Raw genomic sequence first — 41,543 nt, 5'->3', positions numbered from 1 at the left:
CCCCCCCAGCACCTTCCAGTTGCCCAATTTGTGCGGACGGATGCCGATCAGCATTGGGCCGGCTCAACCCACCTACAATCTGCCGTCCTACACCATCGGCAACTTTGGCGGCCATCAAACCGTCGCGCTGTTGACCGCCAATATGCCCCTTCACAACCATGGCACCTCCGCCGTCAACGTCAGCTTCCAAGCCACAACGGTGCCGAATCCAACGACGCCGGCCAGCGCGCCCAGCACCAGCAACCCATATCTCGGCGCATCCGGCGGCGGTACCGGCCTGGCCACCATCTGGAGCCAGCAATTGGAAAGCCCGGTCACCGTCAAGGGCCTGGGTCTGAGCGGCAACACGGATGTCGCTGGCGGCAATACCCCGGTCAGCGTGTTGAACCCGTACCTGGCGCTGAACTTCTGTATCGCGGTGCAAGGCATCTTCCCCACCAGACAATAAGCGCGGCAACAGGCGGCGGCGGTTGCGCCGCTGCCGCCTTGCGATAAAAATATCCCGAGGAGAGCATGATGCTGAACCAACTTTGCAGCGAAGACTTCGTTCCTTTGATCGGCCAGGTCTGCCATTTCCGGGTGCCGGAGCTAGTGGAGCTTGAGCTGCAAATTCAATCGGTCCGCCAAAAGCCGCTGTCGCAAGTGCCCGGCTGGGAGGCCGAGCAGCGTACGCCTTTCGTGGTGGAGCTGATCGCTGTCGGCACCACCCCATTGGTGGATGCGGTAGGCCACTTGCAGTTGCCGGCGGCGGAAAACCAGCCAGAGCGCACCCTGGAAAATGTCTGGATCAGCCGCACCGGCGCCATGGGACGAGACCGGCAGTATTGCTACTTTCAACTGCCGTTCAATTAAATGCACTCCGCGCGCGGACCATGCCCCTGTCCGTGCGCGGCTCAGGCTATCCAGACACCCCAACCATGATGCTTTCCGCCTGCGGATACCACACCAGCTTATCCGCCATCGCTCCCGGCTCCTCCAGGACGAAGCCCAGCGACTGATACAGCTTGCGAGCTTGGCCGTTGTTATGCCACACCACGGCGGCCAGCGGACAACGCACTTGCCGCGCCGCTTGCTGCAAGCCTTGCAACACCACTTTGCCGTAGCCCTTGCCTCGCGCCTCCGGCAGCATGGCCAGAAAGATGATGCGCACTTCGTTGTGCCCAAAGTCGACCATGACCACGCCGACCGCGCTGCCTACCCTCTCCACCATGAAGTGCATCGCATTGGGAAACTGCTGCCCGGCTCCCATCTGCAACACCTGAAATTGCTGGCGCTGCACCGTCTCGATCAGATCGGCCTCCCCATCTATCAACAGCAGATCGGGCCGCGCGCTGCGGTAGATGCGATTGATGCAGGCCTCGTCCCCGCTGCGCACGGGCCTGAGCGACAAGCCGTGCGCCATGGATGAGAAATTGAATTCGGCTGACATCGAAGCTCCTCATGACAACAAATGGTTGGAATGGAAACATCGCCTGCATAAGCCAGCGGCCCTTCGGCAAGCAGCGGTTGGATCAAAGACCCGCCTCACGCTCCAGCACCGCAGTCAGGCGCAGCCAGCCTCGCTGCAGCAGGCTGTAATGCTCGCCGCCCAACCGCGCGACGCCGGCCATTTCACGCAGCGGCGCCTGGTGCTGGTCGCACCCTTCCAGCCGGACCCGGAACAGCGCGTGCAAGGGCACCAGGCCGTAATCTCGCGATTCGGTCGCAATCGGCCCGCCATACGTCGATGCCAGCACGGGTTGATCCAGCGTCACCAGATTCAGGCGATCAATCGCGCCCAGCCTGCAAGACACCGCCAGCCCCTCGCCGCTGTCCGCCACGAAGGTGGCGTGGCCGCCGCGGCGCACGTTGGCCAGCTCATCCTCATCGACATAGGCATCGCCGCGCATGCCATACGGCCCGACCACTTGCAGCAGACGCTCGCCAGCCGCCACCACAGTGCCGGCGCGCAGCGCGTCGCTTACGTCGGCCAGCCGGCCATCGAACGGCGCGGTCAGCCATAAGCGCTTTTCCTGCTGCGCCAGGCCCTCTACCTGCTGTTGCGCGGCCTGCCACTGTTTCTGCAGGGTCTGCCCTTGCTGCTGCAAGGCCGTATTGAACGGTTGCTGCGCCACTCGCCAAGCCAGGCCGCGCTCTATGACACGGGCTACCGTCAACTGTTGCGCCAGCGTGGGGGAATACAGCTTGAGCAACAACTGGCCCTTCCGCACCCGCTGGCCGTCCTTCGCCAGCACCTCGGCCACGACGGCGCCTTCCGGCGCATATAACCCTTGCGATTGCGCCGCGCCCATCACCGCCGGGCTGGCGATATCGTTTTGCCAGGGCAAGATGAGGAATAGCAACACCAAACCCAGTAACGCGGCGCTGCGACGCGTCTCGCTCTGCCAGCGCAAATCTGCCCGCCGCAGCCACCAGATCCGCAACTCGCCGACAATCGGGCGCGCGATGAACCAGCCCAGTTCAACCGCCAGCAGCAAGATGCCCAAAGCCTTGAAGAACAGGTGATACACCAGAAAGGCGATCGAAGTGAACAACACCAGGCGATATAGCCAGGTTGCCCAGGCAAACAGGATCAGGCCGCGCTGCCGCGCGGGCGGAAAGCGTTCCGGCACGGGATCGTCCAAACCCAGCAGAACGCGGCGCATCTGCCAGCGCGCCAGCGCAAACGCCCGGCCATGCAGATTGGGCACGCCCAGCCAGTCGGCCAGCAGAAAATAGCCATCGAAACGCATGAAGGGGCTGGCATTGATGGCCAGTGTCGCCAGCCAGGTAGTGGTCGCCAACAGAAAGACGCCGGCACGCAACGGGCCATCCGGCAGAAAATTCCACACAAGCGTGGCCCAGGCCGCCAATGTCAGCTCCGCCAGCATGCCGGCGCCGCCGATCAGCAGCCGCTGCCGCCGCGACGGCAGCTTCCAGACATCGTTGGTGTCGGTGTACAAAACCGGCATCATCACCAAAAAGGCCACGCCCATCGCCGGCACCCGGCAACCGAAATGCCGCGCGGTCAGCGCATGGCCAAGCTCATGCAGGATTTTCGCCAGCCCCAAGGAAATGGCGACGCCCAGCGCGGCAGCCCATCCGCCGTATGCGGAGAAGGTATGGGTGAATTCATCCCAACGGCGGGAAACCATGCCCAGGCCAAGCAGGACGACGCCGGCCGTCAACCACCAGAACACCGGGCGGAACAACAGGCCAAGCCGCGGCAGGGCCCAGTTCAAACCGGCCTCCGGCCGCAGCAAGGGGATGCGGAAAAACAGATAGTTCTTCAGCAACCACATCGCGTAGCCCGGCTTGCCGGCCTGATGCAGCCGCCACAACCAGTCGCTTTCGGACTCGCTGCCGGCTTGCAGCAACTGGTGTTGCCGCAGAAAAAGCAGCAATTGCCGCAGATCGTCCTGGTTCAGCTGCAGCGTGGTTTCGGCATTGACCGACGCCAATAGCTCCGGTCCATTGCCCAGCTGCCAGCGCGACAGCATTTCAAAACTGGCCCAGCCGAGCTGATAAAAACGGTTGGCCGACGGATCATGCAGCATCCAGCTGGGCGAGCCATCGGCTTGCGCCGGACCGGCGTGCAGCGTCAACTCCTGGCGCAGCGGCGGCAATCCGTTCATTTCCATGGCTTACCACCCCAGCCACTGGCGCGCCGCGGTCAATGGCCGACGCAAGACGTAGTAGCTCAAAGGCACCCAGTCCCCATACACCCTGGCCGTTCCCATCTGCCCGAGCTGCGGCAGGCGCTGGCCACTCGCGAAGCGCGCCTGCAAACGATAGGCCAGCAGATTGCCCTCGCTGACTTCCGCCTTGTAGGCCACGCGCAGCAAGACTGCGTCATAGGAACGGAACGGCGAGGCATTGGGATACAAGGTGACCTGGCTGCCCGGCTGCACGGCGATCGCCTCCGCTGCCGGCAGCCAAGCGGTCAATTCAACTTTGGCGGGATCGGCCAGCGTCATGACTTTTTCGCCCTGCGCCACCGCCTTGCCCTGCCAATCATTGCGGTCGGAGAACACCACCACGCCGTCGGATGGCGCGGTAACATGCAGGCGCTTCAATTCACGACCGGCGAAATCCGCCGTGATGTCCTTCTCTTCCAGCTTGGCCTTGTCCTCGGCCAGCGCCAGCTTGCCCTTGTCGTCGGTCAGCGCCAACTGGGCGCTGGCGCGGAAACTTTCCTCCGCGGCCTTTGCCTCCTCCCGCGCCAACTCGAATTGCCCGGTCAGTACCGTGGCATCGAGATCGAACAAGGCCGCGCCGCGCTTGACCGGCTGGTTGGGCAACACCGCGACCTTGTCTATCACCCCGGACACCGGCGCCCGCAGCAGGACCGGGTCATCCGGCACCACTTCCGCCCGCGCCAGCACGCTCAAACGCACCGGGAAGCACACCAGCACCAGCACGGCGAGCAACAAGCGCTTGCGGCGTGGTCCCGGCTTCAGCCAATCGCCAACCTTCGCGCGCCAGTTGCGCCGGGGCGCGAATGGGCGCAGCGCGTGGGCATAGCCGTGTGCCAGCTCCTCCGCCAGCCGCAACTCGTATTCGCTCCAAGGAAGATCGCGCGCCAGCAGCAAGGCGCCGTGCTCGCCCAGCGAAAGCCATAAGCCATGCTCCGGCAACCAATGCCCCCACTCCGCGCCCAAGACATCCGGCAGGTCGGCCGCGACGCAGCTGCGGCTAGCCGCGACATCGCCCGGGCCGGGCCGCAGATAACGGAACAATGAGGACAGCCATTGCAGATAGGGCGCAGTGGGGTCGGGTTCCGCCAAGCCGGACAAGGCGACGACATGGCTGTGCAATCCCTCCCCCCAAAAGGCGGCCTGGCGATACGGCAGCAATTGCAGGCTTTCATTGACCATGACGAAGCCCAGCTTCGCCGCGCTGTCCGCCTCGCGCGCGCGATGCAACAGCTGCAGCAAGGTGGCCAGTTCCCGACTACGATCAGCGTGTCCCATGGCTTATTTGAAACTGGCCCAGCCGCTCATGCCGGGCAATAGATTGGCGGCCTTGCCGTCTATCACGCCTATGGCCAGGATGGACTGGCTGACCGGATCGATTTGCGCGCCCAGCCGTTCTATCTTGGCCGGGAAGCTGGCCCCCAACTCGTCCACTGTGATCGTGAAGCGGCGGCCAGGCTGCAGGGTGGCCAGCCATTTGGACGGCACCAACATGCGCAGTTCCAGCGAGTCGGAATCGACGATGTCCAGAATCGGATTGCCGGGATTGACGTATTGGTGGACTGCCGCGCTACGCTTGGCGACCCGCCCGTCAAACGGCGCAACGATGCTGCACTTGGACACCAGGGTCTGGGCATAGCTGGCGTCGGCGGCCGCCTCCTTGGCCTTGCCCTGGGCCTGGGTCAGCTCCAGCGTGCCCACCGAGTTGTACTTGGCCAGTTGATTATCCACTTTCAGCAACTGGCTGGCCGCCTCCAGCGAGGCCTGGGCCTTGTGCAACTGGGCGCGATAACTGCTGCAATCGAACTCCACCAACAACTGTCCCCGATGAAAGCTGCCGCCCTCCACCACCGGCAGGGCGGAAATCTTGGCGGCGACTTCTCCCGACAGCGTCACGGCGTGGCGCGACATCAGCTGCACGCGGATGCGGCCATCGGCGGCGTTGACCGAGGAACCCGCCTGGGGAGCGGCCGCCATGGCCGACCCCGCCAACCAGAAGCATATCGCTAGGCAGCAGGTTTTCATTTCGTGCCCCCAGCCACCGTGCCTTGCCATTTGTTTTCCGCCCCTTGGAAGGCCTGGCTGAGCGAGGCCAGGTCATACCCCTTGGTCGACGCCGGCAGCGGGTCCAGCCCCAGACTCGCACCCATCAGGCCATAGGCATTTTGCATGTCGCCATAGGACTGATACAGGCGCAAGGACGAGAATACGGCGTTGGCGTCCGCCAGAATGCCCTGCAGCCTGGCGGACGCGCCGCTGTCCACCGCGTTGCGAGTCTGCTCGTAGATCGCTTGATCCACGCTGTTCAGCTCGTGCTCCAGCTCGTACTGCCGCGCCTTGCCCTGATAGTCCAGATAGGCAACGTGAACCTGGGTCAGCACCGCCATGTTCAGCGCCATGCGCTGCGCCTTGTCCACTTCGACCTGCGCCTGCGCGGTGCGCGTGATGGCGCCGGCGCTGAACAGATTCAGCAGGTTCCAGCTGATGCGCAGACCGGCATCGCTCCAGGCATTGTTGATCAGGAATTTATTGCTGTCGTAATGCTGGCCTACGCTGAACTCCAACCCCGGCAGCAGCTTGGCGATGGCCTTGCGCGTTTCCAGCGCGCTGATGCGCTGGTTGTAATGCGCCTCCACCACTTCAGGCCGGTTCAGCAAGGCCATGTCTTCCATCTTGTCGATATCGATACCCAGCGTCGGCACCGGCATGCCGTCCGGCTGCGCGATCTGGAAATCCTGGCCAGGCATGACGTTCATGATGGCGGCCAGCCTGGGCTTGGCCTGGGATAGGGCGCTGCGCACGGCGGTCATCTGCCGGATCACGTCAAGCAATTGACGCCGGTAATTGAGCGCATCCAACGGTGAGCGCAGCTTCTGCTGCTCGACTTGGCGCGCATCCCCCAAGGCCGATTCGGCCTGCTTCAGCAAGGCATCGACCCGGCCCTGCAGCTGCTGCGCGCCCGCGGCCTGCCACCACGCTTCCCGCACCTGCTGCATCAGCTGCTGCGCCACCTTGCGTTTGCGCTGCTCTAGGATGAGCACTCTGTCCGCCTGCTGCTGGGCGGAAAAATAACTGACGCCGAAATCCAGCACATTCCAGCTCAGGTTCAAATCGGCTGTGCGGTCATGCTTTTCCGAGGAGATGGACGGCACCAGCGACTGCTCTCCGGTTGCCACATTCTGGGAGGACGAGGCATTGTCCTTGTTGCGGGCAGTATATCCTGCCGCCAGCGCCAGCTTCGGCAGCATATCCAGGCTAGACAAATCCAGCTGGCGCTGCGCCATCGCCTCCTCCATCAGCTTCACACGGTAATCCAGGTTGTATTTCAAGGCGCGCGCCATCGCCTCCTGCAGCGTTACCGGGCCCGCCAATGGTTCCTGGCTGCCGAACATCGCCTGGCGATCGGCGGCCAAGGTAGCTTGGCGATCCGCCACGCTCAACGGTTGCGGCGTCACCGCGCACCCGGTCAAAGCCACTGCTACCGCTAACGGAGTCCAACGAAAGGTCCATGATCTTGCTTGTTTTACGGCTTGCATGCTTCCGCCCCCTTGAGCTTTGAGATTGCCAGGGCAATGCCCTGCACTGTCTTCTACCCGACCGAGCCTGCCTGTGATTGCGCCTTACCCCTCCAACCAATCTTGCATTTGCTGCAGGAAAGCCTTGTGCCCATGCTTATCGAACTGCTGGTTCAACGCCAGTTTCCCCGCGACCGTTTTGCCTATCGCCTTGCCGCCTGCCGCTCCGTTCGCGCGCGATTGGCCGAAATTGAGCTGGATATGGCTGTTGCCGTGGTGGCCGCTCTTGTCCTGCACTCGAATGTCGATTGAAATCGGCTTGTTCCAGCCCGCCGGTGCCTGGCCAGTGAACTTGCCGGTCGCCGGATCGAACTTCAGCCAGGATGGCAATGGCTGGCCATCGCTTTGCCGGGCCACAATGCTCAGGTTTGCCGACGACTCCCGGGTGATGATGGTGGCTGGCGGCAGCGTGAGGGAAAACGACTGGCCGGACACCAGCGGACGAACGCCCAGATCTGGATTGACCTGCAATACGATGGCCGGATTCACCGAGATATTGCTGATGAAGGTGGGCGAAGCGCCATTCGTATTGTCCGCGGCGCCAAAAGAAGGCGTCGTAATGGCGGTGCCCAGACTGGTATGGTCGGTAAGCGTCGACTGGGAACCGATAGCCGCCGTATTGATGCTGGAGACGGGGTTGCCGCTTACCGCCGCCAAGACGATATTCGGGGTGATCGGCGGCAGCTGAATGCTATTGCTGACGACTGGGGACGTAGAAAGCGTGGGTGGCGTATTGGAGGTTGCCACCGTCTGTGTCGTCAACTCATAGACGGGCGCCTTGACCGACCCTGAGAGCGTGTTGCCCGCCAAGTCGGTTACTACGCCGTTCTTGATCGCCACCGATAACGTGCCGCCGCCGCCCACGCCGCTCAGCGCAATGACGTAGGTGGTGGCGTTGATCTGCGTCACGCTGGAGATCGCTCCGGTCACCCCGCTGCCCGCCACCACAGACAAGGCATCGGCATTGAACGAGGCCACAGGCTTGCTGAAGACGACCTGGTACGACAAGGTGCTGGCGGAAGTGCTCAGCGGGTCAACCGCGGTAAAACTCTGCACCTGCGGCCCCGTGGTATCGACGGTGAAGTTATAGCCTCTGGATTGGGCGCTAATATTGCCCGCCGCGTCCGTGGCCGTCGCCCGGACACTGTGGTTGCCGTCGGACAGGCTGCTGGCCAGGTTGTAGCTCCATGTGCCGCTGCCGTTCGCGGTAGTCGTCCCGACCACCGTGCCGTCCACGTACACCGTCACCGTGCTGCCTGCCGTAGCGTTACCGGTAATGGTCGGCTGGTTGTCGTTGGTAATGCCATCCGAGTGGCTGCTGCCAGTGTCAGTCGCAGCGCTCAAGGCGAGACCACTTGGCGCGCTCGGCGCGGCGGTGTCGATGGTGATGTTGTCAGCGGTCGACTGCGCGCTGACGTTGCCCGCCGCATCCGTCGCCGTCGCCCGGATGCTGTGGTTGCCGTCGGCCAAGCTGCTGGCCAGATTGTAGCTCCACGCTCCGCTGCCGTTCGCTGTAGCCGTCCCGACCGCCGTGCCGTCCACGTACACCGTCACCGTGCTGTTCGCCTCGGCCGTGCCTTGCACCGTCGGCTGGTTGTTGTCGGTGATGCCGTCGCTATGGCTGCTGCCGGTGTCCGATGCCGTGGTCAGAGCCAGGCCTGTTGGCGCGTTCGGCGCGGCGGTGTCGATGGTGATGTTGTAAGCGGTCGACTGCGCGCTGACGTTGCCCGCCGCATCCGTCGCCGTCGCCCGGATGCTGTGGTTGCCGTCGGCCAGGCTGCTGGCCAGGTTGTAGCTCCACGCCCCGCTGCCGTTCGCCGTCGCCGTGCCCACCGCCGTGCCGTCCACGTACACCGTCACCGTGCTGTTCGCCTCGGACGTGCCTTGCACCGTCGGCTGGTTGTTGTCGGTGATGCCGTCGCTATGGCTGCTGCCAGTGTCCGTTGCTGTGGTCAGGCCGCTGACCGCTGGCGCGCTGGGCGCCGCCGTATCAATGGTGATGCTGTAAGCCGCCGACAACGTGCTGACATTGCCGGCAGTGTCGGTCGCTGTCACCCGTGCGCCATGATTGCCATCCGGCAGGTTGGTGCTCAGGTTGTAGCTCCATGCGCCGCTGCCGTTCGCCGTAGTCGTCCCAACCTGGAAGCCATCGATATACACCGTCACCGTGCTATTGGCCGGCGCGGTGCCCTGTAGCGTCGGGGTGTTGTCGCTGGTGATGCCGTCGCTATGGCTGCTGCCGGTGTCCGTCGCCGTGGTCAAGCCGCTGATTGCCGGCGTTGTCGGTGTCGCGGTATCAATGGTGACGCTGTAGGCCGTCGCCTGGCTGCTGACGTTGCCGGCGGTATCGGTCGCCGTCGCGCGGATGTTGTGATTGCCGTCCGCCAAGCTGCTGGAAACGTTGTAGAACCACGCGCCGGTGTTGTCCGCGGTAGTCGTACCGACGGCCGTGCCATCCACATACACCGTCACCGTGCTGTTCGCCTCGGCCGTGCCTTGGACCGTTGGCTGGTTGTCGCTGGTGATGCCGTCGGAGCTGCTGCTGCCGGTGTCGGTACCGGCGGTCAGCCCGCTTACCGTCGGCGCGCTCGGCGCTGCGGTGTCGATCACCACCGTGTAAGCAGTCGATACGCTGCTATTCACCGAGCCGCTGGTTGCCATGGCCGTTATCGCATGGCTGCCGCTGGCGATCGGGTCACTGAAGGCATAGCTCCAAGCGCCGGTGCCGCTGGCTGTGGTAGTGCCCACCGACACGCCATCCACATAGATGGTCACCGTGCTGCCCGCCTCCGCCGAGCCCGTCACCGTCGGCGTGGCGTCGCTGGTGATGCCGTCGGAGCTGCTGCTGCCGGTGTCGGTACCGGCGGTCAGCCCGCTTACCGTCGGCGTCGGCAATTGGATGGCGATGCTGCGGGTAACGGCGGCGCTGTTCACCTGGCCATCGTTAACCACAAAGCTGATGGTGCGGGTGGCGGTATTGGGTGTGCCCGAGGTGTCGTTGTAGGTGACTGCCTGCAGCGCCGCTTGCCATTGCGCCACGGTGGCGGTGGCGCCGCTGGAAGTCAGCGTCAGCACGCCGGTGCCGCTGTTATAGCTGCCGACGATGTTGCCGTAGGTAATGGCGCTGGTATTGCTGAACGCCAGCACATCCTCGCCGCTGTGGAAGTTGCCGGTGATCGACACCGTGGTGCTGGCTAGCGTGCTGTTGTCGCGGTCGGACACCGTGATGCCGCTGTCCACCGCCACCGGAGAGGGAGAGCTGCTCAGCAGATAGCTGCCGTTGGGGCCGGAGACGGTGGCGATCGGCGTTTGGTCGGTGTCGGCCACGGTGACACTGCGCGTCGCCGCCGTGCTGTTCTGCTGGCCATCGTTGACCAAGAAGCTGATGGTGCGGGTGGCGCTGTTGGGGGTGATGGCGGTGTCGGTATAGGTCACCGCCCTCAACGCCGCCTGCCATTGCGCCACGGTGGCGGTGGCGCCGCTGGAAGTCAGCGTCAGCACGCCGGTGCCGCTATTGTAGCTGCCGCTGATATTGCCGTAGGTGATGGCGCTGGTATTGCTGAACGCCAGCACATCCTCGCCGCTATGGAAATTGCCGGTGATCGACACCGTGCCGCTCGCCAGCGTGCTGTTGTCCAGATCCGACACCGTGACGCCGCCGTCTATCGTCACCGGCGTGGAGGTGACGTTGTTGCCGGCGGTGAAGGCGGCGCTGCCGCCGCTGGCGGTGACGATGGGCGTCTGGTCGGTATCGGCCACGGTCACCGACTTGGTCGTCGCGGTACTGTTCTTGGTGCCGTCATTGACCACGAAACTGATGGTGCGGGTAGCGCTGTTCGGCGTCACCGCGCTGTCGGTGTATTTCACCGCGCGCATGGCCGCCTGCCATTGCGCCACCGTCGCCGTCGCGCCGCTGGACGTCAGCGTCAGCACCCCGGTGCCGCTGTTGTAGCTGCCGACGATATTGCCGTAAGTGACGGCGCTGGTATTGGTGAAGCTGAGCGAGTCCTCGCCGCTATGGAAGTTGCCGGTGATCGACACCGTGCCGCTGGCCAGCGTGGTGTTGTCGAGGTCGGACACGGTGATGCCGCTGTCCACCGCCACCGGCGTGGAGGTGGTGTTGTTGCCAGCGGTGAAGGCCGTGCTGCCGCCGCTGGCGGTGGCGATCGGCGTCTGGTCGGTGTCGGCCACGGTCACCGTCTTGGTCGCCGCCGTGCTGGTATTGCTGCCTCCGTCCTGCACCTGGAAGCTGATGGTGCGGGTGGCGCTGTTCGGCGTCACCGCGCTGTCGGTATACGTCACCGCCCGCAACGCGGCCTGCCATTGCGCGATGGTCGCCGTCGCGCCGCTGGAGGTCAGCGTCAGCACCCCGGTCCCGCTGTTGTAGCTGGCGCTGATATTGCCCATGGTGCTGCCGTCATTGGTGAACGACAGCACGTCCTCGCCGCTGTGGAAGTTGCCGGTAATGGACACCGTGCCGCTGGCCAGCGTGCTGCTGGCGTTGTCCGTCACCGTGACGCCGCTGTCCACCGCCACCGGCGTGGAGGTAGCGTTGTCGCCGGCGGTAAAGGCGGCGTTGCCGCCGCTGGTGGTGAGCAGGGGCGCGTCGCTGATCGCCATCGTCACGCTGGCGGCGGTGCTGGTGCCGCCGCGGCCGTCGTTGACCGTCACGTGCACGGTGCGGGTGGCGGTATTGGGCGTGCCGGCGGTATCGTTGAAGGTCAGCGCGTTGACCAGCGTGCCCACCCTGGAAGCGGTGGCGTTGCTGTTGAAGTCGACGATCAGATCCTGCCCGCCGCTGCCCACGCCGCTAGCGTCTATGGTGCCGACGGCGACGCCGCCCACCGACACCGTGCTGCCGGAGTTGGTGCCGTTGCTGAGTGTGACCGTGCCGGCGGTGCTGATGCCCAGCACGTCCTCGCCGCTATGGCCGTTGGCGGAGATGTGCACCGTCAGGTTGCCGCCGTTGAAGTTCGAGGTATCGCTGTCGCTAACCGTGGCCGCGGTGCCGGTGTCCAGGCTCACCGCGCCGCTGCCGGCGTAATAGGTGTTGCTGTCGCCGTTCAGGTTGCTGATCACCGGCGCGCTGTCCGCCGCCACGCTGACGGTCTTGGTCACCGTGGAGCTGGTATTGCTGCTGGCGTCGGTGATGGCGAAGCTGATGGTGCGGTTGCTGGTATTCGGCGACAGCGAACTGTCCCGGTAAGTCACCGCCTCCAACGCCGCCTGCCACTGCGCATTGGTGGCGGTGGAACCGCTGGAGGTCAGCGTCAGCACCCCGGTGCCGCTGTTGTAGCTGCCGCTGATATTACCCATGGTGCTGCCGTTATTGGTAAATGCCAGCACGTCCTCGCCGCTGTGGAAGTTGCCGGTAATCGATACCGTGGCGCTGGTTTGGGTCGAGGCCGCGGTATCGCTGAGGGTGATGCCGCTGTCCACCGTCACCGCGTTGCCGTTGCCGGAGCTGTAGGCGCTGCTGCCGCCGCTGGCGGTCAGCGTCGGCCCCGGGAAATGGAAGGTGGTGGCATTGATGGCGCCGATGCCGAGCAAGCCGGTGACATTGTGGCCGTTTGCCGCGATCACGCGGAAGGAGTCGATGCCGACGAAATTGCTGTTGCTGGACACGTTGAAGGTGACCGGGGAGCCGTCGTTGTCGATGTCGCTGACGCTCTGGCTCAAGGTGGCGCCGGCGACAGCGGAACCATTCAGATAGCCCACCAGTTGCATGGTGCCGCCGTTGAAGGTGGAGTCGTAGCCGTTGATCACCACGGTGATGGAATTCAGCGTGAACAGGCTGCCGTCGTTGGGCTTGACCGAGAAATAATTGATCTGTTTGACGCCGTTGCTCAGCGCGTCGACTGTTTCCGTGGAGCTCGAACCATCCTTCTCGACGATGATCATCTCGTTCTGACCGTCGCTGTTCGAGTTCATGTTCATGGTGAAATTCCAGCCAAGGTAATTGCTTACCGTCAGCGTGGCGTTGCCGGTCGGCACTACGGTGGTGGAACCATCCAGCGAATCGAAACTGGAGGTACCGGAAGTCGGCTGCGTCAGCAAGCCGCCGTAGCCCGGCAGATCCAGCGTCGCCACGTGCAGCTTGCCGGTGGCGTATTCCAGCGTCCAGTCGCCGCCCAGGCTGGCGGCGCCGGTAAGGTCGGTAGAACCGGCTGTCACGCGGCCGCTTTCCTGCGCGATCGCATTGACCAGCGCCGCGCCGTCGCTGCCCTCGGCCACATCGCAGCCATACAGCAGAATGTCGCCACCGGGGCGCAAGGCCTGCCCTATCGCGGCCAATTCCGCCTGATAGCTGGCGACATTGGCGGTAGTGAGCTGCGCGGTGCCCAGCTGCAGATCGTTTTCCTGGCCGTGCGAAATGATATGGATGGCGCCGTAGCCGCTGTGGGTTTGCGCCCACTGCGCGATCTGCGCCAAGCCGTCCTTGCTGCTGTCCAGAATCACCACCTGATAGCCGGACGGCAGTTGCGACACCAAGCTTTGCAGATTGGCGACATCGTTTTCGACGAACACCACCTGCGGCGCATTGGCGGACGCGGTCCGCACGCCGCCGTCTTTTGGACCCGCAGCCGGGACGGCATGGGATTCGGCCGCGGCGCTGGGAGCGGCCGGAGGAGGCGCGGCCTCTCCGTGCCGTTGCTGGGCGGAGGCATCCAGCACATCATGCATCACACCGACATGCTGAGCCGCATGGCCCAGCGAAGCCGCCACCGCGCCGTCGAACATCATCCTGGGCTCCAGCGCCTGCAGCAGCAGGCGATTGGACGAACGCTCCATAGCGCGAGACTGCGCTTGCGGTTTTGCCGATTTCCACCATGCCATGACCATTCTCCCGACAACACACCCGGAGCCGTTTACAAAGCCGCGCGCCATTCCATACACGCCAGCGCCAACCGTTCAAGACACGGCGGCGTCAGGCGGGATAGGGTTTGGCTGCCGCGTCTTTGTCCCGTAGCGACTCACACTGAGCAGTATGTGTTCACATATGATGGATAGACCATTTTTACTCGTTAAAAAATGTTATATGCGTAAAGAGGCTTTAGCTAAAATTACTTAGCCGCCCTGAACATACCGAGCAAAAAATGCCAACTTGCAGCAGAAACGCGCATCCCGTATCGTGCGCATCAGTTTTCAAGGATGCCCGATGACCGCTACCCCGCTGTACTGCGCTGAACCCGCCCGCCTCGACACCGCACGTCGCCTGTCTGAACGTTTCTTGCTGCCGTTGGCAAAACAACGGCCTAGCGACGGCTATTGGCTGGAGCTGAACGGCGAGCGGCTGGAGCTGTTGACCACCGGCAAACACGGCGCGGTGTTCGCCGAATTCGTCGAAGGCGCGGCGCGCCATCGCCGCGAGCAAGGCGGCGGCCGCGGCCAGCCGGTAGCCAAGGCGGTGGGATTGAAAGGGGCGAAGGATTTGCCCTATGTGGTGGACGCCACCGCCGGCCTGGGCCGCGACAGCTTCGTGCTGGCCAGCCTGGGCTGCCGGGTCACGCTGGTGGAGCGCTCGCCGGTGGCGGCGGCGCTGCTGGCCGATGCCTTGGAGCGTGCCCTTCGCGACGAGGCCACCCGCGACATCGCCGCGCGCATGAGTCTGGTGCACGCCAATTCGCGCGATTGGCTGGCCAGTCTGGAAGACGCTCAGCGGCCGGACGTGGTGTTCGTCGACCCGATGTTCCCGGACACCGACAAAAAATCGGCAGCCGCCAAGAAAGACATGCAGGCCTTCCAGCATGTCATTGGCGATGATATGGACAGCGCCGAGCTGCTGGCCGCCGCCATCGCCGCCGCCAAAGTGCGCGTGGTGGTCAAGCGGCCGCGGCTGGGCGCGCCGATAGCGGGCGTCAAGCCGTCCGCCGTGCTGGACGGCAAATCCACCCGCTTCGACCTCTATGTGATCAAGGCTCTGGCCTCAGGCTGAATGCGCGGCGCGGCTGTCTGCCGGCGCCTGCCCGCGCGCGTTCATGCCGTAATCGCGCAGCACCGCAGCCACCCGCAGGCGGTAGTCGGCGAACAGCCCATCCCGTCCCGCCGCTTGCGCCATCCGGTGCGAAGCCAGATTGCGCCAGGCCGCCAACGAGGCCTCGTCGCGCCAGAACGATAGCGACAGCAAGGTGTCTGGCCGCGCCAGGCTCTGGAAACGCTCGATGGAGATGAAGCCATCCATTTGCTTGAGCGTCTCCGCCAGTCGACCGGCCCAATCCAGATAGCCATCCCGCCCGCCTTCGGCCAGCGTCACTTCAAAAATCACCGCGATCATCGCACCTCTCCTGCGCCAAAACGGCGTATCCGCGCATTGGGCAGATGGCGGAAGCGAATAGAACCGGCCAAAGCCTCCCAATCCGGCCGCACCGCCTCGAGCGCCGCCAGCGCGCCCTTTGCGATGGCCCGCGCCAGCCGCTCGCCGGGACAACCATGGCGGCCCCGGCCAAAATCCATCGCCTCGCCCGGCCCCGCCGGGTCCTGCGCCGCGGCGGCCAGCAACACCAGCACCACATCGCCGGCAAGCAAGCGCTGCCCGGCCAACTCGACCTCCTCGGCAACGAAGCGGCGGGTGTGATGCAGCACCGGATCGGCCTGCAGCCGGCGGCTCCATTCTGCGTCATCGTTGCCATCCCACGGCGCGCCGCAGCGCCAGGCTATCCCGGCCGATATCAATCCCGCGCCGGCATCGCAGCTCTGAAACAGCATGCCCGCCAGATTGGCGTACAGGCTGGCATCGCCCAGCTCGGCAAACGCCTGGCGCCAATCAGCCAGCCATCCCGAGGCCGGCAAGGACGCCAACCGCGCCAGCAGATCACGGCAAGCCGCCTCCCCACTCGCTCTCGCTCCCGCGTCGGCATCCGCGGCCAAGGCGCGGGCGAGCGCCGCCACCTGGGCGGCCACCGAGCCCCACGCCGGTTCCGGCCACCCCAGCAAGGCCGCCAACGTCGCCGCCGGCAGATAATCGGCCAGGGCATCCAGACGCTTGCCCGTCACCGCCCTATCGGCCAAGAACGCCGCCGCCAATTGATGTGCGCAGGCCTGAACCGTGGCAAGCGGCATCGCGGCAAACGCCGCGCCGACGGCCGCGCGCAACGGCTGATGCCAAGGCGATTCGCTCATGCGCAGCCAGCGGCCGAAGGTGTCGCCCAATCGCAAACCCGCCAATGCCGCGGGGACAAGCTCGCCGGGCGGCCGCACCCGACAGGCGGGACTGGCCAACACCGCCTGCGCCGCAGCGGCCGAGGCCGCCAGCCATAAGCCCAGACGCTCGTCGCGAATCCAGCCCTGCCGCGCCAGTTCGCGATAGTAAGGATACGGGTCGGCATGGCTGGCGGCGGCCAGCGCGTGTTCCGGCCAGTCGTTCATGCCGCCTCTCCCGAGTGGCGCGGCTGGTCGCCAGCGCGGCCGCTCAAGCTCGGGGCGTCACGGTGGGAATGGTTTGGCAGATCACAGGGCAGCTGCGGCACGATAAAACTCCTTGGCTAGTCTTGAAGATGCCCTTATCGTAGCCAGCCATCCCATACAATGTTTCACGCTGGAGTGAACCATGAACAACGGCGCCAACCTGCCCGACATCAGCCGCCTGGCCAGCCTGCTGGCCGACCCCGGCCGCGCCCGCATGCTGCTCCTGCTGCTGGATGGCCGCAGTTATCCGGCCAGCGAACTGGCCCGTCATGCCGGCCTCAGCGCGCAGAGCGCCAGCAACCATCTGGCCAAGCTATTGCAAGGCGGCGCGGTGAAGGTGGAGCAGCACGGCCGCCATCGCTACTACCTGCTGGCCAATGTCGCCATCGCGCAGGCGCTGGAAGCCTTGAGCGCGGCCGCCCATGGCCATGATCTGCAGCGACCGCGCGCGGCCAGCCCGGTTTCGCCGCAGCTCAGGCTGGCGCGCACCTGTTACGACCACCTGGCGGGCCGATTGGGCATCGCTATTGCCGACGCGATGCAAGCGGACGGACTGTTGCTGCTGAATGGGGAAAGACAGTTCGAGGTCACGCCGTCGGGACGGCGCTGGTTTGCCGCCACCCTGGGGGTCACCGCGCCGACCCGCGGCAAACGGCCGCTGGCGCGCGCCTGCCTGGACTGGAGCGAACGGCGGCCACATCTGGCCGGCGCGTTTGGCGCGGCGCTATGCCGGGAGTTTCAACAGCGGAATTGGGTGGAGCGGCGGCAGGACAGCCGCGCGCTGCGCGTCACGCCGGCCGGGCAAGCCTTTCTGCGCGAACAGTGGGGCATCCGGCCGGAGACGCTGACAGAATCGGCCTGAGAGAAAGGGGTGGCGGAAAGCGTTCTCGGCTACGGAAACACGCAGAAAGCGCGAAAAACGCAGCGGCCAACCAACGGCCGCCGTCTCTCCGATCTCGATAGTCGGCCTTCGTCCGTGTTTTTCGTGGATTTCGTGGCTAAATCCGTTTTTCAGGCGGTCAGCCGCTCGGCGAAGCCTTCCGGAATCGCCGGCCGGCCGCGCTCGTTGATGGCGGTGCCGATGATCAGACCTTCCAGCACGACCTTGCCGTCGGCCTGGCGAATCACTTGCTGACGGAAGCCGAAGCGGACCCGCGACACCGGCTCGAAAGCCACGGTGACAACAAAGGTGTCGCCGCTGGTCAGCGAGGCCTTGTAGTCCATCTCCGAGCGCACCACCACCAGATTGATCTTGTCGCGGGCCAGCGCGGCGAAATCTATGCCCTTGGCCAGCAGAAACTCGTGGCGAGCATGCTCCAGGTAGTTGAAATACACGCCGTTGTTGACGATGCCCTGCATATCGCACTCGTAGTCGCGCACTTTGAATTCAACGGAAAAGACTGACATCAAGCGGTTCCCTGTTTCCCAATGATAAAGCGCCCGCCGCGGCGGACAGACCGCTTGGACGCAAACAATGGATGGGAGTTTCGCAGAACGGCGGCCGGGGAACCAGCGCCGCCAACCGGTTTCAGCGCTTGACCGGCGCCGGTGGCGGCTCGACGCGGCGCCATTCCACGCGGGGCGAAGCTTGCAGCGCGGTGCGGCCCAGCAGCCAGGCCAGCCAGTTTTCGTTGCCGGAGAAGATCATGACAGCCGCCTCCAGCCGTGATGGCGCAGGCGCTGCTCCACCGCGGTGGCGGAGCGGCGGCAGGCCAGCACCGGGATGCCCAAGGCCGCGGCGCTGTCGCGATAATTGCGCATCACATTGTGGCCGAGGAAGTCGGTCAACAGGATCAGCAAATCCGGCCGGCCGGGCAGCGGCGCGCGCCGTTGATGCGCGACATTGCGTCCACAGATGTGGCGGGCGATACGGATATCGTAGCTCCGTAACACTTCCGGGATATTGCCCAGGCTGTCAGCCCCTACCAGCAACGCTTCCATCTTGCCTCCTTGCCATGTCGCGCGGATTCAGGTGATGAAACGACTGTAAAACGCTTTTTAAATTTCCCCTAGCAATATTGAGTGAAAAGCTAATCACGATTTGGAATATAAAAGACCTATTCCTCCAGCCTGCTCGACAGCCCGGCCAAAACCGGCTACCCTGCCCGCCCCGCGCCAACGCGCCTAAGCCACTGATTTGTCTATACAAATGAATGCCGTTGTATTAGCCGTGGGCACCATGCTCACCCTGACCCTGTTGCGTACCCACGTCGTCATCAGCCTGCTGCTGGGGGCGCTGATCGGCGGCTTGGCCGGCGGGCTGTCGCTGTCCGCCACCCTGGCCGCCTTCAATAACGGCATTACCGGCGGCGCCTCGGTGGCGCTGTCCTACGCCCTGCTCGGCGCCTTCGCCGTCGCCATCGCCAAGTCCGGCCTGCCGCATGCCATGGCCGATCTGGCCGTGAAAAAACTGGAAAACCACAGCGCGCACGGCAAGTTGAAATGGACGCTGATCACGCTGCTCGGCTGCGTCAGCATCGCCAGCCAGAATCTGGTGCCCATCCACATCGCCTTCATCCCGATGCTGATCCCGCCGCTGCTATACGTGATGGCGCGGCTGCAGCTGGACCGCCGCCTGGTGGCCTGCGTGCTCACCTTCGGCCTGGTCACGCCGTATATGGTGTTCCCGGTCGGCTTCGGCGACATCTATCTGAAGCAGATCCTGCTCGGCAACGCCGCCAAGGCCGGCATGGACACCTCGGGCATCAACGTGATGCACGCGATGGCGATACCGGCGCTGGGCATGGTAGCGGGCCTGCTGGTCGCGGTGCTGTTTAGTTACCGCCGGCCGCGCCGCTATTCGCTGGGCAAGATAGAAAACGCCGAGCGCACGCATGCCCGCGTCAGCCGCAAATCGCTGGCCACGGCCTGCGCCGCCATCGTCGCGGCCTTCTCGGTGCAGCTGTATACCGGCTCGATGATCATGGGCGCGCTGTCCGGCTTTCTGCTATTCCTGGCGGCTGGCGTGGTCAAGTGGAAAGACGCCGACGGCGTGTTCAACGAAGGCATGAAGATGATGGCGATGGTGGGCTTCACCATGATCACCGCCCAGGGTTTCGCCGAAGTGCTGCGCGCCACCGGCGAAATCGCGCCGCTGGTCAAGGCCGGCGCGGCGCTGTTCGAGGGCCAGCGCTCGCTGGCGGCGCTGGCGATGCTGGCCATCGGCATGACGGTGACGCTGGGCATCGGCTCCTCGTTCTCCACCGTGCCCATCCTCACCGCCATCTATGTGCCGCTGTGCGCGCACCTGGGCTTCTCGCCGCTGGCCACCGTGGCCATCATCGGCACCGCTGGCGCCTTGGGCGACGCCGGTTCGCCGGCATCGGACTCCACCATGGGGCCGACCTCCGGCCTGAGCCTGGACGGCCAGCACGACCACATCCGCGACACCGTGCTGCCCACCTTCCTGCATTTCAACCTGCCGCTGATGGCGGCGGGCTGGATCGCGGCCATGGTGTTGTAGAATGGCGGGCATGGACACCAATACCGAAAACCGCGTCGAGGCGCTGGAAGTGCGCCTCGCCTTCCAGGACGAGCTCTTGGACGCGCTCAACGCCACCGTCGCCCGCCAGCAGAAGGAAATCGACCTGCTGCAACAGCAGATCCGCCTGCTGTACCAGCAGTTCAGAAGCGCGCAGCCGGACGACGGCCCCGCCACCTCGCTGCGCGACGAAATCCCGCCGCACTATTGAGCAGGCAGCGCCGCCATCCGCGGCGCGGCAACACTCAAGCCTTATATCAAAAAATGAATAGCTATTGAAACAGGATTTCAACCCTGAAGGTTTTTATAGCATTTCATTCTCAAAATACACCTAACCTATCTGGCAGTATCTCCCCCGCTCCCCCCAGGCTATTCTGGCCCTGCCTGATCGACGCCAATCGATCCACTCCTGCAGGATGGCAAACATGAAGGCTAGCGATACGCATACCCGGGCAGCACGCATTTCCTGTCACTCAACCCATTCAGGAGCGCAGAAATGAGCCAGATCACAGCAGTGAACGTCCCGGCCAAACAGGCCATCGAAGCCAGCAACGAAATCATCAAACAGTTGAAGGACTATCAGTCCAAGAACTGGGCCATCGGCCTGAACGGCGACACACTGGCGCCGGACGGCTTCCTGTCCTTCTTCACCGAGCGCAACCTGCCGTTCTCCTACTATGTGCGCGCCAAGGGCGTCAGCGTGGGAGAGCCGACCGCCTATCAGACCAACATCGACACGCTGAACCACTACATCGCGCTGATCCGCAGCGCCGAGGGGCTGGCCGTGCATGGCGTGATCGAGCAGCTGAACCGCTACAAGGCCAACAACTGGGCGATTGGCCTGAACGGCACCACGCTGCAGCCGGATGATTTCCTGCCCTTCTTCGACACCCGCGCCGTGCCGTTTGCCTACTACGTGCGCAGCGGCGGCGTCGAACTGGGCTCGCCGGCCGCCTACGAGGCCAACATCAAGGCGCTGCAGCAGTATCTGAGCAGCCTGTAAGCCTCGCCGCTACCGCCCGGCCGGCAGCACGCCGGGCGGGCGGTTTTCCATTTCATCCCTCCCGCCTGCGCCGCCGCGACACCAGCGCCTCGATATTCTTGCGCCCGATCAGCTGGACCGGCTCAGGCATCGCCGGCTTGTTTTCGTCCCCCAGCCACTTATACATCACCAGGCAGTCCACCAGCCCTTGCGTCGCATGGCGATAGGCGCGCGGCAACCGGCCGACGATGTCGAAACCCATCTTCTGCCACAGCGCCACCGCCGGCGCATTGCAGGCCACCACACTATTGAACTGCAGGGCCAGAAAGCCGCGCGTCCGCGCGCGCTGCTGCGAATGCTCGCACATGGCGCGGGCCACGCCCTTGCCGCGCGCGGCCGGCGACACCATATAGCCGCAATTGCCGACATGGCCGCCCGGGCCTGCGGCATTGGGTTTCAGAAAATAGCTGCCCAGGATCTCCCCCTGCTCCTCCACCAACCAAGTCTCCAGCGGCGTTTCGCACCACAGCAGGCGGGCGCTTGCTTCGTCCATCTCGGGATCGAAAGCATAGGTTTCGCGCGCGGCCACGATGTCGCGGAATATCGGCCAGAACGCCGCGAAGTCCTGCGGCGCCATCGGTCTGATCTGCATCTTGTCTCCAGTCTTCATGTCATGGCGCGGTTTGCGGGCGGGAATGCGGCGCGGGCTGCGTCATCTTGCCGGACAGCAGGCTGGCGCCGGCGATCAAGGCGCCGCCGAACCACTCCTGCAGCGTCATCGCTTCGCCGGCCAGCAGATAGGCCGATATCGCGGCGAACACCAGCTCCATCAGCATCAGCGTCATCGCCTGCGTCGCCGGCAGGATGGACACGCCATTTTGCGAAATCACGCTGGTGCACAGCAACACCACCCCCAGGATGCCCAGCACCAGCCAGCTCTGCGGCGGGATGGTCAACATGCTGGCCAGCTCGCCGCTCTGGAACAGGCTGGCCGCGCCAAAAAACGCCACGCCGAACCAGATGGTCGCCGACTTCACCACGATCGGAATGGTGTGCAGCCTGCGGCTGACCACGTTGCCAAAGGCGAAAGCCATGCCGCCTGACAACGCCAGCCATTCGTAGCCCTGCGTCAACGGCAAGGCGCCGGACAACAACCCAGGCCGGTAGAGGAACACAAAGCACCCCAGCAGCGACAGCGCTACCACCAGCCAGCCGCTGCGGGTCAGCTTCTCATGCAGCAGTAATCGCGAAAACAGCGCGGTCCACAGCGGCGACAGGTAAAACAACAGCAGCACGCGCATCACCTGCCCCTCGGCCACCGCCATGGTGTAGCTGAAGTTGCACCAGCCGAATACCAGCATCAGCAACAACAGGGGCGGCTCGAAACGGAACTGCCGCCGGTACAGCTTGAAGAACAACGTCACGCCCAGGGCGATGGTGATCAGATACGTTCCCAAGGAGGCCATCGGCACGCTGACGCCCTGTTGGCTGAGGCTGCGGAACGGGTACCACATCAGCGCCCATACCAGCGCCGTGGTGAGGATGCCGGAAGTGGCGAGAAATTTTTGTTTTACAGGTGTCATCGCTGTTCTTAAGATGGTCGATTGCCGTGCCGAATTTTTGATGGAGAGACGCCTTGAACCCCCGCCTGGCCCAATTGCATCCGTACCCGTTCCAAAGGCTGGCCGCGCTGCTGGCTGGCGCCGAGCCGCCATCCGAGCTGCCGCACATCAGCCTGGCCATGGGCGAGCCCAAGCACCCGGCGCCGCAGTTGGTGAAGGACGCGCTGTGCGCCAATCTGGCCGGTTTGTCCGGCTATCCGGCCACCCAGGGCTCCCCGGCCTTGCGCCAGGCCTGCGCCGCCTGGGCCGAGCGCCGCTATGGCGTGGCGCTGGATCCGGCGCGCCAGGTGCTGCCGGTCAACGGCAGCCGCGAGGCATTGTTCGCGCTGACGCAGTGTTTGATCGACGCCAGCGGCGGCGACAAACCGGTAGTGATCTCTCCCAATCCTTTTTACCAGATTTACGAGGGCGCGGCACTGCTGGCCGGCGCCGAACCGTACTACCTGAACTGCGAGGCGGCGCGTCGCTTCCAGCCGGACTGGGACAGCGTGCCGGACACCGTCTGGCGCCGCGCTCAGTTGGTGATCGTCTGCAGCCCGGGCAACCCCACCGGCGCGGTGATGGGCCTGGCGGACTGGGACAAGCTGTTCGCGCTGTCCGACCGCTACGGTTTCGTGATCGCCAGCGACGAGTGCTATTCGGAAATTTACTTCGACGAGCCGCCGCTGGGCGGCCTGTCCGTCGCGCGCGCGCTGGGCCGCGGCCTGGACAGGCTGGTGATGCTGACCAGCTTGTCCAAGCGCTCCAATGTGCCGGGCATGCGCTCCGGCTTCGTCGCCGGCGACGCCACCATCCTGGAGAAATTCCTGCTTTACCGCACCTATCACGGCAGCGCGATGAGCCTGACGGTGCAAGCGGCCAGCATCGCCGCCTGGAACGACGAGGCGCACGTCGAGTCCAACCGGGCGGCCTATGCCGCCAAATTCGCCGCCGTGCTGCCGCTGTTGGCGCCGGTGCTGGACGTCGCCATGCCCGATGCCGGCTTCTATCTGTGGGCCAAGGTGCCGGACGGCGACGACGTCGGCTTTGCCCGCGCGCTGTTCGAACAAGAACACGTGACGGTGCTGCCGGGCAGCTACCTGGCCCGCGACGCCCACGGCGGCAACCCCGGCAGCGGCTATATCCGCATCGCGCTGGTGGCCGAGACGGCGGAGTGCCTGGCCGCCGCGCATAGAATGGTTGCGTTCTGCCGCAGCCGCCAGCCGGCCAGCTCGGCCTGAGCTTTCGAACCACCCCGACCAGATTGAATGATTTAGATGACGACTTCGATTCACATTGCCAAAGGACTAAACCAGATGCATCCGATCCAAAGCCTGATCGAGCAGGCATTCGAGAAACGCGCCGAAATCACCCCCGCCACCGTATCGCCGGAACTGAAAGCCGCCATCGAGCAGGTCATCGCAGAACTGGACAACGGCCACCTGCGCGTCGCGGAGAAACATGGCGACGAATGGGTGGTGAACCAGTGGGTGAAGAAAGCCGTGCTGCTGTCCTTCCGCATCCGCGACAACGCCGTGCTGGACGACGGCGTCAACCGCTATTTCGACAAGGTGGACACCAAGTTCGCCGAGTGGAGCCAGGCCCGCTTCCAGGAAGCCGGTTTCCGCGTGGTGCCGGGCGCCGTGGCGCGCAAGGGCAGCTTCATCGCCAAGAACACCGTGCTGATGCCGTCCTACGTCAACATCGGCGCCTATGTCGATGAAGGCACCATGGTGGACACCTGGGCCACCGTCGGCTCCTGCGCCCAGATCGGCAAGAACGTGCACCTGTCCGGCGGCGTCGGTATCGGCGGCGTGCTGGAGCCGCTGCAGGCCAACCCGACCATCATCGAGGACAACTGCTTCATCGGCGCGCGTTCGGAAATCGTCGAAGGCGTGATCGTCGGCGAAGGCTCGGTGATCTCGATGGGCGTCTACATCGGCCAGTCCACCAAGATCTACGACCGCGAAACCGGCGAAGTGATGTACGGCCGCGTGCCCCCGGGCTCGGTGGTGGTGTCCGGCAACCTGCCGTCCAAGGACGGCAGCCACAGCCTGTACTGCGCCGTGATCGTCAAGAAAGTGGATGCGCAGACCCGCAGCAAGACCAGCATCAACGAACTGCTGCGCGGCGTGTAAACCCTGGACGGGCAGGCCCTGCCGGCCCGTCATCTCCCCTGCGGCGGCGCCCGCCCGCCGGACACGCTCCGGTCCACGCTGTCAATCAAACAATGTCAATATTGTTGATGCTGCGTCAATTTTGCACTTGGTAACATAGCTATATTTGGCGCTAAGCCGCCAACGCTATAAAATCCGGCTATTCGCGTACGGAATAGCACGCTTCCATAAAATCGGCCCGCCCGGCGATTGCCGTGTACTTCCTCGCGTCGCAGCTCCGTTCCGCCACCGCGGCGCCAACGGCGGAATTTCGCCGTAGCGCTCGGGTCATACAGCGGACTCTCCTTGCAAGCTGTTTGGAAATTTCGTGTCCTCAGACTATTTCATTGAATTCAGGAACGTCAGCTTCGCCTACGGCGACCGGCCCATCCTGAAAAACCTCACTCTCGGCGTGCCGCGCGGCAAGCTGGTTGCCGTCATGGGCGGCAGCGGCAGCGGCAAGACCACGCTGCTGCGGCTGATCTCCGGCCAGATCCGGCCGCAATCCGGCCAGGTGCTGATCGACGGCGTGGACATCGCGCGGATGAGCAAGGCCGACCTGTACCAGCACCGCCGCCGCATGGGGATGCTGTTCCAGTTTGGCGCGCTGTTCACCGACCTCAACGTGGCGGAGAACGTCGCCTTCCCGCTGCGCGAACACACCAAGCTGCCGGAAAGCATGATCCGCGACCTCGTCACCCTGAAGCTGGAAGCGGTAGGCCTGCGCGGCACCCAGAAGCTGATGCCGGCCGAGCTGTCCGGCGGCATGGCGCGCCGCGTGGCGCTGGCGCGCGCCATCGCGCTCGATCCGCAGCTGATGCTGTACGACGAGCCGTTCACCGGCCTGGACCCGATCTCGCTGGGCGTGATCGCGCTGTTGATCAAGAAACTCAACGACGCGCTCGGCACCACCGCGGTGATGGTGACGCACGACGTGCACAAATCGCTGGAAATCGTCGATCACGTGCTGTTCGTCGCCGGCGGCCAAGTCATCGCCCAAGGTTCGCCGGACGAAGTGCGCAACTCCGATTCGCCGTGGGTGCGCCAGTTCGTCAACGGCGAGGCCGATGGCCCGGTGCATTACAGTTATCCGGCCGCCACCTCCCTGGCGGCCGACCTGGGCCTGCAAGGAGGCGCACATGCTTGATTGGATGACTTCGCCGCTGCGCCGCCTCGGCCACCTCACCATCAACGCGGTGTGGCGGCTGGGCTTTATCAGCCGTTTCCTGCTGGCCATCCTGGCCAACAGCGGGCAGAGCCTGCTGCGGCTGCAGCTGACCATACGCGAGATCTACTTCGCCGGCGTGATGTCGCTGATCATCATCGTGGTGTCAGGCCTGTTCGTCGGCATGGTGCTGGGCCTGCAGGGCTACACCACGCTGGTCAAGTTCGGCTCCGCCGACGCGCTGGGCGCCATGGTGGCGCTGGCACTGCTGCGCGAGCTGGGACCGGTGCTGGCCGCGCTCTTGTTCGCCAGCCGCGCCGGCAGCGCGATGACGGCCGAAATCGGCCTGATGAAAACCACCGAGCAGCTGGACGCGATGAGCGTGATGGCGGTGGACCCGATCGCCCGCGTCGTCGCGCCGCGCTTCTGGGCCGGCGTGATCTCCATGCCCATCCTGGCCGCGCTGTTCAACGTCGTCGGCGTGTTCGGCGGCTATCTGGTGGGCGTGGTGATGATAGGCCTGGATGCCGGCACCTTCTGGTCGCAGATGCAGGGCAATGTGGACCTGCACTATGACGTGATCAACGGCCTGATCAAGAGCCTGTGCTTCGGCGTGGCCGTCACGCTGATCGCCGTGTTCGAAGGTTACGACGCCAATCCGACCGCCGCCGGCGTGTCGGCCGCCACCACCCGCACCGTGGTCACCTCGGCACTGGTGATCCTGGCGCTGGACTTCGTGCTGACCGCCTTCATGTTCTAGGAAAAAAACGAATGAAACGCTCTACCATTGATCTATGGGTCGGCATCTTTGTCGCATTGGGCATTGCCGCCGTCACCTTCCTGTCGCTGAAAGTGGCTAATCTGACACCGCAAAGCGCCGCGCAAACCTATGTGGTATACGCCGACTTCGACAACGTCGGCGGCCTGAAGGCGAAGGCGCCGGTCAAGGAAGCAGGCGTGGTGGTGGGCCGCGTGACCGACATCCGGCTCGACCCCAAGACTTACCGCGCCCGCGTGGCGATGAACATCGACAAGCAGTATCTGCTCAGCGACGACGTCAGCGCCTCCATCCTGACCTCCGGCCTGCTGGGCGAACAGTACATCGGCCTGCAGCAGGGCGGCTCGGAAAACAATCTGGCGCCGGGCGGCATCATCACCATCACCTCCTCGGCCATGGTGCTGGAACAGCTGATCGGCAAATTCATGACCGGCTTTACCGGCAAGGACAACAGCAGCCAGTCGAAATAACCGTCCGGCCTTGGCCGGCCCCCACGCGGCGCCGACGCCATGATTGCGGCCGGCGCCGCAAGATTCGCGAAAATGGAATATTGAAAATGAAAAAGCTATTTACCCTGCTCTGTCTCATGCTCGGCTTGTCTTCCACCTCCGTGCTGGCGGCTTCCGACAATCCGGTTGAAATCATCAAGGACGGCTCGCGCCAAGTGCTGGACATCCTGAAGCAGGACAACGGCAAGAACACCAAGCAAGTCCGCCAGCAAGCCGAAACCGTCGCCGTGCCGCTGTTCGACTTCCCGCGCATGACGGCGTTGGCCGTCGGCCTGGGCTGGCGCCAGGCCACCCCTGAGCAGCGCGACCAGCTGACCCAGCAGTTCCAGACCCTGCTGGTACGCACCTACTCCACCACCATGACCCGCTTCAAGACCGCGCAGGTCAACGTCCAGCCCAATCCGGTCGTCAGCGCCAACGGCAAGGACGCCACCGTCAAGTCCAGCGTGACCCTGCCGGGCAACGCCAACCCGGTGGCCGTGGACTACGTGATGTACAAGAGCGACAAGGGCTGGAAGATTTACAACGTCAGCGTGGAAGGCGCCAGCCTGGTCACCGTGTACCGCAACAGCTTCAACGAGGAGATCCGCAAGACTGGCGTGGACGGCCTGATCAAGCTGCTGCAGGACAAGAATGCCGCGCCGGTTGCCGCCGCGCCCGCCACCAAGAGCAAAGGCTGATGCTGAACCTTACCGCACCTGGCGCGGCCGGCCTGTCCGGCCGCATCGACATGGCCAGCAGCGGCGCCGTGCTGGCGCCGCTGGCCAGTTTGGCGGCGCAAGGCCCGCTGCGGCTGGACCTGTCCGGCATCGAAGCCGCCGACTCCGCCGCGCTGGCGCTGCTGCTGGAGGCGCATCGCGTCTCCGCCGCCGCCGGCCATCGGCTGACCTTGAGCGGCGTGCCGGCAGGCCTGTCCTCGCTGGCCAGCCTGTACAATCTTGAACCGCTCATATCCTCCGGAGAGTGACATGCGTCGCGCACGCACCCTTGCCGTCGCCGCCACGTTGTTGCTGGCCGGCTGCGCCAGTAATCCCAGCACCGCCTACGATCCCTACGAGCCGTACAACCGGACGATGTTCACGGTCAACGACAAAGCGGACCAGTGGGTGATCAAGCCGGTGGCACAAGGCTATCAGGCCGTAGTGCCCTCGCCGCTCCGCACTGGCGTCAGCAATTTCTTCGACAACCTGAAGGACGTCTACAGCTTCGCCTTCAACGTGTTGCGCGCCGAACCGGAAAAAGCCGCCAACGACTTCATGCGCGTGGCGATCAATACCGGCTTCGGCTTGTTCGGCCTGCTCGACATCGCCACGCCGGCCGGCCTGAAGAACAACAAGACCACCTTTGGCGACACCTTGGCCGCCTGGGGCTGGAAAAACAGCAACTACTTCGTGCTGCCGTTCTTTGGCCCGTCCACCGTGCGCGACAGCGCCGGCCTGACCACCTCGCTGGCCGGCCCGGGTCCGGAAAAGCTGATCTATCACAATACCAACGAAGCCATCGCCTTCTACAGCGTGTATGGCGTCAGCACCCGCGCCAAGTATCTGGGCGTGGACAATTTGCTGGATACCGCCGCGGTGGACCGCTACAGCTACACCCGCGACGTCTACATGCAGCTGCGCGCCAAGCAGCTGGGGCAGCCTGATCCGACCCAGCCGGCGGACAACCTGAATCTGGACGAGCTGATGGACAGCCCCGGCGGCAAGAGCGACAGCTCCGCTCCGGCGGCTCACGCCGTCGACGGTTCGGCGCCGGCAAGTTCGGTCAAAGCGGCGGCTTCGGCCGCCCAATAAGGCCCGACCGCCCCAGACAAGCGCGCCGCCCCCCAGGACGGCGCGCTGTTTTTTTGCCGCTCATGCCCCCGCTCAAACACGCGGACCTGCAGCCCTTGCGCCAGTAAGGTTACAATACCCCGGCCGCCCTGCGCCTTTCGCGCGCGGGCGGCTGTTTTTCATTCTTTATTTGTCAGGAAACACCATGAGCCAATTGCCCGCCTGTCCGCAATGCGGATCGGAATTCACTTATCAGGACGGCGCCTTGTTCGTCTGCCCGGAATGCGCCCATGAGTGGTCCGGCGAGACCGCCGCCGCCGTGGAAGAAGCCCGCGTGGTGCGCGACGCCGTCGGCAATGTGCTGCAGGATGGCGACAGCGTCACCGTGATCAAGGATTTGAAGGTCAAGGGCTCGTCGCTGGTGGTCAAAGTCGGCACCAAGGTCAAGAATATCCGCCTGGTGGACGGCGACCACGACATCGACTGCAAGATCGACGGCATCGGCGCGATGGGACTGAAGTCGGAGTTCGTCAAGAAGGCCTGATCCGGCGATGATCGCCGGGCCTCAATCCTCCCGGCGATCATTTCACCGCACACCAAGCGGCAAATCAAAATGCTGCCGGGACTGATTAAACCATCTTGATCGGTTCGCACTGCCTTTCCATCCCAACTTCGAATAGCGCCGCAGCTTGGCACTGCAGCCGCCTCAGTCCCCGCGCCCAACGCCGATGCCGTTTAGCATGTGAATCACGAAAATGCGGCTCAGTCGCGGCTCAAACCCGTGAAAACCAATACGGCTGCGAAAATCGACACCGCAGCCAGAATGGCGGCAAACATTGTCGCCCCGCCACTCAGCCCAATCTTGTCGATCAAAAAACCCGTCGCCACCGGCAGCAAGCCAGCCGGAATATAGCCGCCGATATTCATCACCGCGTTGGCTTCCGCCCGACGATGAGCTTCGACATGCATGCCGATCAGCGTCAGGCCGCCCAGCTGGCCCAAGCCCTGCCCCGCGCCGGCGAAAACTGCCGCAGCGATCAGCCACGCCGGCTGCGAGGCATGCACCGCGCTCGCCACGCTGATCATCGCCAGCAGCGTCGAACCGGCGCCGATCAGGAAAATGCTGCGTATCGACAGGTTCTTGACCACGAACTGCAGGCCCGTGGCGGTCAGGAACATCACGCAAGCCGTGCCGCCAGCCAGCAAGGGGCTGGTGATGTGCAACAGCTTGGACAGCAGCGACGGCCCCAGCGACAGAACGAAGGACGTCGCGGTGATGCCCGGCGCGAACACCGAGATGCCATAGGCCAGATGACGGCGGTTGGCGCGCGGCACGCTGGGCAGGCGCAGCCGCCAGCCCGGCGCCGCCTTGGCCGCCGGCTTCACCGGCAAGGTCAACGCCACCAGCAGCGCGCTGGCGAGCACGCACATCTCTATCGCGAAGATAGGCACGATGGGCTGAGCCAGCACCTGGGCCAGCGCGCCGGCCAACAGCGGTCCCAGGCCGGCGCCCAGCACCATGGAGATCGAAGCCGCCAGCGAAGCCTGCCGCTTGCGCTCCGGCCCGCCGACATCGACGACCGACGCCATCCCCGCCGATACGATGACGCCGACCGCCACCCCGGTCAGCAAGCGGGCGATGCCCAGCTCGATGATGGAGCTGGCCGTGGCGAACAGGGCGCAAGCGACGCCGGCGGCCAGCAGGCCCGGGATCAATACCGGTTTGCGGCCATAGCGGTCTGACAACTGGCCCGCGACCAGCAGCGTCAGCAACAGCCCCGCGATATAGGCGGCGAAAATGACGGTCAGGGTGCCGGACGAAAAGCCCATTGCGTGCTGCCAGCGTACATAAAGCGGCGTGGCTGAATTGGAAAGCATGAATATGGCGGTAACCATCCACGCGGCGAGCCACATCCGCGGCGAGGAGACCTGGCTGGCCGGCGCCGCCCCTAGTTCAGTCTGTTTTGAAACGGTGGTCATGATGACTCCATATATCGACGTTGTACGAGTTTTATCGAACTTAACACAGTTCGACAAAATTCGTACAACGGTTCATCATAAGGGCATGAACACTGTCGCCCCCACGCCACCCGAACTGCCGCCACCGCTGCCGGAACCGGCGCGCGAAGAACTAAAGCTGGAAACCGTGCTGGCCGCGCTGGCGGATCCGCTGCGCCTGCAGATCATCCAGAAGCTGCTGCTGGAATCGGAAGACTACGACCACCCCTGCGGCTGGTTCGGCTTCGATCGTCCCAAATCCTCGCTGACCCATCATTTCAAGGCCTTGCGCGAAGCCGGCCTGATCCGGCAACGCCAATACGGCCTGGAGCGGCGCAGCCGCGTCCGCGACGAGGATCTTGAACAGCGCTTTCCCGGCCTGCTGGCGTTGGTCAAGAGCTGGCGGTCTCCCGGCGCCTGAGCGGCGCGCGGCAATGAAAAAAGCCACATCCCCGCAGGAATGTGGCTTTGCCAGGTCAGCGCAGACCGGTCAGCTGATGCGTTCGATCAACGCGCCGACGGCGCCCAGCTTCTTCTCGATGTACTCGTAGCCGCGGTCCAGGTGGTAGATGCGGTCGACGATGGTTTCGCCCTCGGCCACCAGGCCGGCGATCACCAGGCTGGCGGAGGCGCGCAGGTCGGTGGCCATCACGGTGGCGCCGGACAGCTTGTCCACGCCCTTGACGATGGCGGTGTTGCCTTCCACTTCGATGTTGGCGCCCATGCGGTTCAACTCCGGCACGTGCATGAAGCGGTTTTCGAAGATGGTTTCGGTCACCACGCCAGCGCCTTCGGCCACGCAATTCAGCGTCATCAGCTGCGCCTGCATGTCGGTCGGGAAGGCCGGGTACGGCAGGGTGCGGAAGTTGACGGCTTTCGGGCGCTGCTTCATGTCCAGCGAGATCCAGTCGTCGCCGCACTCGATCAGCGCGCCGGTTTCGCGCAGCTTGTCCAGCACTGCTTCCATGCTCTTGGGCGCGGCGTTGCGCAGCACCACGTGGCCGCGGGTCATCGCGCCGGCCACCAGGAAGGTGCCGGCCTCGATGCGGTCCGGCATCACCGCGTATTCGGCGCCATGCAGTTTTTCCACGCCTTCGATCACCAGCTGGTCGGTGCCGATGCCGCTGATCTTGGCGCCCATCGCCACCAGGCAGTTGGCCAAGTCGGTCACTTCCGGCTCGCGCGCGGCGTTTTCCAGGATGGTGGTGCCTTCGGCCAGGGTGGCGGCCATCAGCAGGTTCTCGGTGCCGCCCACGGTCACCATGTCCATCACGATGCGGGCGCCGCGCAGACGCTTGGCGCGCGCCTTGACGTAACCGTGCTCGATCGACACTTCGGCGCCCATCGCCACCAGGCCCTTGATGTGCTGATCGACCGGGCGGCTGCCGATGGCGCAGCCGCCGGGCAGGGACACGGTGGCCTCGCCGAAGCGCGCCAGGGTCGGTCCCAGCACCAGGATGGAGGCGCGCATGGTCTTCACCAGATCGTACGGCGCCACCAGGCTGTCCAGTTGCGAGGCGGTGATTTCCACTTCGTGCACGTTGTCGGTCATCACGCGCACGCCCATGCCTTGCAGCAGCTTCTGGGTGGTGGCGATGTCGCGCAGCATGGGCACGTTGGTGAAGCGCATGGTGTCGGCGGTCAACAGGCCGGCGCACAGGATGGGCAGCGCGGCGTTCTTGGCGCCGGAAACGCGGATCTCGCCATTCAGCGGGCCGTTGCCGATGATTTTCAGTTTGTCCATTTTTCTAAAACCTCATAAACCACGCACGAGCCAGCAAACAGAAAAGATTCAGCCACGAACCCCACGAAACGACACGAACAAAGCGAAAAACTCATCGCTTGCCCTGTACGCACGAGCGGTGATCTGACCATCTATCTTTACGTGTTTTCCGTGGATTTCGTGGCGAAATAAATCAATCAGCCCTGCAGCTTGGCCCATTCGTCCGGCGTGGCGGCCTTGACGATGGACAGCGCGTGGATTTCATTGCTGGCCAGGCGGCTGGCGATCACTTCCTTCACTAGGCGGTGGCGATCAATCAGGCGCTTGCCCTCGAACGCGGCGGCCACCACGGTGGCGTAGAAGTGGTGGCCGTCGCCCTCCACTTTAAGATAGGTGCATTCGAGGCCAGCCTCGATGTATTGCTTGACTTGCTCTGGGGTCATTTGGATGGTCCGGTGCGAATTGCGAATAGGGTTCAGTGGCGCAGCTTGTAGCCGGCCTGGATCAGGCGCAGCGCCAGCGCGGCAAGCAGCGCGAAGCAGCCCGCCACCACGCCGGCCGACAGCCAGGGGCTGACATCGGCCTGGCCGAAGAAGCCATAGCGGAAGCCGTCGATCATGTAGAACACCGGGTTGGCGTGCGACACGGCGTGCCAGAACGGCGGCAGGCTGTGAATGGAGTAGAACACGCCGGACAGGAAGGTCAGCGGCATGATCAGGAAGTTCTGGAAGGCGGCCAGCTGGTCGAATTTTTCCGCCCAAATGCCGGCGATCACGCCCAGCGTGCCCAGCACGCCGCATCCCAGCATGGCGAACAACAACGCCCACAGCGGCTGCGCCGGCAAGGGCAGGCCGAACCAGGCGGTCACCAGCAGCACGCCAGCGCCGACGGCCAGGCCGCGCACCACGGATGCCAGCAGGTAGGCGAGGAAGAATTCGGCCGAGGTCAGCGGCGGCAGCAGCAGAAACACGATGTTGCCGGTGATCTTGGACTGGATCAGGCTGGAGGAGCTGTTGGCGAAGGCGTTCTGCGCCATCGACATCATGGCCAGGCCGGGAATCAGGAAGGCGGTGTAGCTGACGCCGGGGTAAGCCTCGACATGGCTGGACATCACATGGGCGAAGATCAGCTGGTACATCAGCGCGGTCAGCACCGGCGCGGCGACGGTCTGGAAGGCCACCTTCCAGAAGCGCACCAGCTCCTTCTTGAACAGGGTGAGGAATCCTATCATGCCGCGCCTCCATTCATCATCTTGACGAACACGCTTTCCAGATCCGTCTCCACCACGTTCAGCTCGCGCACCTCCACGCCGGCCAGGCGCAGCTCGGCCAGCACGCTTTCCAGCTCGGACAGATCCGCCAGCTGCAGCACCGCGCGGCCGTCCTCGTCGCGCAGCTTGCGCGCGGACAGGCTGTCCGGCAGCGCGCCGGACAGCTTCACCGCCACTTCGCGGCGCGCGCTGTGGGCCAGCAGCTTGTCCTTGTTCTCCAGGGCGATCAGCCTGCCCTTCTTCAGCATGGCGATGCGGCCGCACAGGGCCTCGGCCTCTTCCAGATAGTGCGTCGTCAGCACGATGGTGTGGCCGGCCTGGTTCAGCTCCTGCACAAACACCCACAGGCTCTGCCGCAGCTCGACATCGACGCCGGCTGTCGGCTCGTCCAGCACCATCACCGGCGGGCGGTGCACCAGCGCCTGCGCCACCATCACTCGCCGCTTCATGCCGCCGGACAGGGCGCGCATATTGCTGTCGGCCTTGTCGGACAGGCCGAGCTTGAACAGCAGCTCGTCGATCCAGTCGTCGTTGCGGGCCAGGCCGAAGTAGCCGGACTGGAAGCGCAGCGTTTCGCGCACCGACAGGAAGGGATCGAACACCAGCTCCTGCGGCACCACGCCCAGCGCGCGGCGCGCCTGCTTGAAGTCGCGCACCACATCGTGGCCCATCACGCGGATGCTGCCGCTGTCCGGGCGCGCCAAGCCGGCCAACGCCGAGATCAGCGTGGTCTTGCCGGCGCCGTTGGGGCCGAGCAGCGCGAAGAACTCGCCGGGCTGGACGGTGAAACTCACCTGGTCCAGCGCCTGCAGTTGGCCGTAGCGCTTGCTGACGGCCTCGATTTCGATAGCGTGGGGCATGAAAACCATGACGCCACCAAGGCGACGGCCAAGGGGCCGAGTCCGCGCTAGTGGCTTGAGAAAAAAGCGCAATTATAGCGCCGGCGCGCGCTCAAGTGGTAAGTTGTTCCATGACTTCCGGCTTGAAAATGCCGCGGTACAAATATTGCAACAAACGGCTGGCCGCCACGGTGGCGTCCGGCCCCGGCTGCTCGATCACCAGGCGGTTCATCAGGCCGTCGTGCAGCGACTGCAGCACCATCGCCGCCTCTGCCGGCTCGACGCAGCCATAGGTCTGGCCCTGCTCCTTCGCCGCCTGCACCACCTGCCGCAGCAAGCCCCTGGCCTCATGCATATGGGCCACGCATTCTTCGTGGATGGGCTCCAGTTCGCCCACATGCTCGCTGCGCAGAAACAGAATCAACAGGATGCGCCGCACCTGCGGATTCTGCTCGATCAGCGTCAGCAGCCGGTGGCTGTGCTCCCACAGCGCCCGCGCCGGGTCGCTGCCGGCGCTGAGCAGCAACTGCTCGCGCATATCGTCGAACGACGGGGCAACCCGGTCCAGCATGGCCCGATACAGATCCAGCTTGTTCTGAAAATGCCAATACACCGCGCCGCGGGTCAGCCCGGCGGCGGCGGCGATATCCGCCAGCGTGGTGCGCGATACGCCGCGCTCGCTGAACAGCCGCTCAGCGGCGTCCAGCAGCTGCTGCCGCGTCTGCTCCGCCTCTTCGCGTGTCTTCCGTGCCATATCTGGATACTTTGCTAGAACTAGTACTAATTAATGAATTTTAACGCCCTATGCCTGTCGATATCGCGAGTCTTTTACATATCGGGACACTTCTTCATTTTACATACAGACGCGCATGTATGTAAAATGATCGATCTTGGGACAGGCTTCCCCATTCCCGGGTCCCAATACAATGTATTAATGTAACTACTATCCGCTTCTGGATTTCTGAAGGATTCGAAACCATGCAAGGAATGACGCTTCTTCCGCGCGCAGCGCAAGGCCTGCTGCTGGGGGTGCTGGCTGCCAGCCTGGCGGCCTGCGGCCAAAAACCGGAGGCCAATGGCCCCGGCGCCATGCCTCCCGTGCCGGTGGCCGTGATCAAGGTGCAACCGGCCGATGTGCCGGTTTCGTATGAATTTGTCGGCCAGGCCGCCGGCTCGCGCGAAGTGGAAGTGCGCGCCCGCGTCGGCGGCATCCTGCAGAAGCGTTCCTACACCGAGGGCAAGCCGGTGAAGGCGGGCGACTTGCTGTTCCAGATCGATCCGGAGCCATTCAAGGCGGCGCTGGACCAGGCCAAGGGCAATCTGCAAGTGCAGCAGGCGCAGTTGCTGCGCACCAAGCAGGATTACGAGCGCATCCTGCCGCTGTTCAAGGAAAACGCCGTCAGCCAGAAGGACCGCGACGACGCCGTGGCCGCCTACAACGCCGCCAAGGCTTCGGTCGCCGCCGCGCAGGCGCAGGTGGAACAGGCGCAGATCAATCTGGGCTACACCCGCGTCACCGCGCCGATTTCCGGCATCACCAGCCAGGAGGCGCGCTCCGAAGGCAGCCTGGTGGCCACCACGGCCGACGCCAGCCTGCTGACCAAGGTGTCGCAGCTGGACCCGATCTACGTCAACTTCAGCATGTCCGACAGCGACATGCTGGGCCTGCGCAAGATGCAGCACGCCGGCAAGCTGAAGCTGGCCAACGGCGGTGGTTTCGAAGTGCTGCTTAAGCTTGCCGACGGCAGCACGTACGGCAAGACCGGCCATCTGAACTTCACCGACAGCCTGGTCGACACCAATACCGGCACCATCCGTTCGCGCGCCACCTTCGCCAACCCGCAAGGCAGCATTCTGCCGGGCCAGTTCGTGCGCGTGCAGCTGAACGGCGCGGTGCGCACCCAGGCCATCACCGTGCCGCAGCGCGCGGTGCTGACCACCCAGCAGGGCAAGATGGTGTGGGTGGTGGGCGAGGACGGCAAGGTTGCGCCGCGTCCCATCGTGACTTCGCAGGAAGTGGGCCTGAACGTGCTGGTCGAACAGGGCCTGAAGGCTGGCGACCAAGTCGCGGTGGACAACATCATCAAGCTGCGCCCCGGCGCCGCCGTCAAGCCGCATCCGTACCAGGCCGACGCCAGCGCGCCCGCCGCCGCGGCCAAGCAGTAATCGCAAGGGGAACCTGACTCATGTTTTCCGCTTTTTTCATCCGGCGACCGATCTTCGCCAGCGTGATCTCCATCGTGATCATGCTGGCGGGTCTGGCCGCCATCAAGGCGCTGCCGATCGAGCAGTACCCTGAAATCGTGCCGCCGGTGGTCAGCGTGACCGCCAGCTATCCGGGCGCCTCCGCCGAAGTGATCGCCAACACCGTGGCCGCGCCGCTGGAGCAGGCGATCAACGGCGTGGACGACATGCTGTACGTGCAATCCAGCAGCGCCAGCAACGGCTCGCTGACGCTGTCGGTGTCGTTCAAGATCGGCACCAATCCTGACCAGGCGACCATCAACGTCAACAACCGCGTGCAATCGGTGCTGTCGCAGCTGCCGGAGGAAGTGCGGCGCCAGGGCGTCAATGTGCGCAAGAAGTCTACCGCCATTCTGCAGGTGATCTCGCTGTTCTCGCCGAACAATAGCCGCGACACGCTGTTCATCAGCAACTACGCGCTGTTGAACATCATCGACGAGCTCAAGCGCATCCCCGGCGTGGGCGACGTGGTCAACTTCGCCGGCCAGGACTACTCGATGCGGATCTGGCTGAAGCCGGACAAGCTGGCGCAGCTGAAGCTGACGCCGAGCGACATCGCGTCCACCATCCGCGAGCAGAACTCGCAGTTCGCCGCCGGCAAGCTGGGCGCCGAGCCGACGCCGCAGAAGCTGGACTTCACCTACACCGTGACCACCAAGGGCCGCTTGTCCGAACCGGAGGAGTTCGAGAACATCATCGTGCGCGCCAATCCGGACGGCTCGTCGGTGAAGCTGAAGGACGTGGCCCGCGTGGAGCTGGGCGCGCTGTCCTATGACTTCCACGGCAAGCACAACGGCAAGGCAACCATCCCGATCGGCATCTTCCTGGCCCCGGGCGCCAACCAGCTGGCCACCGCGCAAGCCGTGGAAACCGAGATGAAGCGCCTGTCGGCCAACTTCCCGGACGGCATGTCCTACGGCATCCCGTACGACACCACCAAGTTCGTGGAAGTGTCGATCAAAGAGGTGTACAACACGCTGGCCGAGGCCATGGTGCTGGTATTCCTGGTGGTGTTCCTGTTCCTGCAGAACTGGCGCGCCACGCTGATTCCCTGCCTGGCCGTGCCGGTGTCCATCATCGGCACCTTCGCCGGGATGTATGTGTTCGGCTTCACCATCAACACGCTGACGCTGTTCGGCCTGGTGCTGGCCATCGGCATCGTGGTGGACGACGCCATCGTGGTGCTAGAGAACGTCGAGCGCCTGATGACGCAGGAAGGGCTGTCGCCGCGCGAAGCCAGCTTCAAGGCGATGCAGGAAGTGTCCGGCGCGCTGGTGGCCATCGTGCTGGTGCTGTGCTCGGTATTCATCCCGGTGGCCTTCCTGGGCGGCATCGCCGGCCAGATGTACAAGCAGTTCGCCATGACCATCGCGGTGTCGGTGGTGATTTCCGGCATAGTGGCGCTGACGCTGACCCCGGCCCTGTGCGCGCTGATCCTGAAGTCCGAACACCAGCACTCGAACCGCTTCTTCGAATGGTTCAACCGCTGGTTCGACAGCCTGACCAGCCGCTACGCCGGCGGCGTGGCCTTCATCAACAAGCGCGCCGTGCTGGCCATCCTGGTGTTTGGCGGCCTGATCGCGCTGTCCATCGGCCTGTTCCGCACCATTCCGTCCAGCTTGGCGCCGGACGAGGACCAGGGCTATGTGCTGGCCGCCGCCTTCCTGCCGGACGGCGCGTCCCTGCAGCGCACGGCCGCCACCATGGACAAGCTGGACGCCATGATGGAAAGCAATCCGGCGGTGAAGGACCGCATGAGCTTCGCCGGCTTCGACATCCTGTCCGGCTCCAACAAAACCAACTCCGGCGTGTCCTTCATCACGCTGAAGCCGTGGGATGAGCGCAAGTCGCCGCAACTGTCGTCGATGGCGGTGGTGAAGGACATCTTCGGCAAGGGCATGATAGGCGTCACCGACGGCATGGTGCTGGCGTTCAACCCGCCGCCGATCTCCGGCATGTCCAACACCGGCGGCTTTGAAGCCTATGTGCAGGACCGCGCCGGCGGCAACTCGGTGGAACTGGGCGAAATCACCAAGAAACTGGTGGCCGCCGCCGCCAAGCGGCCGGAGCTGAAGGGCGTGCAAACCACCTTCTCCGCCAGCGTGCCGCAGGTCTTCGTCCAGCTGGACCGCAACAAGGCCAAGGCGCTGGGCGTGCCGATCAACAGCGTGTTCGACACCATGCAGAGCACCTTCGGCGCGCTGTACGTGAACGACTTCAACAAGTTCGGCCGCACCTTCCGCGTGCAGCTGCAGTCCGAAGCGCCGTTCCGCACCAAGGTGGACGACCTGCGCAACGTCTACGTGCGCTCGCAGACTGGCCAGATGATCCCGCTGACCGCGCTGGTGAACATCCAGCAAACCACCGGCCCGGAAATCCTGGAACGCTTCAACGTGTTCCCGGCCTCCAAGATGGTAGGCGGCCCGGCGCCGGGCTACAGCTCGGGCCAGGCGCTGGCGGCGCTGGAAGACGTCGCCAAGGAAACGCTGCCGGAGGGCTATACCCTGGCCTGGACCGGCTCGGCCTTCCAGGAGAAGTCCACCAGCGGCTCGTCCGCCCTGGTGTTCGGCTTCGGCATGATCATGGTGTTCCTGATCCTGGCGGCGCAGTATGAACGCTGGAGCCTGCCGATCTCCGTGCTGATGGCCGTGCCGTTCGCCGTGTTCGGCGCGCTGATGGCCAACTGGCTGCGCGGCCTGGCCAACGACGTGTACTTCCAGGTGGCGCTGGTGACGCTGATCGGCCTGTCAGCCAAGAACGCGATCCTGATCGTGGAGTTCGCGGTGCAGAAGATGGAAGAAGGCTTCAGCGCGATGGACGCGGCGCTGGAAGCCGCCCGCCTGCGCTTCCGCCCCATCGTGATGACCTCGCTGGCCTTCGTGCTGGGTTGCGTGCCGCTGGCGATTTCCAGCGGCGCCGGCTCCGCCAGCCGCCACTCCATCGGCACCGGCGTGATCGGCGGCATGCTGGCCGCCACCTTCATCGCCACCTTCTTCATTCCGCTGTTCTTCATCCTGATCATGAAGCTCGGCAAGCAGAAAACCCCTCAGGCCAAGCCCGAGGCAGGAGGAAACGCAGATGCTTAAGCGCGCCCTGATTCCCGTCGCCGTCGCGCTGGCGCTGTCGGCCTGCGCGGTCGGCCCCGACTACAGCCAGCCCAAGATCGACCTGCCGGCCGCCCAGGCCGGCGCCGACGCCCCGGCGGTCAGCACCGACTGGTGGAAACAGTTCGACGACCCGGTGCTGAACCAGCTGATCGACGAAGCCGTCAAGAGCAACGCCGACTTGCAGCTGGCCGCAGCCCGCGCCGAGCAGGCCGCGGCCCAGGCCGGCATCGCCCGCGCGGCGCTGCTGCCCTCGCTGGGCGCCAACGCCGGCTACCAGAGCGGCCGCAGTTCCACGGAAACCGCCACGCGCGGCGCGCCGCTGGTCAACGACGTCCGCAACGCCAACCTGACGGCGGCGTGGGAAATCGACCTGTGGGGCAAGCTGCGCCGAAGCAATGAAGCGGCCCGCGCCAACTACACGGCCAGCCGCTACGACCGCGACGCCGCCCAACTGGCGCTGACCGCCCAAGTGGCTCAAACCTACTTCCAGCTGCGGGCGCTGGACGCCCAGCTGGACATCGCCAAGCGCACGCTGCAAAGCCGCGAGGAATCGCTGCGCCTGCAGACCAAGCGCTTCCAGGGCGGCCTGATCTCCGAGCTGGAGCAGCGCCAGGCCGAAGCCGAGGCCGCCTCGGCCCGCGCCTCGGTGCCGCAGATCGCCCGTTCGCTGGAACAGACCGAAACGGCGCTGGGCGTGCTGCTGGGCCACAGCCCGAAACAGCTGGTAGCCGGCAACGTGTCACGCGGCAAGGACATCAACAGCCTGGTCAACCCGCCGGACGTGCCGGCCAATCTGCCGTCCAGCCTGCTGGAGCGTCGGCCGGACGTGGCCTCCAGCGAGCAGCAACTGATCGCCGCCAACGCCCGCATCGGCGTGGCCAAGGCCGCTTACTTTCCCAGCATCAGCCTGACCGGCGCGCTGGGTTCGCAGAGCCTGTCGCTGGACAGCCTGTTCACCAGCGCCACCCGCACCTGGAGCTTCGCCGGCAACGCCGCCGCGCCCATCTTCAACTTCGGCGCCACAGGCTACAACGTGGACGCCGCCACCGCCGGCCAGAAACAGGCCCTGGCGCAGTACCAGAAAACCGTGCAATCGGCATTCAAGGACGCGCTGGACGCCCTGGCCGCCAACAGCAGCGCCCGCGAAGTGCTGCAGGCGCAAACCACCCAGCTCAGCGCCCTGAACCGCACGCTGAAACTGGCCGGCCTGCGCTACGACAACGGCTACGCCAGCTATCTGGACGTGCTGGACGCGCAGCGCAAC

At 64.6% G+C, this 41,543-nt stretch carries 38 protein-coding genes; 20 read left to right on the top strand and 18 right to left on the bottom strand.

Annotated features, from left to right (window positions below; genetic code table 11):
* Positions 1 to 448 (top strand): phage tail protein (locus C2134_RS05210; protein WP_103318126.1); only part of this gene is annotated, 448 nt, incomplete at its 5' end.
* A gap of 68 nt (positions 449 to 516) precedes the next feature.
* The gene (locus tag C2134_RS05205; protein ID WP_103318112.1) at positions 517 to 852 is read left to right on the top strand and encodes a hypothetical protein; all 336 of its coding nucleotides are present in this window, start codon (positions 517 to 519) and stop codon (positions 850 to 852) included.
* Positions 853 to 898: 46 nt separating this feature from the next.
* Here C2134_RS05205 and C2134_RS05200 read toward each other — a convergent pair whose 3' ends face one another.
* From C2134_RS05200 to C2134_RS05175, 6 genes are all read right to left on the bottom strand, one after another.
* Positions 899 to 1,429, bottom strand: coding sequence for a GNAT family N-acetyltransferase (locus C2134_RS05200; RefSeq protein ID WP_103318110.1), 531 nt, complete (start codon positions 1,427 to 1,429; stop codon positions 899 to 901).
* Positions 1,430 to 1,511: 82 nt separating this feature from the next.
* Positions 1,512 to 3,620, bottom strand: coding sequence for a site-2 protease family protein (locus C2134_RS05195; protein ID WP_233196362.1), 2,109 nt, complete (start codon positions 3,618 to 3,620; stop codon positions 1,512 to 1,514).
* A gap of 3 nt (positions 3,621 to 3,623) precedes the next feature.
* On the bottom strand, positions 3,624 to 4,952 hold the full coding sequence (locus C2134_RS05190; RefSeq protein WP_103318107.1) for an efflux RND transporter periplasmic adaptor subunit: 1,329 nt from the start codon (positions 4,950 to 4,952) through the stop codon (positions 3,624 to 3,626).
* Positions 4,953 to 4,955: 3 nt separating this feature from the next.
* A complete protein-coding gene (locus tag C2134_RS05185; protein ID WP_233196361.1) occupies positions 4,956 to 5,651 on the bottom strand; it encodes an efflux RND transporter periplasmic adaptor subunit in 696 nt (231 codons plus the stop codon).
* A 44-nt stretch (positions 5,652 to 5,695) separates the two neighbouring features.
* Positions 5,696 to 7,150 (bottom strand): TolC family protein, encoded by a 1,455-nt coding sequence (locus C2134_RS05180; RefSeq protein WP_233196360.1) that lies wholly within the window; start codon positions 7,148 to 7,150, stop codon positions 5,696 to 5,698.
* 144 nt (positions 7,151 to 7,294) lie between these two features.
* Entirely contained in the window at positions 7,295 to 14,086 is a 6,792-nt protein-coding gene (locus C2134_RS05175; RefSeq protein ID WP_103318101.1) for an Ig-like domain-containing protein, read from the bottom strand.
* Positions 14,087 to 14,408: 322 nt separating this feature from the next.
* On the opposite strand from C2134_RS05175, the gene C2134_RS05170 reads away from it, so the two are divergent.
* Positions 14,409 to 15,185 (top strand): class I SAM-dependent methyltransferase, encoded by a 777-nt coding sequence (locus tag C2134_RS05170; protein WP_103318099.1) that lies wholly within the window; start codon positions 14,409 to 14,411, stop codon positions 15,183 to 15,185.
* On the opposite strand, the gene C2134_RS05165 is transcribed toward C2134_RS05170, so the two are convergent.
* Together C2134_RS05165 and C2134_RS05160 are read right to left on the bottom strand one after the other, a co-directional pair.
* Positions 15,177 to 15,524, bottom strand: coding sequence for an antibiotic biosynthesis monooxygenase family protein (locus tag C2134_RS05165; RefSeq protein WP_103318097.1), 348 nt, complete (start codon positions 15,522 to 15,524; stop codon positions 15,177 to 15,179). The genes C2134_RS05170 and C2134_RS05165 overlap by 9 nt on opposite strands.
* Positions 15,521 to 16,615 carry a cytochrome P450 family protein gene (locus tag C2134_RS05160; protein ID WP_103318095.1) on the bottom strand — a complete coding sequence of 365 codons (1,095 nt, stop codon included), beginning with the start codon at positions 16,613 to 16,615 and terminating at the stop codon, positions 15,521 to 15,523. The genes C2134_RS05165 and C2134_RS05160 overlap by 4 nt, the downstream gene beginning before the upstream one ends.
* Before the next feature lie 181 nt (positions 16,616 to 16,796).
* On the opposite strand from C2134_RS05160, the gene C2134_RS05155 reads away from it, so the two are divergent.
* Positions 16,797 to 17,516 (top strand): ArsR/SmtB family transcription factor, encoded by a 720-nt coding sequence (locus C2134_RS05155; RefSeq protein ID WP_103318093.1) that lies wholly within the window; start codon positions 16,797 to 16,799, stop codon positions 17,514 to 17,516.
* Positions 17,517 to 17,665: 149 nt separating this feature from the next.
* On the opposite strand, the gene C2134_RS05150 is transcribed toward C2134_RS05155, so the two are convergent.
* Together C2134_RS05150 and C2134_RS05145 are read right to left on the bottom strand one after the other, a co-directional pair.
* Positions 17,666 to 18,061, bottom strand: a complete 396-nt coding sequence (locus tag C2134_RS05150; protein WP_103318091.1) for an acyl-CoA thioesterase — start codon at positions 18,059 to 18,061, stop codon at positions 17,666 to 17,668.
* 237 nt (positions 18,062 to 18,298) lie between these two features.
* Positions 18,299 to 18,595, bottom strand: coding sequence for a DUF2325 domain-containing protein (locus C2134_RS05145; protein ID WP_043626803.1), 297 nt, complete (start codon positions 18,593 to 18,595; stop codon positions 18,299 to 18,301).
* Positions 18,596 to 18,803: 208 nt separating this feature from the next.
* Here C2134_RS05145 and C2134_RS05140 point away from each other — a divergent pair, with 208 nt between their 5' ends.
* The 3 genes from C2134_RS05140 (at position 18,804) to C2134_RS05130 (ending at position 21,138) form a co-directional block, all read left to right on the top strand.
* Positions 18,804 to 20,117, top strand: a complete 1,314-nt coding sequence (locus C2134_RS05140; RefSeq protein WP_103318089.1) for a Na+/H+ antiporter family protein — start codon at positions 18,804 to 18,806, stop codon at positions 20,115 to 20,117.
* A gap of 1 nt (position 20,118) precedes the next feature.
* Positions 20,119 to 20,346, top strand: coding sequence for a SlyX family protein (locus C2134_RS05135; protein ID WP_199154451.1), 228 nt, complete (start codon positions 20,119 to 20,121; stop codon positions 20,344 to 20,346).
* Positions 20,347 to 20,631: 285 nt separating this feature from the next.
* The gene (locus C2134_RS05130; RefSeq protein WP_103318087.1) at positions 20,632 to 21,138 is read left to right on the top strand and encodes a hypothetical protein; all 507 of its coding nucleotides are present in this window, start codon (positions 20,632 to 20,634) and stop codon (positions 21,136 to 21,138) included.
* A 52-nt stretch (positions 21,139 to 21,190) separates the two neighbouring features.
* Here C2134_RS05130 and C2134_RS05125 read toward each other — a convergent pair whose 3' ends face one another.
* On the bottom strand, positions 21,191 to 21,769 hold the full coding sequence (locus C2134_RS05125) for a GNAT family N-acetyltransferase (RefSeq protein ID WP_233196359.1): 579 nt from the start codon (positions 21,767 to 21,769) through the stop codon (positions 21,191 to 21,193).
* Positions 21,770 to 21,788: 19 nt separating this feature from the next.
* Entirely contained in the window at positions 21,789 to 22,700 is a 912-nt protein-coding gene (locus C2134_RS05120; protein ID WP_103318085.1) for a DMT family transporter, read from the bottom strand.
* A 53-nt stretch (positions 22,701 to 22,753) separates the two neighbouring features.
* Here C2134_RS05120 and dapC point away from each other — a divergent pair, with 53 nt between their 5' ends.
* From dapC to C2134_RS05075, 9 genes are all read left to right on the top strand, one after another.
* Positions 22,754 to 23,959: a succinyldiaminopimelate transaminase gene (gene dapC, locus C2134_RS05115; RefSeq protein ID WP_103318083.1), complete on the top strand. Its 1,206-nt coding sequence runs from the start codon at positions 22,754 to 22,756 to the stop codon at positions 23,957 to 23,959.
* A gap of 75 nt (positions 23,960 to 24,034) precedes the next feature.
* Positions 24,035 to 24,856, top strand: coding sequence for a 2,3,4,5-tetrahydropyridine-2,6-dicarboxylate N-succinyltransferase (gene dapD / locus C2134_RS05110; RefSeq protein ID WP_103318081.1), 822 nt, complete (start codon positions 24,035 to 24,037; stop codon positions 24,854 to 24,856).
* 346 nt (positions 24,857 to 25,202) lie between these two features.
* Positions 25,203 to 26,021 (top strand): ABC transporter ATP-binding protein, encoded by an 819-nt coding sequence (locus C2134_RS05105; protein ID WP_103318079.1) that lies wholly within the window; start codon positions 25,203 to 25,205, stop codon positions 26,019 to 26,021.
* Entirely contained in the window at positions 26,014 to 26,799 is a 786-nt protein-coding gene (gene mlaE / locus C2134_RS05100; RefSeq protein ID WP_043626820.1) for a lipid asymmetry maintenance ABC transporter permease subunit MlaE, read from the top strand. Before C2134_RS05105 ends, mlaE begins: the two co-directional genes overlap by 8 nt.
* An 11-nt stretch (positions 26,800 to 26,810) precedes the next feature.
* Positions 26,811 to 27,287, top strand: coding sequence for an outer membrane lipid asymmetry maintenance protein MlaD (gene mlaD / locus C2134_RS05095; protein ID WP_103318077.1), 477 nt, complete (start codon positions 26,811 to 26,813; stop codon positions 27,285 to 27,287).
* Positions 27,288 to 27,373: 86 nt separating this feature from the next.
* Complete coding sequence (locus C2134_RS05090; RefSeq protein WP_103318075.1) at positions 27,374 to 28,006, top strand: MlaC/ttg2D family ABC transporter substrate-binding protein; 633 nt, start codon at positions 27,374 to 27,376, stop codon at positions 28,004 to 28,006.
* Positions 28,006 to 28,293 (top strand): STAS domain-containing protein, encoded by a 288-nt coding sequence (locus C2134_RS05085; protein WP_103318073.1) that lies wholly within the window; start codon positions 28,006 to 28,008, stop codon positions 28,291 to 28,293. The genes C2134_RS05090 and C2134_RS05085 overlap by 1 nt, the downstream gene beginning before the upstream one ends.
* A 1-nt stretch (position 28,294) precedes the next feature.
* A complete protein-coding gene (locus C2134_RS05080) occupies positions 28,295 to 29,119 on the top strand; it encodes an MlaA family lipoprotein (RefSeq protein ID WP_103318071.1) in 825 nt (274 codons plus the stop codon).
* Between the two features lie 184 nt (positions 29,120 to 29,303).
* Positions 29,304 to 29,642: a zinc ribbon domain-containing protein YjdM gene (locus C2134_RS05075; protein ID WP_103318069.1), complete on the top strand. Its 339-nt coding sequence runs from the start codon at positions 29,304 to 29,306 to the stop codon at positions 29,640 to 29,642.
* A gap of 218 nt (positions 29,643 to 29,860) precedes the next feature.
* Here C2134_RS05075 and C2134_RS05070 read toward each other — a convergent pair whose 3' ends face one another.
* A complete protein-coding gene (locus C2134_RS05070; RefSeq protein WP_103318067.1) occupies positions 29,861 to 31,078 on the bottom strand; it encodes an MFS transporter in 1,218 nt (405 codons plus the stop codon).
* Positions 31,079 to 31,163: 85 nt separating this feature from the next.
* Here C2134_RS05070 and C2134_RS05065 point away from each other — a divergent pair, with 85 nt between their 5' ends.
* Positions 31,164 to 31,517, top strand: a complete 354-nt coding sequence (locus tag C2134_RS05065; protein WP_103318066.1) for an ArsR/SmtB family transcription factor — start codon at positions 31,164 to 31,166, stop codon at positions 31,515 to 31,517.
* A gap of 69 nt (positions 31,518 to 31,586) precedes the next feature.
* Here the strand turns inward: C2134_RS05065 and murA are convergent, their stop codons facing one another.
* The 5 genes from murA to C2134_RS05040 form a co-directional block, all read right to left on the bottom strand.
* Positions 31,587 to 32,840, bottom strand: coding sequence for a UDP-N-acetylglucosamine 1-carboxyvinyltransferase (murA, locus tag C2134_RS05060; protein ID WP_103318064.1), 1,254 nt, complete (start codon positions 32,838 to 32,840; stop codon positions 31,587 to 31,589).
* A gap of 176 nt (positions 32,841 to 33,016) precedes the next feature.
* Positions 33,017 to 33,262, bottom strand: a complete 246-nt coding sequence (locus tag C2134_RS05055; RefSeq protein WP_043626834.1) for a BolA family protein — start codon at positions 33,260 to 33,262, stop codon at positions 33,017 to 33,019.
* A gap of 32 nt (positions 33,263 to 33,294) precedes the next feature.
* Positions 33,295 to 34,050, bottom strand: coding sequence for an ABC transporter permease (locus C2134_RS05050; protein ID WP_103318062.1), 756 nt, complete (start codon positions 34,048 to 34,050; stop codon positions 33,295 to 33,297).
* On the bottom strand, positions 34,047 to 34,949 hold the full coding sequence (locus tag C2134_RS05045) for an ABC transporter ATP-binding protein (protein ID WP_103318118.1): 903 nt from the start codon (positions 34,947 to 34,949) through the stop codon (positions 34,047 to 34,049). The genes C2134_RS05050 and C2134_RS05045 overlap by 4 nt, the downstream gene beginning before the upstream one ends.
* A gap of 91 nt (positions 34,950 to 35,040) precedes the next feature.
* A complete protein-coding gene (locus C2134_RS05040; RefSeq protein ID WP_103318060.1) occupies positions 35,041 to 35,682 on the bottom strand; it encodes a TetR family transcriptional regulator in 642 nt (213 codons plus the stop codon).
* A gap of 224 nt (positions 35,683 to 35,906) precedes the next feature.
* Here C2134_RS05040 and C2134_RS05035 point away from each other — a divergent pair, with 224 nt between their 5' ends.
* The 3 genes from C2134_RS05035 to C2134_RS05025 all read left to right on the top strand — a co-directional run.
* Positions 35,907 to 37,094 (top strand): efflux RND transporter periplasmic adaptor subunit, encoded by a 1,188-nt coding sequence (locus tag C2134_RS05035; RefSeq protein WP_103318058.1) that lies wholly within the window; start codon positions 35,907 to 35,909, stop codon positions 37,092 to 37,094.
* A 20-nt stretch (positions 37,095 to 37,114) separates the two neighbouring features.
* Positions 37,115 to 40,258 carry an efflux RND transporter permease subunit gene (locus C2134_RS05030; protein ID WP_103318057.1) on the top strand — a complete coding sequence of 1,048 codons (3,144 nt, stop codon included), beginning with the start codon at positions 37,115 to 37,117 and terminating at the stop codon, positions 40,256 to 40,258.
* Positions 40,251 to 41,543, top strand: a 1,293-nt coding sequence (locus C2134_RS05025; protein ID WP_103318116.1) for an efflux transporter outer membrane subunit, incomplete at its 3' end; no start/stop codon positions are given. The genes C2134_RS05030 and C2134_RS05025, both read left to right, overlap by 8 nt.

It is taken from the genome of Chromobacterium sinusclupearum, assembly GCF_002902845.1.
GTDB lineage: Bacteria > Pseudomonadota > Gammaproteobacteria > Burkholderiales > Chromobacteriaceae > Chromobacterium > Chromobacterium sinusclupearum.
The sequence above is the reverse complement of the archived record's forward strand: the minus strand, read 5'-3'. Positions and strand labels throughout refer to the sequence as shown.

What these genes read in the sequence shown, in the direction of transcription:
- C2134_RS05190 (WP_103318107.1), bottom strand. Translation starts at nt 4,952, where the DNA reads ATGGGACACGCTGATCGTAGTCGGGAACTGGCCACCTTGCTGCAGCTG.
- mlaD (WP_103318077.1), top strand. Translation starts at nt 26,811, where the DNA reads ATGAAACGCTCTACCATTGATCTATGGGTCGGCATCTTTGTCGCATTG.
- C2134_RS05045 (WP_103318118.1), bottom strand. Translation starts at nt 34,949, where the DNA reads ATGCCCCACGCTATCGAAATCGAGGCCGTCAGCAAGCGCTACGGCCAA.
- C2134_RS05040 (WP_103318060.1), bottom strand. Translation starts at nt 35,682, where the DNA reads ATGGCACGGAAGACACGCGAAGAGGCGGAGCAGACGCGGCAGCAGCTG.
- C2134_RS05155 (WP_103318093.1), top strand. Translation starts at nt 16,797, where the DNA reads ATGAACAACGGCGCCAACCTGCCCGACATCAGCCGCCTGGCCAGCCTG.
- dapD (WP_103318081.1), top strand. Translation starts at nt 24,035, where the DNA reads ATGCATCCGATCCAAAGCCTGATCGAGCAGGCATTCGAGAAACGCGCC.
- murA (WP_103318064.1), bottom strand. Translation starts at nt 32,840, where the DNA reads ATGGACAAACTGAAAATCATCGGCAACGGCCCGCTGAATGGCGAGATC.
- C2134_RS05070 (WP_103318067.1), bottom strand. Translation starts at nt 31,078, where the DNA reads ATGACCACCGTTTCAAAACAGACTGAACTAGGGGCGGCGCCGGCCAGC.
- C2134_RS05120 (WP_103318085.1), bottom strand. Translation starts at nt 22,700, where the DNA reads ATGACACCTGTAAAACAAAAATTTCTCGCCACTTCCGGCATCCTCACC.
- mlaE (WP_043626820.1), top strand. Translation starts at nt 26,014, where the DNA reads ATGCTTGATTGGATGACTTCGCCGCTGCGCCGCCTCGGCCACCTCACC.
- C2134_RS05065 (WP_103318066.1), top strand. Translation starts at nt 31,164, where the DNA reads ATGAACACTGTCGCCCCCACGCCACCCGAACTGCCGCCACCGCTGCCG.
- C2134_RS05195 (WP_233196362.1), bottom strand. Translation starts at nt 3,620, where the DNA reads ATGGAAATGAACGGATTGCCGCCGCTGCGCCAGGAGTTGACGCTGCAC.
- C2134_RS05085 (WP_103318073.1), top strand. Translation starts at nt 28,006, where the DNA reads ATGCTGAACCTTACCGCACCTGGCGCGGCCGGCCTGTCCGGCCGCATC.
- C2134_RS05170 (WP_103318099.1), top strand. Translation starts at nt 14,409, where the DNA reads ATGACCGCTACCCCGCTGTACTGCGCTGAACCCGCCCGCCTCGACACC.
- C2134_RS05140 (WP_103318089.1), top strand. Translation starts at nt 18,804, where the DNA reads ATGAATGCCGTTGTATTAGCCGTGGGCACCATGCTCACCCTGACCCTG.
- C2134_RS05185 (WP_233196361.1), bottom strand. Translation starts at nt 5,651, where the DNA reads ATGGCGGCCGCTCCCCAGGCGGGTTCCTCGGTCAACGCCGCCGATGGC.
- C2134_RS05035 (WP_103318058.1), top strand. Translation starts at nt 35,907, where the DNA reads ATGCAAGGAATGACGCTTCTTCCGCGCGCAGCGCAAGGCCTGCTGCTG.
- C2134_RS05205 (WP_103318112.1), top strand. Translation starts at nt 517, where the DNA reads ATGCTGAACCAACTTTGCAGCGAAGACTTCGTTCCTTTGATCGGCCAG.
- C2134_RS05145 (WP_043626803.1), bottom strand. Translation starts at nt 18,595, where the DNA reads ATGGAAGCGTTGCTGGTAGGGGCTGACAGCCTGGGCAATATCCCGGAA.
- C2134_RS05130 (WP_103318087.1), top strand. Translation starts at nt 20,632, where the DNA reads ATGAGCCAGATCACAGCAGTGAACGTCCCGGCCAAACAGGCCATCGAA.
- C2134_RS05080 (WP_103318071.1), top strand. Translation starts at nt 28,295, where the DNA reads ATGCGTCGCGCACGCACCCTTGCCGTCGCCGCCACGTTGTTGCTGGCC.
- C2134_RS05030 (WP_103318057.1), top strand. Translation starts at nt 37,115, where the DNA reads ATGTTTTCCGCTTTTTTCATCCGGCGACCGATCTTCGCCAGCGTGATC.
- C2134_RS05175 (WP_103318101.1), bottom strand. Translation starts at nt 14,086, where the DNA reads ATGGCATGGTGGAAATCGGCAAAACCGCAAGCGCAGTCTCGCGCTATG.
- C2134_RS05160 (WP_103318095.1), bottom strand. Translation starts at nt 16,615, where the DNA reads ATGAACGACTGGCCGGAACACGCGCTGGCCGCCGCCAGCCATGCCGAC.
- C2134_RS05165 (WP_103318097.1), bottom strand. Translation starts at nt 15,524, where the DNA reads ATGATCGCGGTGATTTTTGAAGTGACGCTGGCCGAAGGCGGGCGGGAT.
- C2134_RS05050 (WP_103318062.1), bottom strand. Translation starts at nt 34,050, where the DNA reads ATGATAGGATTCCTCACCCTGTTCAAGAAGGAGCTGGTGCGCTTCTGG.
- C2134_RS05200 (WP_103318110.1), bottom strand. Translation starts at nt 1,429, where the DNA reads ATGTCAGCCGAATTCAATTTCTCATCCATGGCGCACGGCTTGTCGCTC.
- C2134_RS05150 (WP_103318091.1), bottom strand. Translation starts at nt 18,061, where the DNA reads ATGTCAGTCTTTTCCGTTGAATTCAAAGTGCGCGACTACGAGTGCGAT.
- C2134_RS05135 (WP_199154451.1), top strand. Translation starts at nt 20,119, where the DNA reads ATGGCGGGCATGGACACCAATACCGAAAACCGCGTCGAGGCGCTGGAA.
- C2134_RS05075 (WP_103318069.1), top strand. Translation starts at nt 29,304, where the DNA reads ATGAGCCAATTGCCCGCCTGTCCGCAATGCGGATCGGAATTCACTTAT.
- C2134_RS05055 (WP_043626834.1), bottom strand. Translation starts at nt 33,262, where the DNA reads ATGACCCCAGAGCAAGTCAAGCAATACATCGAGGCTGGCCTCGAATGC.
- C2134_RS05125 (WP_233196359.1), bottom strand. Translation starts at nt 21,769, where the DNA reads ATGCAGATCAGACCGATGGCGCCGCAGGACTTCGCGGCGTTCTGGCCG.
- C2134_RS05090 (WP_103318075.1), top strand. Translation starts at nt 27,374, where the DNA reads ATGAAAAAGCTATTTACCCTGCTCTGTCTCATGCTCGGCTTGTCTTCC.